The following is a 57671-nucleotide window of genomic DNA, read 5'->3' as shown; positions in this document are numbered from 1 at the left end:
GCCCTGAGATTAACGAAGAAACTATACGCTTTAAAATTATAAGTGGCAATAATCAATCCGTGACAATACTCGTTTAATCACATAATCACGTTATGACATACGGTTATTTAACGATTTATAATAAAAAAATAACAATAATCCTGATATCTGGTTTTATTCCCTCAGCCCTCATATTACACTTAGCCTCAGCTTTCTATTTTATTTGTGAGGACTTCCCATGTTGGACCCGAAAAAACTTGAACAAGTCGCGCGCCAAATCCAAAACGTTTTGCCACAAGGCATCAAAGATTTTGGTGATGATATTGATAAAAAAATCCGCACTGTTCTGCAATCTCAATTAAACAAGTTGGATTTAGTCAATCGCGAAGAGTTTGATGTACAGACTCAAGTCTTATTACGCACTCGTGAAAAACTAACACGCTTAGAACACCGTTTAAATGAGCTAGAAGCTGGTCTGATTGCAAAACCTCAAGCTGAAGTTATCCAAGTTGAAGACGTTGAAATTACAGTAGAAACTCAAACAGAAAATAAAGCTTAATCCATTTACTTTATTAGTTATTCTCTTTATTAATAAAGCAAAAACCCTGTATCTTACCCAGACACAGGGTTATTTTTTATATGCTCTATAAATTAATTACTCACTATTTTAATTCTGGCCAATAGTCTTTATTTGCTTCAATTAAATCATCTAAAATTGCTTTTGCGACAGTCGCGCTTGGCACAGTTTTAGACATCGTAATGGCTTGCCACAGTTTCAAATAGGATTTTTCAATCCAGGCTTCTACCACTAATTTTTCAACGGCAACTTGCTGACTCATCATCCCTTTTTGGAACAATGGAATTTTGCCCATGACTAAAGGTTCTGGTCCATGGCTTCCGACAATACAAGGGATCTCAACCATTGCTTCAGGATCAAAATTAATAATTGATCCGTTGTTAGGAACGATCAGCAACATTCTTTCTTGAGTATTAAACGCGATAGCCGTCGCAAGATCGACAATGTAAGAGGCATGCTCATCTATTTCAAGATGGCCAGCTGATGATTTACCCGCTGCTGTAATAGCTCGACAAGCACTAAAAACGTTCTTTTCTCTGTGTTCCATCACTTCATTAGCGCGCGTATGATGAGGATCAGAATGCGCAACAACATAATCAGGGAACAAATAATACTTCAAGTAAGTATTTGGCATAGTTGCTGGATCTAGCGCCCAAACATCTTTTGCCTTACCAAAAGTATCGTTCCAGCTTGCTTCAACAGGCTCTCCTTCTACTTTAGGAATATAACCATGCTCAGCAACATGTTTACGAATAATCGGCAGTAAATCATTGCCTTGCAAGTCTTCAACTTGCGTCCACCAACCAAAGTGATTTAAGCCGTAATAGCGGACACGCATCTCCTTACGTGATTTTAATCCTGCAATTTGCGCCATACGTGACTCAATACCAATTGGCATATCACAAATATTTAAGATTTTTGCATTCGGCTTTAAGCGACGCGTAGCTTCGGCAACAATGGCTGCTGGGTTAGAATAATTTAACATCCATGCATTTGGTGAATATTTTTCCATATATTCAACCAATTCTAATACACCACCAATAGAACGCATACCATAAGCAATGCCACCAGGCCCACAGGTTTCTTGCCCTAATACACCGTGGCGTAAAGGAATTTTTTCATCTTTTTCACGCATTGGATATTTACCAACACGAATATGAGCCATAACAAAATCAACATCCGTAAAGGCAGTTTTAGGATCTGTGGTATAGCAAAATTCAATTTCAGGTGCTTTTTCAGTAAGAATTATTTCACAAGCTTTAGCAATGGTCTCTTGCCTCTCGGCATCATTGTCATAAAATTTGATGGCTCTTAATGGAAAACGTTTTAAATTTTCCAGTAGCATCAAAATAATACCGGGTGTAAATGTACTACCGCCACCTGCAATTACGACTGAGAACTTCTTCATTATATAGCCTCCGACAAGGTGATTTTTTGTGGATCTTCTTTCATAAGTTGTTCAATTTTGTCTCTTACTTGAGAAACGTGTAGCCCGATAATGATTTGCAATGCATGGCCTTTACGCACTACACCATGTACACCGAGCCCTTTAAAATAGGCATCTGTTTCAACTACTTCATTATCAATTACTTCAATGCGTAAACGTGTTGCACAGTTATTTAAAGATTTGATATTTGCACCTCCACCTAAGCCTTCAAGAATGCCTTTAGGAAGTGCGAGTTTGTGGTCTTCTTTTGCTGTTTTTGAACTATCTGAAACTTGTGACTTTTTATTTTTATAATCTTGTTTGCTATAAAGCTTGATCTCTTCATCATCCTCTTCACGACCTGGTGTTTTTAAATTAAGTTTGATAATTAATGTTCTAAACACTACAAACCAAATCATTGTGAAAATAAGCCCTATGACTATTTGTGTAATAATCATTCCGTAATGGTTATGAAACATTGGGATCCAATTCATAGGAAGAAAATTATCGATGATCCCTCCGCCCATATTTCCGACAACCCCAAAGTGATAAAGTGTTGTCGCTAATGTGGCAGCTAACACGGCATGAATGGCAAACAATAACGGAGAGATAAATAAGAATGTGAACTCTAAAGGTTCTGTTATTCCCACAAATACAGCGGTCAATGCAGAGGGTATAAGTAAACCTGCAATTTTGGCTCTATTTTTAGGTGCAGCAGTAAAATAAAGAGCAAGTGCTATACCAATAGAACCAAAGACTTTGCTATTACCATGTAGTGCAAAACCCCCTTCAGGAAATAGCTCTTTTAAAGATTCAGTGCTTTGACTGAAATATTGCATATTTTGAGCCCAATCAACTTGAATTCCATGTTCAGTGACTGCTGGGCCAAAAATAAATGGGCCATAAATAAAGTGATGTAGGCCAGTAGGAATTAAAATACGTTCAAGAAATGTATATATCCAAACACCTAAAGAGCCAGATTCAACCATAAATACTTGTAACGATTGAATACCAATTTGTACTTTTGGCCAGAAAAATAATGTTATCCATGCTAACGGTAACATAACAAAGAAACTAATTAACACAACATACGAAGTCCCTTGAAATATACCTAAAAAAACAGGAAGCTGTTTATCAAAATAACGATTATGAATACCTGTAACTATACCCGCAATAATAATTGCTCCAATAATACTGGTATCTAATGTTTTAATTCCAGCGATCATTGTTAAGCCACTATTTCCACCAATCTCATTTGTAAAGTCCACACCAAAATAACTTCCCCAAACCATTCCCATTGCATTAATAAAATAATTCCAAGTGAGAAAACTCACCATTACAGCAAGGCAAGCTCTTGCTTGTGCAGTTTTAGCTAAACCGATTGGTAAGCCAATTGCAAAAATAAGAGGCATATTACGAAAAACAGTCCATCCCCCTTCTTCAATAATATGAACAATTTGGGCAAATAAACTATCGGGTCTTAATAAATCTTCACTAATAAATAATGGATTCTGTAATAAAATGGCAATGCCTACAACAATACCTGCAAATGGAAATAGCAGGACAGGAGTAAACATGGCTCCACCAAATCGTTGTATTTGACTGAGCATAAAAATATCCTCTTATTTACTGCTACTGAAACGGCGTGATATTTAATTCATTTTTTTTCTGTAAATTCAGATTAGATTCTTTTCTCTTTATTCTCTCATCTGAAATGAGTTATTCGTGATCTGATTCATACTAATCTTTCAGGCAAAGTGATCTCATTTTTAGTCAAAAAGCAGATCACTTTTTATTTTTTGATAACGTTCACATTTTAGAGGTATAAATGATTATCCTATATATCAAAAGATTAGATTAAGATAAATTAAATAAGGAGAGCCGATTTTAAGAATAAAAAGAGGTATAAAAATGATCTACAAAGACATTGCAAAAAGCCTAAGAATTCAAATAAATTCGGCTGGATATCAAATAGGTGACCCTTTACCAGCAGAAAAATCATTAGCACAACAATACAACGTATCGAGGATGACAATACGTAAAGCAGTAGATTTATTAGTGACCGCAGGATTATTAGAGCGAAAACATGGCTCTGGGACTTATATTAAAGAAAAAGATGTCCATCATGAAAATGCTAGCCTAAAAGGCTTTGTCGAATTAATGGCAAATACAGGTCATAATGTAAAAAGTGAAGTCATAGAATTTCGTGTTATTCCCTGTCCCTTATCTATTGCCAGTAAATTACGTATCAATTCAAATGAACGTATTTTTTATTCAAGGCGAATACGTTACGTCGACAATAAACCGCTTATTGTTGAAGACAGTTACATGCCTGTTAAATATTTTCGTAATTTAACCTTAACTCATTTAGAAGGGTCTAAATTTGATTTTATTGAAAATGTTTGCCAAATAAAGATATCAGGAAGTTATGAGACCTTTCACCCTATTATGCCTGATAACAACATTTGTCAATTATTAAAAATAGAAACTAATATTCCAATATTAAGACTCAGCACATTATCATATAGCACTCAGGGCGATTATATTAATTATTCAATTATGTATAGAAACACTCAAGATTATATTGTTGAGTATCATTTAAAAAGAGAACAATAACCATTAATAAAATTATCATTAAAAATTTATAATAGTTGGATTCTTTATTATAAAAAAAGCACTCCAAAGAGTGCCTTTAGTCGTTAATTTATGCCACTATTTCTTTTTAATCGCATTAATAATGTTCGTTGTCGAAATGCCGTCTTCGAAATTCAGCACTTTAACTTCACCGCCTGCTGCCCAAACTTCTTTACTACCCGCGATATCTTCAGGTTTATAATCCCCGCCCTTGACTAAAATATCGGGTAAGACAGAGGCAATTAAGCGCTGTGGTGTATCTTCCTCAAATGCAACAACCCAGTCTACTGCACCTAAGGCTCCGAGCACTGTCATACGCTGCTCTAATGGGTTAACAGGACGTGTCTCACCTTTTAAACGCTTAGTCGAGGCATCACTATTTACAGCAACAATAAGGCGATCACCTAACTTACGTGCATTGGCTAAATAACTGACATGACCTGCGTGAAGAATATCAAAACATCCATTAGTCATCACAATGCGCTCACCGCGCTGACGTGCTAATTCAACTGCTTGTTTTAATTGTTCTTCTTCCATTATACCAAAACCGTTGTCGGCACGGCCACGAATGGCATTTTCCAATTCAATAGGTGATACTGTCGATGTCCCTAGTTTACCCACCACAACACCCGCTGCTGCATTTGCAAGGAAGCAAGCTTCACCTAAAAGTTTACCTGCTGCTAAAGAGGTTGCTAATACACCTATTACTGTATCGCCCGCACCAGTAACATCATAAACTTCTTGGGCTTGTGTTGGTAAATGTAATGGCGCTTCATTCGCTCGAATAAGGCTCATTCCACGTTCAGACCGTGTGATCAGTAAAGCATCAAGATCTAAATCTCGAACTAATTGAGTACCTTTTTCCACTAGCTCATCATCGGTTTTACAAACACCGACAACTTGTTCAAATTCTGACATATTCGGCGTTAATAACGTTGCTCCACGATAACGCTCAAAATCACACCCTTTAGGGTCGATTAATACAGGAACACCCGCTTTCTTTGCAAGTTGGATCATTTCTTGAACATGAGAAAGTGCGCCTTTCGCGTAATCTGATAAAATCAGTGCGCCAATAGAAGGCAACGCCTGTTGAATACGTTCATAGATAGGCTGAGGATCAACATTGCTAAACCCTTCTTCAAAATCAAGACGAATTAATTGTTGATTACGTGAAAGCACTCGTAATTTTGTAATGGTTGGATGTGTCGCAACAGAGACAAAATCACAGCGTACATTGACCTGATTTAATGTATTACTCAATGCTTTGGCAGCTTCATCAATACCCGTTAAACCCACTAAACGTGAATTAGCACCGAGAGAAGCAATATTCATTGCCACGTTTGCCGCACCACCGGGGCGCTCTTCTGTGGTATCTACTTTGACCACTGGCACTGGGGCTTCTGGTGAAATACGGCTTGTAGGGCCATACCAATAGCGGTCTAACATGACGTCACCGACAACCAGTACATTGGCCTTATTAAAATCCGGCAGCGTTACTTTCATCCCATACTCCACATTTATTTTCAAAATAAGCCGAAATAATACCATAACTTGTTAAGCAAAAAGAGACACTCATAAGCGTTCCTGCTAACAAACACTTACTCTTGCTCGCCAAGCCACTTTTGCTTGCTTTTTAATACGTGTTCTCGCTCTACAATAAAACAATTGTTATCCACAATCGCAGGTAACGCTTGTAGAGCAAGATGGTGTAACTCATTACGTAATGTGACATAAGCATGTGTCAAAGCCTGAGCTTCTTCTTCACCCATCACTTGATATTTTGCCATTAACTCAAAAATACGCACATTATCAGACCAACGTGTCAATGCAGGATATTGATGAGAAAAACGCAATACCAAATATTGAGCGATAAATTCAATATCGGTAATCCCCCCCGATGAGGTTTTTAAATCAAACTTGTCTGCTTGTGTTGGTGCAAGATGTTGCACCATTTTTTGGCGCATTTCGCGTACTTCATGTTGCAATACGTTGGCATCACGAGAAAGGCACAATGTTTCGTGGCGAATACGAGAAAACATCTGTTGTAGTTGCTCATCACCATAAATCATTCTAGCTCGAATTAAGGCTTGATGTTCCCATGTCCATGCTTCATTTTTCTGATATTCATCGAAAGCTTGGATCGTACTTACTAACATTCCTGACTCACCGGAAGGGCGTAAACGTGCATCAACTTCATACAATACGCCCGAAGAGGTTCGTGTACTAAATAAATGGATAATGCGTTGAGCTAGGCGCAGATAAAACTGACGAGCATCAATCTGTTTTGCTCCCGTTGTCACGATATTCATTGGACAGTCTAATAAAAACACTAAGTCTAAATCTGAGCTATAGCCTAATTCCCATCCCCCCAATTTGCCGTATCCAATCACCGAAAAACCTAGGCCATCACGATTGGCTAAATGTTCAGGCTCACCATAACGCTTCACCATATATGACCAAGCTTGATGAACAACAGCATGAATGATGGCTTCCGCTAGATACGTTAAGTGATCGCTAACTTTCATCACGGGTAATACCCCCGTGATATCTTCCGCAGCAATACGCAACAGTTGAGCTTGTTTAAATTGGCGCAGTGCTTCTAGTCGTTGCTCTTCATCTTCTTCTGGTACACGTAATAAATATTGACGTAATTCATCACGATACGCATCTAAAGGTAGTGGCTGATAGAGTGAATTAGGATCAAGTAATTCATCTAACAGTAAAGGATGAAGTGCCAACTGTTCTGCTATCATCGGAGATGCTACACATAATCGTATAACATGAGTGAGGACTTCATCAGACTCTTGCATCAACTCTAAATAGGTTGTACGACTCACAATGCTTAATAATAATGGTGTGACTCGTTGTAACGTAACTAACGTTTGAGGTTGCTGGCAAATCTTAGCCAGTAATTTTGGCATTAATGTATCAAGAACATCTCGCCCTCTTGGCCCTATCGTTCGCTTACCGATATCTTGGCGAAATATTTGTAATGTCTGATTAATTGCATTCAATGACTCAACCGTGAGTGATTGATGAAGTAATGACGAAGTCTCAGGCAAACGCCCAAGTAACCAGAGGCGTTTAAACTCTGAGGTATCCTCTTCTTCATCATTTTCATCTTCTTCACCAATTAATTGCGTGAAAATAACAGAAACAGCCTGCATTTTGTGGCTAATTTCTTGATAAAGCGTTTCCCAATTATCATATCCCATTGCAAAAGTGAGTCGTGCTTTATCCTCTTCATTATCTGGTAAAGTTTGCGTCTGCTGATCACCAATGGATTGTAATAAGTTTTCTAACCGACGAAGAAAGAGATAGCTTTCAGATAATTGCGCTGTTTCTTTTTCTGTTAATAATTCAAGCGTTGTGATCGCCTTTAATACTGTTAATAGTGAGTTACTCTGTAGTTCAGGCTCTCTGCCACCGCGAATTAACTGAAAAACTTGTGTAATAAATTCGATTTCACGAATGCCACCAGCACCGAGTTTTATGTTATCAATCATGCCACGACGGCGAACCTCACGGCTTATCATCGACTTCATATTACGAAGTGATTGAATAACACTAAAATCGATATAACGGCGATACACAAAAGGACGCAACATTTGGCGTAATACTTGGCAGTATTCTTTCTTTTCAGCACCTAAAACACGAGCCTTGATCATGGCATAACGTTCCCAATCACGCCCTTGCTCTTGATAATAATCTTCAAGTGCAGCAAAGCTCATCACCAAAGGCCCACTTTCTCCAAATGGGCGCAATCGCATATCAACACGATAAACGAAGCCATCAATAGTATGTTGATCAAGTACTTTAATCAGTTTTTGGCCTAATCGTGTAAAAAATTGAGCATTATCAAGCTCTCGGCGTCCACCTTGGGTAAATCCATTTTCAGGATAAGCAAAAATCAAGTCGATATCAGAAGAAAAATTAAGTTCAAATCCACCTAATTTTCCCATACCTAATATCAGAAATGGTTGTGGTTTACCTTCACTATCACAAGGTGTTCCCCATTGTCGGCAACATTGCTGATAAAGCGTGTCTCTTGCGACACAAATTAGAGTTTCAGCAAGTACACTTAAATGTTTTAGTGCACAAGGAATATCGCCTAATTGGAAAAATTGTAACCATGCAATGCGCACTAATTGTTGATGGCGAAATTGACGCAAGATCCGCATAACATCATCTTCATTATCAACATTGACTAACATTGCTGCTAATTGAGTTTCATAACTCTGCCATTCGATACCCGTGGGTGGATTTTGCCTGATATCAGTCAACCATTGAGGATTAACCCGAAAATGCTCGGTTGCAAAAGGACTAAATGCAAGAAATTGTTGTTCTTGCTCACTAAAAGGTGCCAGCGCATTAAGTTGAGAAGAAAAACTACACTGTGCTTTATCCCACAATGATTGAAGTACACTGATAACAGACATAAATAGACTCTCACGTAGTCAGGAAATTAAGCAATAGACAGTAACCACGACATAGAAGATAACTTAAAGTTTAACCATAAAACATGATAATAATCGGTTGCGGTTGTAAATGTTAACGGTGAAATTGCATTCAGTGAATATTGCATCGGCTCTGGCAAATTAGACTGTTTTTTACACCAATCAGAAAATAACGCCAACATTGCAGGCATGGTAATTGTCGGCGATGTGGGATTAGCAAAAATAGCTTCTTCTAATGCCTGTATTGCACTTAACCATTTCGTAAGTTGTTGTGCCGTTGTATCACTAGGAGAAAGATTCACGACACTCAACGATAACGCAGGCTTATCTTTTGCCAAATAATAACCACGCGCAGCTTTACTGCGTGAGGCAAGACGTAATCCGCCTTTTTTACCTAAATACGTTGCTAATGCAATAACGTCTGACACATTACCTTTTTTAAGTTCTAGCTCAAACTCTTCGATCGGTAATTCATATTGCTCAGTACGAATTACGCCTTGATCTAATACCACTTCTATTTGACTATCTTGATACTCAACAAGCCAGATTTCACGATAAAAATCTGTATGAAACAACACATTAAGCTGAGATTCTAATAAAGCTAGATCTGTTTTTTCTGGCCAGATTTCCGCAGGAAAGCGAGCTAAATCTAATTTAGGTTGTGTTAGTTCAACGTTATATTCTGGGCGTTGATGTAAGCCAGCAACAACTTTTCCTGCCGTTTTAATCGTCATTTCATAATGATCATCAACACCACGAATACGTAATCCCATATCCCAACGACGGATCTGATTATCAGCAGTCTCAAAGTAAAGATTAGTCAGCTTTTTAGGGATGGAATGCTGATGTGGTAGAGTCAGAATGCGCTGAATAATATGAGGAATAGCGGCAGGTATGGCACTCATTTTGAGTTCGGTTTCTAATTGGCTCATTCTATTTCCCTTAAGTAAATCAATTGATTAGTAAAATATTTGACGCATTTTTATTTAGCAAGTGATAGCCTAATAACAATAATGAATAAAAGGCAGATTATCCCTATATTCTACCAGTTAAGACTGTTCTCATTCTGGTTTACTATTTGCTTACGCAAACTTTACTCTTTAGTATCAGTAAAAATATTCTCTTGTATAGATAAAAAAGTTGAAAACATAATGCGAAAATTACCCTTACTTTTTATTTCCTTACTTGGCTTAAGTGTTTCTCTAAGCTCACACGCAGAAACTCGCTATGTTTCCGATGAATTATCCACTTATGTGCATAGTGGACCAGGAAATCAGTACCGAATTGTTGGCTCTTTAAATTCAGGTTCAACAGTGACTGTACTTTCTCGTAATGCAGCAACGGGTTATGTACAGATTAAAGACGATAAAGATCGTACTGTCTGGTTGCCAGAAAACCAACTAAGCGCCCAACCAAGCATGCGCACTCGTATCCCTGCTATGGAAAAAGAGATCCAAACACTACGTGATAAACTAGCGAATATCGACCAAAGCTGGAATCAACGTACTATAGATATGCAAAACAAAGTCTCAAACAGCGATGACATAATCAATGTTTTGAAAAAAGAAAATGAGCAGATGAGAACAAAACTTGCTGTTGCTGAGAAAAAACTCGATTTTGCTAATCAACAGTTAGATGACCGACAACGTGACATCATCTTGCAGTGGTTTATGTATGGTGGTGGTGTTGCTGGTGCGGGTCTTATTTTTGGTCTGATCCTTCCGCATATCATTCCTCGTCGTCGTAAACGCAACGATCGTTGGATGAACTAATATTCAGCCAAAAGGAATCATGATCCCGTGGAAATATACCTTGTTGGTGGCGCTGTGCGTGACCAATTATTACAGATACCTGTAAAAGATAGAGATTGGGTTGTTGTTGGCGCAACACCCGAAGAACTGTTACAACAAGGCTATCAACAAGTTGGCAAAGATTTTCCCGTTTTTCTTCATCCTGAAACACATGAAGAATATGCCCTTGCACGTACGGAAAGAAAATCAGGTTCTGGCTACACGGGATTTACCTGCTACGCCGCACCAGATGTTACCTTAGAAGATGATTTAGCCCGTCGTGATCTCACCATAAACGCTATTGCTTATTCTGCCGATAGCGAATATATCGATCCTTACCACGGCATAGATGACATCAATGCAAGATTACTTCGCCATGTCTCTGACGCATTTTCAGAAGATCCCTTAAGAGTTCTACGTGTTGCACGATTTGCCGCTCGATTTGCGCCTTTAGGTTTTAGCGTAGCACCAGAAACGTTACAGTTAATGAAAGTAATGGCGCAAAGTGGAGAACTAAACGCACTAACGGCAGAACGCGTTTGGAAAGAGACTGAAAAAGCACTTGAGAGCCACGCTCCTCAAGTTTACTTTGAAGTTTTACGCCAGTGCGGTGCTTTAAAGGTTCTTTTCCCCGAAATTGATGCCTTATTTGGCGTACCTGCCCCTGAAAAATGGCATCCCGAAATTGATACAGGCGTTCACACCATGATGGTGCTTAATATCGCCAGTCAATTAACAGATGATATTGCAGTGCGTTTTAGTGCCTTATGCCATGATCTAGGAAAAGGAACAACTCCACCTGAAAAATGGCCTCATCATCACGGGCATGGCCCTGCTGGCATACCTTTAGTTGAGGCATTATGTCAACGATATCGTATTCCAAATCACATTCGTGATTTGGCTCGTTTAACAGCAAGATATCACGATCATATCCATCGTATCGATAGAATGCGCCCTTCTAAAATTATCCGCTTATTTGATGCCATTGATGCATGGCGAAAACCTGAACGTGTCGAACAATTAGCGATAGTCAGTGAAGCGGATGCTAGAGGACGTCTAGGGTTAGAAAACTTAGCTTATCCACAACGTTCTTTTCTTTGCCAAGCTTTTGCGATAACAAATAATGTAGATATAAAGCCAATAATTGATAGTGGATTAAAAGGCAGTGCAATACGAGAGGCGTTAACAAAACAACGAGAAGTCGCGATTATAAAATGGAAATCGCGACTTACTCTAGAGAACGAATAATTAAGCTTTACGCTCAATAATCACACCCACACTTTTTGCTTGTGCTACTGCACCTGGCTTGGCTAATTTAATTTTGACTCTAGGTACAGCAAACTGAGTAATCAGTAGCTGTGCCACCTCTTCCGCCACTCGTTCAACTAACTCAAAACGTCGAGTCTCAACGTACTCAATGATCGCCTGACTAACACTGGCATAATCTAAACAATGAGCAACATCATCGGTTTGGGATGCGCGTTTGTTATCCCATTCCATTTCGATATCGAACACTAATTTTTGTTTTATGTTTTTTTCCCAATCATAAACACCGATTGTGGTTATTACTGATAATTGCTCAATAAATACGATATCCATCACGTCATCTCTTATTTTTTCTGCTCATCGGATACCACTTCCGATGAAATATGCGTATTATCCATACATGTCTAACGAACTTACATAAACATTGGAGAATACAAATGAGTGCTAACGCACTTGGAATGATCATCTTCGCCTACTTGTGCGGCTCAATCTCCAGCGCGATATTGATTTGCCGATTGGCAAGATTACCCGATCCAAGAAAATCTGGCTCTGGCAATCCTGGAGCGACCAACGTCCTACGTATCGGTGGAAAAGCAGCCGCTGCGGCAGTTCTTATCTGTGACGTCCTAAAAGGGATGATCCCTGTTTGGCTCGCCTATTACTTAAATGTGCCTCCTTTTTACCTCGGCATTGTTGCCATAGCGGCTTGCCTTGGGCATATCTACCCAGTCTTCTTCCACTTTAAGGGTGGTAAAGGTGTTGCAACTGCCTTTGGTGCTATCGCCGCTATTGGTTGGGATTTAAGTGGTCTTATTGCTGGAACTTGGTTACTCACCGTATTACTCAGTGGCTATTCATCGCTTGGCGCCATTATCAGCGCATTGCTCGCCCCTTTTTATGTTTGGTGGTTTAAGCCAGAATTCACTTATCCCGTTGCTTTACTATCATGTCTGGTACTTTACCGTCATCACGACAATATTCAACGTTTATGGCGTGGTCAAGAAAGCCGGATTTGGCATAAACTGAAGAAAAAAACTGAGAAAACAGAAAAAGAGATCATTCAAGAAGCTAAAGAGCAAGAAAAAGAAGATTAATTTCACTCAGTCTTAAAAGTAAATGACACAAAAAAGCCACTTCAATAAACTGGGGTCAGTTCACAACAGTGGCTTTTCTTTTACTGATACTGATACACTATTTATTTTCCAGTGCAGGCAACTCCGCCAATGGCCAGCGAGGTCTTACGGTCACACTTAATGGGCCTTCTGTACCACCTTTAAAACGGATCATGCCCGCTAATGCGATCATTGCACCATTATCGGTACACAATTCGGGGCGAGCATAGAAAACCTCCCCACCTAATTGTTTCATAACCGCTTCCATTTTAGCTCGTAATGTACGATTTGCACTCACGCCACCCGCCATCACTAAACGCTTAAAGCCTGTTTGTTCTAAAGCTCTACGACATTTTATCGCCAAAGTATCAACAACAGCATCTTCAAAAGCACGAGCAATATCCGCACGAGTTTGGTCTGAATCATCATTTTGACGAATGGTGTTAGCAGCAAAGGTTTTCAAGCCCGAGAAACTAAAATCAAGCCCAGGCCGGTCTGTCATTGGGCGAGGGAAAATAAATCGCCCTTCTGTACCTTGTTGCGCCATTTTTGATAATACAGGCCCCCCTGGATAATCTAATCCCAGTAACTTAGCTGTTTTATCAAAAGCTTCACCCGCTGCATCATCAATAGATTCACCTAATAAGGTGTATTCACCAATTCCTGTCACACTAATTAATTGTGTATGACCACCAGAAACCAACAAGGCAACAAACGGAAATTCAGGCGTTTTTTCTTCAAGCATCGGCGCTAATAAATGACCTTCCATATGGTGCACTGGAATAGCGGGAACATCCCACGCAAAAGCGAGTGAACGTCCGATAGTCGCTCCCACCAATAACGCACCAACAAGGCCAGGACCTGCGGTATAAGCAACAGCATCAATATCTTTTGCCGTTAAATTTGCTTCTTTTAGTGCGGCTTGGATAAGAGGCACTGTTTTACGGATATGATCCCGTGAAGCAAGCTCAGGCACGACTCCACCATAATCAGCGTGCAGCTTAATTTGACTATAAAGTTGATTTGCTAATAGCCCGGCTTTATCATCATAAATTGCGATACCGGTTTCATCGCAAGATGTTTCAATACCTAAAACTCGCATAACGCTTCCAAATTCTTCTTCGCTAACTCGCGTAATGAACCGATTGTATCATTATTTCGGTGATTTTATACGCCTTCGCAACATCTTTTACATACCAGCATGTGACAAATTCCTTTTTCTGGTCTATAATTATTCACCTATTTTAAGTGATTTAAATGTGTGGTTAGCGACTTTTGCTTTTTGTGCTTATTAAAAAGACACAAAAGCGGGAGTTTGCGTTTCAATTTTGTGCATCTCTTTACAAAGTGCCCTGCTTTGAAGTAAAATTCCGCACCATTTTAAATGTCGGCTGGCTTAAACAACGCCAGCGCAAACCGATTTCTATTGAGGTGAGAGGCACATGCCGGTAATCAAAGTACGTGAAAACGAGCCATTTGACGTTGCTCTTCGTCGTTTCAAACGCTCTTGTGAAAAAGCAGGCGTATTAGCAGAAGTACGTCGTCGTGAGTTTTATGAAAAACCAACGACTGAGCGTAAACGCGCTAAAGCATCAGCAGTAAAACGTCACGCTAAAAAATTAGCTCGCGAAAACGCACGTCGTACTCGTCTGTACTAATATTTTGCGGCTTACCCCGCAACATATGCAGACACTGTAGTCGCAGTTAAAGGCCGTGCTTTCTTATGAGAGCGCGGCTTATTCTCGTTCAACAACAGGCGTAAAAGGGCTTATGGCTGGACGAATTCCACGTTCATTTATTAATGATTTGCTAGCTCGAACCGATATCATCGATCTTATCGACGCTCGCGTGCCGTTAAAAAAACAAGGCAAAAATCATTCAGCGTGTTGTCCGTTTCATAATGAAAAAACGCCCTCTTTCACAGTAAATAGCGACAAACAGTTTTATCACTGTTTTGGTTGCGGCGCGCATGGCAATGCTATTGATTTTTTAATGAATTACGACAGACTCGATTTTGTCGAAACCATTGAAGAGTTAGCAGCAATGCATGGGTTAGAAGTTCCTTATGAATCAGGAACGGGTAGTAGCCCAATTGAACGACATATAAGACAAAATCTCTATCAAGTGATGGAGAAATTGAACCAATATTATAGTAGTGCTCTCAATAAGCCTGATGCTCATGAAGCTAGAAATTACCTTGCGCATCGTGGTCTTAGTGAAGATATTATTAGTCGTTTTTCTATTGGGTTTGTTCCTACTGGTTGGGATAATGTCCTAAAGCGGTTTGGTCAAAATGCCGATAATAAAGCCCTACTTCTTGAAGCAGGCATGGTAATAACCAATGATAATGGTCGAACTTATGACCGTTTTCGCCAACGTGTTATGTTTCCGATTAGAGATAGGCGTGGTCGTGTTATTGCCTTCGGTGGACGAGTTCTCGGTGATGATTTACCGAAATACTTAAACTCACCAGAAACAGAAATTTTCCATAAAGGACGCCAACTTTACGGTCTTTATGAAGCACAACAATCTAATAATAACGTTACAAAGCTATTAGTTGTTGAAGGTTATATGGATGTTGTGGCATTAGCGCAGTTTGGTATTGATTATGCCGTTGCCTCATTAGGAACCTCCACAACAGCAGAACATATTCAGTTGCTCTTTAGAACAACGGATAACATTATTTGCTGCTATGATGGAGATAGAGCAGGACGAGATGCCGCTTGGCGAGCACTAGAAACTGCACTTCCTTTTTTAAATGATGGCCGTTCTTTACGTTTTATGTTTTTACCTGAAGGTGATGACCCTGATTCATTGGTGCGTCGTGAAGGTAAAGAATCCTTTGAAAAACGTATGGAACAATCACATTCATTATCAGAATTTCTATTTGATTCGCTCGTTCCTCAGGTGGATCTGAGTACTCAAGAAGGCAATGGTAAGTTATACAGTTTAGCTCGACCATTAATAGATAAGATCCCAAGTGAGACTTTGCGTCTATATTTATTAAGAGAGCTTGGTAGCTTAACGGGAAATCCCGATATTGAGCAAATGGATCGCTTATTTGGTAGAGCATCGGTGAATCACGGATCTTCGTATCAACCGACAAAATTACGCACAACACCAATGCGTGTATTAATTGCCCTATTGATACAAAATCCAGAATTTTCTAAATTAGTGCCCCCTCTCGAGGGATTAAATACTGAAAAAATTGCAGGTTTATCGCTTTTTATTGAATTAGTTTCCGTTTGCCAAGCACAACCTGGCCTTAATACAGGACAGATTATCGAACTCTACAGAGAGAATAAATTCGGTAAACAGCTTGAAAAACTGGCAATGTGGAACGATATAGATATAGATGAGATTGCAGAGAAAACCTTTACAGATACGTTAGATCATCTTTTTTTAACTGCAATGGACGAACGTTTAAACGCCCTTATTGCAAAAGAGAGAACAGAAGGCCTAACGCAAAATGAACGCGAAGAAGTCCAGTTGATAATACAGGCACGCGTTAAAAAGTAAATACAGAATTAAGATTAAAAACACGGCTTAATTGCCGCTATCGGTAGGTACTAAAAACCTACATTTGCTACGCTGAGGGGACCGTAGCAATCGACAATGAAAATGCCCCTCCGTAGTTATTGTTGGCTGAACAGTTATCGCCGACCGACACCAACCCAAATTACTTTGAAGTGTGGATACCGTCTTATGGAGCAAAACCCGCAGTCACAGCTGAAGCTACTTGTTACTAAAGGTAAGGAGCAAGGCTACCTGACCTATGCTGAGGTCAATGACCATCTGCCGGAAGATATCGTCGATTCAGATCAAATCGAAGACATCATCCAGATGATTAACGACATGGGCATTCAGGTTATGGAAGAAGCACCTGACGCCGATGATCTGATGCTGGCAGAAAATTCAAATGACACTGATGATGATGCGGCAGAAGCCGCGGCTCAGGTACTTTCTAGTGTAGAATCTGAGATTGGCCGTACAACCGATCCTGTGCGTATGTATATGCGTGAAATGGGTACGGTTGAATTGCTTACCCGGGAAGGTGAAATTGATATCGCAAAACGTATTGAAGATGGTATTAACCAGGTTCAATGCTCTGTTGCTGAATATCCAGAAGCAATTACTTATCTTCTTGAACAATACGATCGCGTTGAAGCTGGTGAAGCACGTCTTTCTGACTTAATTACTGCGTTTATTGATCCAAATGCCGAAGAAGTGGCAGAGAGTGAAGTGGTCAATTTAGGCAAAAGTGATGATGAAGTTGACGATGCTGAAGACGAAGATGAAGACGAAGATGAAGATGGCGATAATGACAGCGATAGCGATGATGATAACAGCATCGATCCTGAATTAGCTCGCCAAAAATTTACTGAGCTTCGTGAACAATACGAGAAAACTCGCCAGACTATCAAGGCCAAAGGTCGTAATCACAAAGATACAGAACTTGAGATCTTATTGTTATCTGAAATTTTCAAACAGTTCCGTTTAGTTCCGAAACAGTTTGATTATCTGGTTAACAACATGCGTGACATGATGGACAGAGTTCGTGCTCAAGAACGTCACATCATGCGTCTTTGTGTTGATCAAGTTAAGATGCCTAAGAAAAACTTCATTACGCTGTTTACAGGTAACGAAACCAATGACACATGGTTCACTGCTGCTCGTGCAATGAATAAGCCTTGGTCTGAAAAACTGGCAGGTATTGAAGAAGAAGTACAACGCAGCTTGCAAAAACTGCAACAAATTGAAGTTGAAACTGGTCTGACAATCGAACAGGTTAAAGACATTAACCGTCGTATGTCTATCGGTGAAGCAAAAGCACGTCGTGCGAAAAAAGAGATGGTCGAAGCGAACTTACGTTTAGTTATCTCTATCGCGAAAAAATATACCAACCGTGGCTTACAGTTCCTTGACTTGATCCAAGAAGGGAATATCGGTCTGATGAAAGCGGTTGATAAATTTGAATACCGTCGTGGTTATAAATTCTCAACTTACGCAACATGGTGGATCCGCCAAGCAATTACTCGTTCAATCGCTGATCAGGCGCGTACAATTCGTATCCCTGTTCACATGATTGAAACGATTAATAAGCTAAACCGTATCTCTCGCCAAATGTTACAAGAGATGGGACGTGAGCCTTCACCAGAAGAGCTTGCTGAACGCATGCTGATGCCTGAAGATAAAATTCGTAAGGTACTGAAAATCGCTAAAGAACCAATCTCCATGGAAACCCCAATCGGTGACGATGAAGATTCACATTTAGGTGATTTTATCGAGGATACAACTCTCGAGCTACCTTTGGATTCTGCAACATCAGAAAGCTTACGTTCAGCAACGCACGAAGTGTTAGCTGGTTTAACATTACGTGAAGCGAAAGTCCTGCGTATGCGTTTTGGTATCGATATGAATACAGACCATACCTTGGAAGAAGTGGGTAAACAGTTTGATGTTACCCGTGAACGTATTCGTCAGATTGAAGCGAAGGCACTGCGTAAATTACGCCACCCAAGTCGCTCTGAAGTATTACGTAGCTTCCTTGACGAGTAATTAGCTTTCTCTCAATTTACGTTATAACAAACGCCTGTGATATTCACAGGCGTTTTTTTATCGGCCAATCACGGATCTATCTCTAGTTTGAAGGTTATTGTTCAGAGTTTCTCAACAACCATTTTTTACAATGTACATTTATAAAAAATAGCCTATTTATTTATAATATTACGCATCTACCTAGGCTTACCTCTCAATTCTTACACTAGGTTATTGATATCACAGTTATTCTCTATTTTATCTTTTTATTGTTTAGATTGAGTATAAATTGCGCATACAGTCATTCAAAGGCTAGACCTAGTGCCAAATGGCACGTATAATCTCACTCCATTAAGGCCCCTTAGCTCAGTTGGTTAGAGCAGGCGACTCATAATCGCTTGGTCACTGGTTCAAGTCCAGTAGGGGCCACCAAGTTTTAGCTGTTAAATCAGCGCATTAAGCCACTTCTTAGCAAGTGGCTTTTTTGTTTTTATAGATCATGGCCCCTTTTTTGCCCTATCAAATATTTTTATCTCATATCAAACCAACAAATTCACTATACATAAAACTCTATTTAAGCCAGTAATTCTCGTGTCAATATAATAGCTTTATATGCACTCACTTTACTTAAGTGGTGAGTTATACCACCGACTACTGTAATAACTCATTACTTAATCCTCAAAACCAGAGCTCCTAAAGAAATATATTTAAAATCATCTATACATTACACCAGTAGTTAGTTTTAAAATAATTACTAATATAGTTAACAACTAGATAAAATTATTCTATTTCATTTCCATTTATCAAAATAAAAGCTCACCTTAATATTGTCATTAAAGTGAGCTTGTTTTAAATATAATATCAACTGACTAATCTAACAGATTAATATTGTTCTTTAATTTTAAAGACTGACACTTTATCTGTTAAGTTTTGTGCTTTCTCATCTAAAATCATCGTAGAAGTCGCACCCTGTTCAACTAAAGCCGCATTTTGCTGAACAACTGAATCCATTTGGTTAATGGCTACAGCTATCTGTTCAATGCCCACTTTTTGCTCTTCTGATGCAATACTAATACCCTGCATAATATCACTGACTTTAGTAATAGAAGAAACGATGTCCTGCATATGCTCACCCGTTTTATTCACTAATTCACGGCCATGAGCCACATCAGCAACGGACTCTCTGATGATTTGGTTAATTTCACGCGCAGCATCCGCACTTCTTGCGGCTAAATTTCTCACTTCAGTTGCAACAACAGTAAATCCGCGACCTTGCTCACCGGCACGTGCTGCTTCAACCGCGGCGTTTAATGCTAGAATATTCGTTTGGCTTGCAATGTTATTAACTACATCATTGATTTCAGCAACTTTTAATGTGCCTACTTCGATCTTTTTCATCGAACTAATTGCATCATTCATGATATTAGAACCATCAATCGCTAAATCACGAGTTTCTGCTGTTATAGAGTTTGCTAAAATCGCATTATCAGTATTATTAACAACAGCAATTTTTATCTCTTCCATACTAGCAGCTGTTTGTTGTAGAGCGCTTGCTTGCTCCTCAGTACGAGAAGAGAGATCTTGGTTGCCAGAAGCAATCTCTGCCGAACCCTTTTTGATCTCTAACGCTTCTTCTTTAACAAGTTGAATAGTCGATGTAAGTGCTGTTTGCATATTTCCAACATTAGAAAATAATGTACCAAACTCATCATTTCGTTTCTTAGGTAGATTGAAACTTAAATCCCCCTCTCCCACTTTCTGCAAAATAGCTGATAGAGTATTCAAATTAAAGATAAACGTTTTATTTATCCATCGAATAACTACATAAAGAAGAACAAGGATAACGATAAGTGCAATGATCGTTGTATAAATAGAAAGCTGTACCATCCAAGCTTGTTCTGCTTTGATATCGTCATTGACACCTTTTGTGATAATCAAATATTCCTCAAAAAGATCAGAAAGACGAGTGAAATCATCAGAAAGATTTGTTTCTGTATAATTTAAGGTATCAATTGGTGCCATTAATTCATCAAGCAAGTAATAGAATAAGACCGATAGCTGTTCTGAATTTCGTTGAGCATCAGGGCTAATTTTCTTAACCTCAACCCAATGTGTGATCGTTGCTTTTGATTTTGTTGCAAGCGCTTTCGCTTCAGTCACAATCGATTTTATAGTTTCTTGCTTATTCTCTTCCGTCATCGTTTTCAATAACATTAAATAGTTAACGTGAGAACGAATAGTTGCTAGTTCATATCTCGCTTCTTGAACACTATTTAACCTAGTATTTAATGAATCCAATGAAGCAAAATTTTCCTGCATACGATAAATAAAAAATGACGACAATACTGATGATAATAAGAAAATGGCTAATAGTATGATAGAACCTACTTTAGCTGATCTTTCAATACTCATGAAATAATCCACCCCGGTAATTAAATAATACAAATGTACTCATTTATCGGCACGAAATAGATTTTATTTACTTATTAATCAGAATTATCAATACAAATGCTTAATTAGGTTCTCAATCAATGATAGCAATTAGTTTTTTCTTCTTCTTTTTACATCTTAATCTAGATGATATACCAATATGAAATAATATTTCAGTGTTATTGGGTGATTGTTTTTTAGACAATGTTTTCATTTAAATAAAATACAGCAAATATTTCACACACACGATTAAATGATAATTATCACCTAATGATTAAAATATCTTAAGTATTTTTACAATCTAATCCACAACTTAGAGATAAATAGCTTCTAAAAAAATCGCGGCAAGGTATAAATACTTAGGATATTATTAATGAAAAATAATCGCTATTTTTAGAAAGAAAAGAAAAATAGAATGTACAAGTTATTTTAGTTTTCATATATAAGAATAAATCGAACCTTAGAGAAAGCATCTCAAACATCATTGCAATTAATACTTTTAAAAAAGTATTTTCTTAGTATCAAACAATCGACTCTTCTTTATATGAATATTTAGCCCAGCAATTATTGACTTAAATCAATTTTTATTTTCCTTCTTATTTACCCAACAGAAGGCTTTCATAAATTATTTATAAATACACATAATCTATTTTCATCATATACCCCAATTTTTGATTTTATTCAGAGAATTCTTACATTCTACCTTTCTCATGAATACCCGCTTTGCGAGTAAAAAATATCTCCTTACATTACCTAACCTTTTCGTACAATCCATCCTATAAAGACTGAAAATGAAATATAATTTAATATATAACTTATCAAACAAGATTTTTCACCTAACGCTAACTCATAAAGTGAGTATCAAAATTAGTTTTCACTTAAATTAATTTTATTAACATATTGATATATCTATTACTTACTAAATCTTAAGTATAACCTTACAATAATTACTCTCATGATAGGTATCACCTATTACATAATGATATCGCATAGGGTAAACCGTTTTTACGCAATAATTTATGTGTAATATAGTTATTCGCAATGAAATGACTAATTTTAATATGTGATGACTTCTATATATTAGACCTTCTGTTATTGGAATTAACTTTATGAACGATCTAGACACTAAAGTAGGCCTTTTTTTTAAAAAGGTTAGAAAAGAGAAAAAATTATCAGGTCGTGAACTGGCAAAAATAATCTCTGTTAGCCAACAACAAATTTCTCGCTATGAAAATGGAAAAAATAGTATGTCTCTTAGTTTAATAAATAAGTTGCTTATTATTTTTGATAAATCATGGGATGATTTGAATCGTGAAGTAATAAGTAATTACAATGAAAAGGTAACCAACACACAACTAAAAAAAAGAGATTATGAGTTTAGTGGTAACATTATTAACCAACTAAACTAATAAAAAATAAAACTTATGTAAATATCCCTACCAATAATTAAGCATGAAAATAAAATATTTAAATATGTTTTATTTTCATGAGCTATTAGCTTTATGAAGGTAGGGGTGTTAACACATGACAAAACTATTACTAGTCAATAATAGATAATATTAGGAAAATAAAAATCTTTTTAATTAAAGCTTTTATCAGCCATGGAATGCTTATATTTATTTTACTCTAATAGCGAGTCATAAAATGAATTTCTAAATATTAACTTTAATATTTAGTTATTTATTAAATGTAGTTATCTAATATAAAACAAAGGACTTTAGAATGAAAAAATCTATCATTGGTGCATCTTTAGCTATGGCATTTGGTCTAATGGCTGGCAATGCTATCGCTGCTGATAATACTGGTACTATCACTTTTAATGGTGAATTAACTGATACAACATGTAAAGTTGACATCGAAGGCCAAGGTGCAGATGCAACGATTACTTTACCAACAGTAAGTACTAATATTTTACAAGCTGCAGGTGACGTAACTGGTCGTACTGCATTTAATATGAACCTGTCTGATTGTAAAGTAGGCACTGCGGGTCATAGCACTGTTTCTGCATTCTTCGAAACTGGTATGACTGTAGACCAAGCTTCTGGCCGCCTGAATAATATGGATATCGCGGCAACAGGTGCTAAACAAGTTCAATTACAACTGTTAGATGGTGCTAACTTCAATGCAATCAAAGTAGGTAATACTTCTCAAGTAAATGATACTACTTACTATGCAATTACTGCTGAAAAAGCAACTCTACCATACGCTGTAGAATACTACGCAATGGGTCAAACAGAGGCTGGTAAAGTAACAAGTAGCGTTGTTTATACTCTGCAATATAAATAATCGAAATAAATAGGGAGGAATTCTCCTCCCTATTTGCTTTTTATTAATGGAATAAAGATAAATATGATAACCCCTAAATTAATTAAAAGCTTTTTTATTAGTATATTATTAATTATTCCCGCATGGGTTAATGCCGGTGTTGTTATTAGTGGCACTCGCGTTATTTATGTTGAAAATGAAAAAGAAGTCACTATTAAAGTATCGAATGAAGGGAAATTACCTGTTCTTATTCAAAACTGGATTGATACAGGTGATGTAGATGCCGCACCTGAAAATATTCAGGTTCCTTTTGTTTTAAGTCCTCCTGTATTTCGTGTTGAACCGACTAAATCTCAAACATTGAGAATTAATTATACTGGCAGCATGCAATTACCTAAAGATAGAGAATCTATTTATTGGCTAAACGTATTAGAAATACCGCCTAATGCAAGTGATAAAATAGATAATAAATTACAAATCGCTTATCGCTCTAGAATAAAACTATTTTATAGACCTTATGCATTAAGAGATAAAGCAGACGCAATAAAAGGTGCAGAAAATCTGTCATTCTCAGTTATTAATAATAAGTTAAAGGCGATAAACAATTCTCCTTATTATGTCTCTTTAGTTTCTATCACGCTATCCAATAATGAAAAAAATCCGATTGATGGTGAAGTAGTACCACCACTTGGCAGTCATGACTTTTCAATTCCAAATGGAGTCAATGCGTCTTCAGGAAGCAAAATTGTTTACAGGTATGTAAACGATTGGGGCGCAATGAAAATGGTTGAAACCACACTGTAGTTTTCTAGGTGTTTTCTAAAAATACGGGAATATTAAAATGAGCAGTTATATTTTAAAAACTATTATAATATCTGCTGGTGTGACTTTTTTAGTCGCTCCTTATACCTATGCAGAAAATATAACAGTCACCGAAAATAATAAATGGCTGTCTAATGGTAATAGCTCATTATCTGCAACTTTATCCCCAAATGATAATGACCTGCCATCAGCACCTATATCTAATGGTAATAATTCAACGTCATTTAACCCTATTTTTATGAACACCGCTCAAGGTGATATTGATATTAGCCGTTTTGACAAAGCTGATGCAATATTACCCGGCACATGGAATGTCGAACTCTATGTTAATAAACACTTTGTTGGATTAGAGTCTATCACATTTAGGGAAATGGCAAATCGTGAAGTCGAAGCGTGTTTAACTAAAGACATCATTGATTTAGTCGGTCTCAAGGATGAGAAAACCCCACCATTATTAAAAAGTGCACTAGAGCTTCATCAGTGTATTGAATTAGCAAAATTTATTCCTTCAAGTAGTGTTAAGTACGATCACTCTATACAACGTTTAAATATTGATGTTCCACAAATATTAGTGGGATATAAACCCCGTGGTTATGTTAGCCCATCACTTTGGGATCGTGGTATCAATGCATTGCTACTAGGCTATAACGGTAACTATTTTATGTCCCGTAATAATGGGAAAGAGTACAAATCCGCATTTGCCGGGATCACCGGAACCTTAAATTTAGGGGCTTGGAGTTATCATCATACTGGTAACTATTCATGGAATGAACAAACGGGTCACGACTACACTTCTACTTATAACTATTTACAACGTATTATCACCACTATTCAAGGCGTAGTACAAGTGGGTGATATGCTCACTAAAGGGCAACTATTTGATTCTCAACCATTAAGAGGTATTCAGCTTTTTAGTGATGATAAAATGTTACCTGATTCTCAACGTGGCTTTGCGCCGACTATCCGTGGTGTAGCAAAAACAAACGCCCGCGTTATTATTCGCCAAGATGGTCATATCATCCACGAAACCGTTGTACCACCGGGTGCATTTGAGATTGATGACCTCTACCCTTCAGGCTATGGCGGTAACTTAGATGTCACCATACAAGAAGCGGATGGCTCAGAACAGCATTTCAGAGTCTATTATGCTTCAGTGGTACAATTACTGCGCCCAGGTCAACACAACTATACCGTTGCTGCGGGGCATTTAAATTCAACTTCAGTAGAATATGATCCTACATTATACCAAGCCACTTATCGCCGAGGCTTAACCAACCTTGTCACCGGATATGCAGGAGTACAAGGTACAGGGGCTGACTATTATGCTATCCAAGTGGGTATGGCATTAAGTACACCATTAGGCGCTTTTTCTGCAGACGTGACCCAAGCTCGTCTGCATTTAAATAGCACTGATTCTGCTGTCAATAGTGGCCAAAGTTATCAAGTCAGTTACAGCAAGTATATTCAAGATACCAACAGTAACCTGACTATTGCCGCCTATAAGTTTAACTCTGAACACTTCTATGACTATATGTCAGCGGTTCAGGCTATCAATGAAGAGCGTCATGGGAGAAGTATCAATAATATCTGGCGCCCAAAAAGCCGTTTTAACGTCACTATAGATCAGGGGTTACCTGAAGGCTGGGGTAATTTCTACGTCAGTGGTTTTACACAAAACTATTGGAATAACGATACGACCGATTTGCAATATCAAATGGGTTATAACAACCGTTGGAAGCGCCTCTCTTATGGTATCAACGTAGGTCAAGCACGTAATGCTGATGGCAAAAAAGAGACATCCGTTGAAATGAATTTTACATTGCCACTTTACGATCTAAGTGTTGACCATATGCCAACCTTAACCGCAGCGTTAACTCGTGATGGACGAGGTAATGTTGGTGAACGTATTGGTATTTCTGGCTCTGCGGGTGAAGATAATCGTTACAGCTATGGTGTTACAGCAATGAATACCAACCATGGTGTTGGTTCAAGTATGACCCTTAATGGTAATGCGAGAACAAATTATACTAGCTTAGCCGCAAACTATGGCGTAGGTGAACATTATCAAAATGCCTCAATCGGTATGAGTGGTTCGTTAATTGGTTGGTCTGGTGGTGTCGTTGCATCGCCTTATCAAGGTGATACTTTCGCCATTGTTGAAGCAAATGGTGCTAAAGGGGCAAGAGTCAGTGGCTACCCAGGTATTGAAATTGATGGCTTTGGTCATGCTGCAGTCCCTTATTTAACACCGTACCAAATGAATGATATTTCGATTAACCCGAAAGGGATGTCAACTAACGTTGAATTACAAAATACACAAGCCCGCATTGCACCATTTGAAGGTGCGATCACGAAGGTGGAATTTAAAACCAATACAGGTATCCCTCTGTTAATTACAATCGAACGTAATAACGGCGCCATTCCATTTGGTAGTGTCGCCTACGATGAACAGAACAATGAAGTGGGTAGTATAGGTCAGGGAGGACTTCTCTACGCCCGAGTTGAAAACGCGTCAGGTCGCTTAATTGTGAAATGGGGACCAGGTGAAATACAGCAATGTATCATTAATTATAATGCGCCAGCACAAGATAAAGATAATCCAAGTAGTTTTGTTCAACTTACCAGTGTCTGTGGAGAATAAAGTATGAAGCCTATTATTAAAAACTCATTAGCCTTAATGCTTCTACTTTTTCCTGTTGCGGAGGTAATGGCACAACAGACTGTCAAGTGTCAAGTTATTGCAGCCCCATTGGATCATACTATACCCATTGGTAGCGCAATTCATGTTGGTGCTGATATGCCAGTAGGTTCGGTTGTTTATCATGGTCGAATTAATTTTAATAACATTACACACAACTATTCTTGTAGGTTTAATGTGCCTTCAACAGGATTAGGATACTATTACTTTTTAGAGCGCCAAGAGATAAAATTATTAAGTACAGCTGGAACACCCGCTGTTGGCGCAGGTATTCCTCCTAATGTTTATAAAACCAATAACCCAGGTCTTGGTATTGTATTTTATACAAATAACGATCGAAATAAATCGCTACGTCCTAATATTCCTCAACTCTCTTGGGAAGGGCAACGTGAACTTATTGAAGGCCAACGTGAATCTATTACTTATTGGGCACGCCCAGTACTCAATTATTCTTTAATTAAATTAGGCCCTATTCAGCCGGGTACATTTGATTTAAGCAATATTGCAAGAATGCAACTTGATGTTAATTATCCCGAAAAAGATAAGGTTCTAGCAGAAGAATTTCCTTTTATATCCGCATACATGAATATTACAGGTTCTGTTAGTGTCACCGCTACAAGTTGTAAAACACAAGACTACACTGTGGAATTAGGCAAACATGAGACATCGGCCTTACCTGCAAAGGGTAGTTCAACCAAATGGATAAATTCTGATATTAATTTATACAATTGTCCTGCCTTTAGAGGTTATTACTCTGGTGGCAAAGGAGAGGTACTTACCACTGAAGATGGTCAAAGATTCCCAGATCGCGATCCGAACGAACTAAGAGTGACCATTAAGCCTGTAAACCCACCCATTATTGAGTACCCAGGCACTTTTGAAGTAAATGATGTACCGGGGGCGGCTAAAGGTGTCGGGATACAACTTGCATTTGGAGCAACAGGCGAAGATTTTGTTAAATTTAATATGCCAACTGCCTTCGCACAACCCATCACAGAAAAAGCAGGAACAGTAAGTATTCCATTACGTGCACGTTATATTCGTGTGGATGACCGCTTATCTTCGGGTGTTGCCAACGGAGCTGCAACCTTTATGATTGAATATTATTAATCCTTTATTCTGTTTGCCAGAATAGAATAAAAACCCACTCTGATACGTTAATTCAGAGTGAGTTTTTTATCGTTATAATGCTTGTTCTTCAATTTGAAAAACGGCCACATTATCCATTAACATCTGCGCTTTTTCATCTAACACCATCGTTGAAGATGCACCTTGATCCACTAAAGAAGCATTTTGCTGTACAACGGTATCCATCTGATTAATTGCCACCGCAATTTGTTCAATACCAATGCGTTGCTCTTCTGAAGCAAGACTTATACCCTGCATTATCTTGTTAACTTTTGTAATAGAAGAGACTATTTCTTGCATATGCTCACCGGTTTTATTCACCCATTTCGTACCATTCGCCATATCTTCAATCGACTCTTTCAGTATCTGGCTTATTTCTTTTGCTGCATCTGCACTTTTTGCAGCAAGATTTCGTACCTCAACGGCAACCACTTTAAAACCGCGTCCTTGTTCTCCTGCACGAGCAGCTTCAACTGCCGCATTTAGTGCCAAGATATTGGTTTGACTGGCAATATTATTAATTACCTCGTTAATTTCACCCACTTTAACGGCACCCTGTTCAATTTTCTTCATTGACAAAATTGCCTCCTGCATCACCGTGGCGCCATCTGTCACAACATCATTAGATTGATTAATGATGTTATTTGCTTCCATGGTATTTTCAGTATTATTTGCGACAGCGGTTTTTATTTCTTCCATACTCGCTGCAGTTTGTTGTAAAGCACTTGATTGCTCTTCAGTTCGAGAAGACAGTTCTTGATGAGCTGATGCAATTTCAGCAGCACCTCGTTTTATTTCTAATGTCTCTTTTTTTACGGTAAGAATGGTGGATGTTAGCGATTTTTGCATATCACCGACACAGGAAAACAGTGTACCAAATTCATCATTTCTTATTTTAGGCAGTGAGAAAACTAATTCGCCTTTGCCTATTTTTTTTAAAATATCAGACAATGTATTAAGGTTAATAAGAAATGATTTATTAACCCAGCGAATAGTGAAATACAAAATAATAGATAAAAGCAATAATGAAATTAACGTTGATAAAATAGAGAGTTGAACCATGGTATTTTGATTATTTCGAAGCGAAGCACTATTTTTCGCTTTAATCGCAACATAGTTATCAAATAAGCCACTGAGTTTTTCAAAATCATGATCAAAATGTTCATCTTTAGCATTGGCGTTGTGAGCTGAATTTGACGCAATCACTAATCTATCAATTAAGTTATAAAATAACGCAGCTATATCTTCTACACTTTTTTGTGCGTCTGCTGAGACTTTTTTTTCGTCCACCCATCCTTTCATTGTGTTTTTAGCACTAATAGCAAGTTGTTTATTTTTCTCAATAATATCAGCATCATTAGCACTTCGTTTGTCTTTATCTTGCATCAAAAAATTCACATTTGAACGCATGATCACTAATTGATAACGTGCCATCAGCACATCTGTATAGCGTGTTAGCAACACTTCCACTTGAGTGAAATTATTTTTCACTTTATCAATAAAAAATATAGATAATGCCGAAGATAAAATAAAAACTAATAATAATAAAGACGAACCTATCTTAGCAGATCGTTTAATGCTCATAATAAAAATACCTATACACATATATCGATACGATTTATTTCCTTATCGACATAGCTGTTCTTTTATTTAATAAAAATAGGTGATTATAAGTTAATGATTTTTATTTTAAAAATATTAGTCTATCAATAAACATCATCTATACTTTAAATATTTTTTAATTTATTATTATTTTATAAAATAATCCAACTAATATTATTAATAATAAAAAGTCTCTTTTTTATCAAAAAAATAAGTATTTTTATTTGATGGATAAATATTATTTTATATTCATAATATAAATAATCTTTATTTATTTACATTAGAAAGTATAAAAATCACTTTATTTTCAATAAGTAATAGACACACTATCTCATTTTGAGAACAATGATATAATATGTGCAATGACCTTAAAAACTCTGATGATTTACGGAGCTTACTTTTTTATGCAACCCCAGTTTGAAAACTCAAAAAACACCGTAAAAACGTTATCAGTGTTTGATTTTGATGGCACGCTAACTTACCACGATAGTTTTATTCCTTTTTTAAAGTTTGCTTTCGGTAAACGTAAATTTTCACGCCGTTTAATTAAGATGGTATTACCAACATTACGTTGTTTTAGACGCAAATTAACCCGTGATGAATTAAAAGAAGTGCTTATCAAAACTTTTTTAACAAACATTGACGAACAATGGTTAAAAGAAAAAGCGGAAGCATTTTGTCAGCTTTACTGGGCTAAATTAATGCGCCCTACTGGCTTATTAGCAGTAGCAGAAGAAGTGAAAAGTAATGCCCAAGTTACTATTTGCTCTGCATCACCAGCAATGGTTCTACAGCCTTTTGCTGATAGGTTGGGAATTAAACTGATAGGTACGACACTTGAAGTGGTTGATGGTAAATTGACAGGTAAAATTATCGGCAATAACTGTCGCTGTGGCGAGAAAATTAAACGTTTAGAAGATGTCTACGGGGATCTAACGCAATATCATATGAGAGCATGGGGAGATTCCCGTGGTGATCATGAGTTGCTATTGGCCTCTCAAACTCCTCATTGGCGTCACTTTCATACTGGCCGTCGTAAATCTAAAAACTCGCCCATTAAAGTGACCGTAAAAAAAGAGTCTTAGTCGCTAACGGTTTCCCTATCAACACAGAGACAAATAGCCCCCGCTAATGCGAGGGCTAAATAAAGCCTTAGATATTTACACCGTGTTGTGATGCTAACGCACCTAAACCACCCGCAAAACCTTGACCAACAGCTTTGAATTTCCACTCTGCGCCATGGCGATATAACTCACCAAAGATCATTGCAGTTTCTGTAGAGGCATCCTCAGAAAGATCAAAACGTGCAATTTCAGCCCCATTGTCGTTGTTAAAAACGCGCATAAAACTGTTGCTTACCATACCAAAGTTTTGTTTACGATTTTCAGCATCATAAATAGTGACTGCAAATACCAGTTTTTTCACTTCAGCAGGGACTTTTGATAAGGTGATTTTGACTTGTTCATCATCACCGTCGCCTTCCCCAGTACGGTTATCTCCTTGGTGTTCAACGCTTCCGCACTGACTCACTTTGTTATTAAAGAAGATAAAACTTGCGTCTGAAAGTACTTTTCCATCTTCACCAACCATGAATACTGACGCATCTAAATCAAATTCTGCGCCATCAGTCACGCGGGCATCCCATCCTAAACCAACCATAGCAACCGACATTGTTGGTGCTTCTTTAGTTAGAGAAACATTACCACCTTTAACGAGGGAAACTGCCATATCAAAGCTCCTACTTTATTGAATAAACTGGCAATCACTTTTTATGAATGCCAGTGGTTAGTATTTTACAACAATCTATCAAGAGGCATTTATACCGTACTGAGCACAAACAGAACCTAAGCCACCAGCATAACCTTGACCAACAGCACGGAATTTCCACTCTGCGTTATGACGATATAACTCGCCAAATAACATTGCCGTTTCAGTTGATGCATCTTCCGTTAAATCATAACGAGCAACTTCAATTTGGTTATCATCATTAACTAGGCGAATAAATGCACCCGATACCTGACCAAAGCTTTGACGACGTGCTTGAGCATCATGGATAGTGACAACAAAGATAACCTTATCGACATCATTCGGGATCATGTCTAATTTGATTTTCAGTGCTTCATCATCACCATCGCCTTCACCCGTACGATTATCACCGGTATGAACAACAGAGCCATCAGCGGATCTTAAGTTGTTATAAAAAATGAAATCGGCATCGCTACGTACTTTTCCATTAGCTGCTAACAAAAATACAGATGCATCTAAGTCAAAATCTTGACCATCTGTAGAACGGGCATCCCAACCAAGTCCGACAAGGACGTTTTTCATCGTTGGGGCTGCTTTGCTCAGAGAGACATTACCACCTTTAGAAAGAGAAACGCTCATTTTTTAACCTCTTTAATTTAGTTTTTTGATATTCTGATTTCTCAAGAATATTAATTATTCTGACTTACCTTCATTATCTTTTTTCTCAGGAAACACAAAGCTTGCAATAATTCCCAGAGCAAGAACCCCCAGCACAACAAATAGGCTAGTTGTCGCGGAAATACTGTATCCATGCTGCCAAATGTGGTCTGTTGCATTGAGACCCAGTTTTACGGCAATAAAGAACAGTAACACAATAACCGCTTTTTCAAGGTAAACGAGATACTGTTTTAACGCTTCTAATACGAAGTAAAGCGTACGTAGGCCTAAGATTGCGAACATCATTGCACTATAGACAATCAGGGGTTCACGGCTTACAGCGATAATAGCGGGAACAGAGTCGAAAGCAAACATCACATCAGAAAGCTCTACAACAGCAACACACAACATAAGTGGGGTTGCATATAACGCAGCTTTTGTACCACGACCGATAGTGACATCTTTGTTTTCAGGTTTCGCTAATTCAACATCCACTTCTTTTTGTGTTAATAAGAAAGCGTGTCCTGTGATTTTTGGCCATATAGGGAAAAATCGTTTAACTAAGCGATAAGCAAGATGTTGTGAATAGTCTTCGATTTCTTCACTATCATCACCGCTTTTCAGCATCATAACTGCCGTCCAAGCAACGATTAAGGCAAATACTATCTCAACATATGGTCCTAAACTTAGCAGTCCTGTACCGATGGCAACAAAGATCCCACGGAAAACGATAGCACCGATAATACCCCAATAAAGAACGCGGTGGCGGAAGCGGTCTGGCACGGAAAACCAAGAGAAAATCGCCATCATGACAAACAAGTTATCAACGGAAAGTACTTTCTCTAGCGCATAACCCGTTACGAATAAGCTCGCAACTTCAGCACCATGGTGAATATAAAGGAATCCTGCGAATGCCATAGCAATAGCAATCCAGAATATAGACCAAAATATGGCATTCTTTAACGTTATCGGCTTATCAGCGCGATGCATGAATAAGTCGATAAAAATAGCGCCAATCGCAAGTACTACAAAGACAATGACAGTTTCTGTCGGAAAACCAATATGTGTGGATACCATAATAATTCCTGAACGGTTCCCTATCTTAAATTAATTACAAACCAAATTCTGCGGGCTCAAAGCCTAATGCAATGGCAATAGCACGCACAGCCTCTTTTTCATCATTGTCAAAATCACCATCACTTTTCGCAACAGCGATACCAACACGAATAGCTAATTGCGCAGCTTCTGGCTGATCTTTCATTGCCAGAATATACTTCATCGTTTCACCTTTACCGATTTCAGCGTCAAAGTCGAAACTTGTAATTAGCTTATTAAAGAATTCAATCACCTCTGAGGTATCAAATACTTTAAGTTCATCTGATGCCTTTAAAAAACCCAGCATCTTCTGTTTTTCTTCAGAACTCACTCCGTCACTGGCGATGGCAATACGCGCACAGACAGCCACAGTTCCTTGCATAAATTTTTTGTTTTTAAAGCGACCAACTTGCTTTGCTAACTCAGAACGGCCCGTATTAAAACCTTCTTTTAATTTATTGAAAAAACTCATGTTACTTTTCCTTATATCAATTTGATCACTTAGAACCCGCTGTCCAGCGAAATCCCCACCCGTAGGCATTATCCATATCACGGTGGCCTTTAAAAAACTCATTGAGACGTTCCACTTTTATTGAACCGTTCTCATTCACTAGCCGTGCAATCGCACACATACCACGACCATTGTTACCTTCAGTTAAACGAGTTTCAATAGGGGGTTGATCAGGAACATGAATGGTGACAACACCATCTGTTTTACTCCAATTCGGTACGCCCTCATAAATAAACGCGAAAATCAGCACTTGTTTTAGTGATTTCCACTCGCGTCCATTCACAAAGATCCATTCACCACCAGCAACATCGCCTGTTCTATCGTCACCTTGTAATTCAACATAAGGCGCGTGGTTAAAATCACCAAAGCCATTTCCTAATGCTTGAATAACAGACTTATAACCATCTTGTAGTTCAACAAAAGCACCAATATCTAAATCAATGCCTTTCTTACTACCAAATAATCCACCTAATAATCCTGAATTACTATTATTGCTTTCACGATGCCAATTAAGATTAATTCGAATTTTACCGAAATCATCTTTCTTCGTTAGGCTAATAGCTGGCTTCTCTTTTGTTAAAGAAACCTTACTTAAATTCACTGTATTAGGTGGTGGAGTTGGCGCGGGTTTAGGCATTGTAGGTGGCACAGGAGTGGGTTCAGGATCTGCAATATCAACACCAAAATGTTCAGCTAACGGTTTTAACCCCCCATTGAAACCTTGGGCGATAAAACGAAATTTCCAACTACCATTACGTCGATATAATTCGCCTAAAATTAATGCTGCTTCTGAGCGACCATTAATTTCAACATTTCCATTTGCTACCACTTCGTTATTCGCATCAACCTGAATGGATAACCGTTGCAAATTAGCGATAGTTTGCTGACCATCACAGGTTGCTGTAAACGCAATTTTTTCAACATCAGGACGTAAACGTGTTAAATCTACGGTAAAAGAAGTGCTATTTCCTGCTGTTGCATAAATAACCGTGCGATCATCACTCGCTGCTTGCCCATAAAACACCATATCGGCGTCGCCATTAACTTTGCCTGAGGCATAAAGTCTAAAAGCGGAGGCATCAACCGGTGCCCCTGATTGAACCCTAACAATAAGCGTTTGATTAGGAACAGGAACATTACCACCTGGTGTCATATTCATTAGCGTACCACCGTAGCCACGATATCGGGCATCATGTCGTTAATCACGCGACCTTTACAAGGGGCACCGAATGCAGTGAAATCCCACTGACCATGATTACGTTGTAAAGAAGCAATCACAATACCAGTATGAGAACCCTGTTCTGCTAAGGTATAACGCACTAATTCTTTATTTGTTGTTTTATCAACAACACGACAGAATGCATTTTCAACTTCATTAAATGTTTGTCCACGGAAACTGTTTACAGTGAAAACCAAGTATTCAACATTTGTTGGTAAACGGCCTAAATCAACGAAAATGGTTTCATCATCGCCATCACCGTCTCCTGTTAAGTTATCACCAGAATGAACTACTGACTGACAACTTGATTTTAATTTACGAAACCAAATGGTATCGATTTGATTGCCATTTGCGTCAAGTAAAACGCAACTTGCATCTAAATCAATAGAACCACCACCACCAAAAAGACCACCTAATAATCCTTTTTTCTTAATTGGATCCCAGCCCAAACCAAACATTAAATGGCTCAGTGTAGGTGCTTGTTTACTGAGAGAAACTGTTTGATTCTTGCTTAATGAAACCATAATTAAATTCCTTCAGAGGTAGAGTGAAACAATAATGCCATTTGTGATTAAATCCATATTGTGAAAATCATCATATCATGATGAAGTACATGAGCAAGACTATTTTCACCATCCAAAATTAAAGTTTTGTCAACATATTGATATTAAAAATATTTTTATAAAAAATAAATTATAAAATACAAAAAAAACATAATAATAACGTTATTGGTTAGTCTAATTTAAGCTAAAATCAAATAAATCATATTATGATTGACACAGTTCTTTGAAATCTTCATGATTATAGGACTTGAACTCTACACTTTTATTTCACGGTATACAGCGTAATGAACAATACGATTTGGTTTATGGAAGGTTTATCATCACAACGCGATATAATTCAAAGTGTTAAAGACTTTGCAAAACAGCAACAACAAGATATTGTCGTGCTTGCTTCTCATCGCCATACTCGAAATGAGATTTTATCGCTTGCTGATGGTGCTTTTTATGAGCCTCAAGATGAGTCATTACGTTTAAACTTTATTGCCGATATCGTCAAAAAGTATCAAGTTCGCGTTATTCATACAGGCCGTAATAGCGCATGGTTTGAATCTCATCGTCATGAAATTGAATCATTTGGGGTAAAATTAACCACAGGTGCAACTGAACTGAAACAGCTTCAGTTAGCGGATGATAAAGTCGCATTTGCACAAGCTATGGAACAATGCGGTCTTCCTGTTGTGCCTTCTATTTACATTGATTCAATCATTGAATTAGAAAAACAAATTAAAAATCCACCTTTTGGTGAGATCCCTTTATGCATTAAGCCAGTAAAAGGCATTTATGGAATGGGTTTTTGGCGCTTTGATAATCAAGTTTCGCCTATGGCACTGTTTAATCACCCAGAAAATCGCCAAGTTAATCCACAACAATATGTTGATGCATTAAAAGCAGTTGAACACTTTGAGCCATTAGTGCTCATGCCTTATTTACCTGGCCCAGAATACTCTGTTGATATGGTTGTTGAACAAGGCAATGTCATTGCTGGCGTCGCTCGTCGTAAAGAGGGAGCAATCCAGCATCTAGAAACTTCAGGTGAAGCCTATCAATTAGGCAAAGCCTGCGCCACAGCCATGAAAGCAGATGGTCTTGTTAATGTGCAAACTCGAAATAACCATCAAGGCCGTCCATTATTACTTGAAATTAATATGCGCCCTTCGGGTGGCATTGGTTATACCAAACATTGCGGTATCCACCTTGCTGGTATTTTTGCTTTACGCCAATTGGGATTGATGAGTATTGAAGAAGCTCAAGCTCAAAATAGCCATTTTGCACCAACAAAAATACGCTCAATCACCGATTCTATTGTTTTCAATTCAGCGTTAACAAACTTAATCAGTACGGATAATAATTAATAATGAAAAATAGCATGAGTGACTCTTTAGTTTATCGTCGCCAACTTAGTTGTGGCACATTGAGCGTGACACCAAATTGCCCTATTGAGTTACTTGATGAATTATTTGATATTGCAGAAAGACGCAATCCTAAGCGTGCATTTTTATTTGTCAGTAAGGTATTAGGTCGTCATATTCCAGTTTCACCGAAAAAAATGCGTGAAACCTACCAAAAACTTGCCAAGCAATTTCCACCTTCACTCGAAGGCCCTATTTTGTTTATTGGTATGGCAGAAACCGCCGTAGGTTTAGGAGCTGGTATTTTTGATGAGGTGAGAAGCCGCTATCAACAAGCGATTTATTTAACATCAACACGTCATCCTGTTGATCAAGGTGAATTGCTATGTGAGTTTAAAGAAAATCACAGCCATGCGACCGATCACTTACTCTATTTGCCTAAAACAGCAGAGCAACGCCAGTGGGTACAACAAGCAAGAACTGTTGTATTAATTGATGATGAAGCCACTACGGGTAATACCTTTATTAACCTGCTTTCAGCACTACGTGAAGAAGGTGGATTAACGCATATTCAGCAGGTTATCGCTGTAACCTTAACTGATTGGAGTGGTGATTCTATTGCTGAGCGCTCCCCATTACCGATTAAGACTCTCTCTTTAGTTCAAGGTGAATGGCTATGGGACGCCGATCCAAACGCGCCTTTACCTGTTATGCCTAATGTTAATATTACTGCATCAGGGCAAGTTGCGATCACTGGTAAACAGAGCTGGGGTCGATTAGGGATGACAACGCCGGCAAGTGATCTAGGCTTATCCATCAATGCTTCTTTGGGTGAAAAGATCCTTGTTTTAGGATCGGGAGAATTTGTCTGGGAACCGTTCTTACTTGCTGAACGTCTTGAAAAACAAGGTGCTATCGTAAAATATAGCTCGACAACCCGTTCACCTATTTCAACCAATTTTGCCATTCAATCAGCGATTACATTTACTGATAATTATGGTTTAGGTATTCCTAACTTCGTCTATAACGTGGCTCATCAACAATTTGATCGCATTTTGCTTTGTTGTGAAACACCAGCCGAAAGTATTGACCACCAACTGATTGAAGCCCTCAATAAAGTTGCCCCTATTATTGAGGTAATCAGTTATGACTAAGCCTGTTATTTTAACTGATCTCGACGACACCTTATTTCAAACACGTCGTAAAATGGTCGATGAGTTAGCGCTTGAACCCTATAAAACCGGGGCATTGGATAGAAGTTTAGAGCCTCGTAGCTTTATGACGCAAGAACAAGCCATGCTGGTAGATTGGATGCTAGAACATGCTGACTTAATTCCTGTTACTGCACGTGGTACAGAGGAAATAAGCCGAGTCACAATCCCTTTTCATTCATGGGCAATTACCACACATGGTGCTGTGGTATTAACCCCTGAAGGTATAGCTGATACCCAGTGGCAAAACCATATCACCCGAAGCTTAACGCCATATACACAACGTTTACTTACACTACAACAATCAATTACGCAATTAATGGCGGAACGACATATTGATGGCTGGGCACGAATTAACTATGAATATGGTGATTTGCCTATTTATTTAGTGATGAAGCATAACGATAGCACTCGACTAGAAGAGCTATACACCATAGGTGATGAGATAGAAAAAACATTCTCAACCGAAGGTTTTTATATTCATCGCAACAGTAACAATATTGCTTGGTTACCTGAGCCTATTGAGAAAGGCAAAGCTGTCACCTATTTGCTTAATAAATTAAAAGCAGAACGTGGCGTTTTTCCTGTTATTGGTTTAGGCGATAGCCTAAGTGATCATCGCTTTATGAAATTATGCAATTGGTATGGGCTTCCTCGCCAAAGCCAATTCGCTGATGCGATCAACACAAAAATTTTTGGAGAATAAACATGATGGATCATAAACCGTTTTCAGGATCTTATGTATCAGGTGATGTCGATTTTCTACTTCAACCCGTCAATATTGAAATGACGCCTGTTGAGTTAAAAGAAGAGCTAATACAATCAGGTAAACGCCACTATTCTGACATGCTAAGCCAAGAGCCAGAACCTACAACATGGCATCTTGATCTCTTTGAAAAAGCGCTAGAAACCGGTGCGACACGCTTAGCAACTGAAGTCATTATGCTGGCAAAATCCCTTATTGAACGCTTTGGTGATACCCCGATTATTCTGACAAGCCTTGTCCGTGCGGGTGTTCCTCTAGGTGTGATGTTGCAACAAACATTGCGCAAAATGGGGAAAACCTCTTATCACTATGGAATAAGCATTATTCGAGATAGAGGTATTGATAGCGAAGCACTTTCATGGATTGAACAACATCACGGCACAGAAGGAATTGTTTTTGTTGATGGTTGGACGGGAAAAGGTGCTATTACAGGTGAGTTAATTCGCTCATTAACTGGACGCGAAGGCTACCCCCCACAGCCACGCCTTGTCGTCCTTGCAGATCCTTGTGGTTGCGCATGGTTAAGTGCCAGTGATGAAGATTGGCTTATCCCCTTTGGGATCATGGGTGCTCCCGTTTCTGGATTAATTTCACGTTCAATTTGGACAGAAAAAGGTTTTCATGGTTTTGTCGATTGCCAACATTTAAAACAATATGAATGCAGTCAATATCTTGTTGATATTGTTGGAAAAAACATTGATTACTTGATTAAAAACGATATCCCACATGCCACATTTAAAGAACAACAATCAGATTTAAAAAAGCTGAGCGAAAACGTCGTTAGTTCACTTGCAAAAAAATATGATATTTCAAATATCAATCGTATAAAACCCGGTATTGCCGAAGCCACACGCGCTGTTTTACGCCGTGTACCTGACCATGTTCTTGTGAGAGAGATAACTGATCCTGATGTGGCATTACTGGTTTATCTTGCGCAAGAAAAAAATATTGCTGTTATTGAAGCAGGGCAAGCGCTTGGTCAATATCGTGCAGTGACTATCATTAAAAAGGTGAAATAATGATTGAACGATTATCCCCGTGGAATTTAGGGGCAACCCTTTATATGCCAGCAACTCGAACAGATATTGCGACAACAATTATCGATCAGAAAATTGAAGGCTTACGCTCTTTAATTATCTGTTTAGAAGATGCGGTTAGCGATGCTGATATTCCTGTTGCATTAGAAAATTTGGCTACGTTATTAACTAAGTTGGCAGAGCATAAAAAGAACCATGATTGTAGCCATTGGCCTTTGCTATTTATTCGCCCTCGCCACACGGAAATGGGTCAATGGATCACAGAAACGCTTGATGTCAGTGCTATTGACGGTCTTGTGCTACCTAAATTTACTCAAGCCTCTTTACCTATTTGGTGGAATATTATTGAGAATACGCATTTATGTATGATGCCAACTCTTGAAACCGAAGAGGTGTTTGATGTTATTCAAATGACAGAGCTTGCAAACCACCTACTGACTCACCCTTGTCATAACAGAATTATCGCGTTACGTATTGGCGGTAATGACTTAATGAATGTGATTTCGCTAAGACGTAATCGCCAATTAACACTTTATGATGGCCCAATGGGTTATGTCATAAAAATGCTAGTTGCTGTATTTGGTGCTCGTCAGTTTGCACTTACAGCCCCCGTTTGTGAGCATATTGATGATCACCATATTATGGATAAAGAGCTTGCTCTTGATATTGCCAATGGTCTTGTGGGTAAAACAGCGATACATCCAAAGCAAATTCACAAGATTGAACAAGCCCTCATGGTATCTCAATCAGATCACTCAGATGCTTTACGCATCTTAAATTCAACGCAAGCTGTCTTTAAATCACAAGGTGCGATGTGTGAACCTGCAACACATCGTCGCTGGGCATTGAGTATTTTAACCAGAGCTAAAATTTATGGCATTATTCCTAACCAACAAAATAATGCTCAACGTTTTAATGCAACATAAAATACTCTATAGCAGGTGATGAACTCAATAAGATAAAATAATTATCTTATCTTGATTTTGATTTATAAGTTTCTAGTTAAAACATGTTATCTTTAGCTAGAACTTATAAAAACAAAACCGACTTTTTATTTAAAAAGTCATTTTTTTCATTTGAAATATTATTTTATACTACATTTAATAGGACGCTTATTTTATTTATAATTTTAATGTTTCTGATACTTGTAAATAATGTATAAGAACAAGAATAATAAAATTTAAAGCTGAATATTTTAACACACGAATGACAGAATAAGTGGTAACTAAGCATGCAATTAAGCACTCGTCAGGTCAGAGTCTTTACACTGGCAATCCTTTTAAGCTCGGGAAAAAAGGTTCCAACCATTAAGATTATTTCTGCTCTTGAATGCTCGGAGCCAACGTTAACTCGCGTCTTAAAAGAGATAAGAGATTCTTATGACGCTGAAATAAAGTACAGTAAAGCGTCTCGAGCTTATCAAATGACCGAGCGTGGTCAACTTGATAATAAAGCATTACGCCGTATGCGTGAGGCACTATCAGCCAGTGAAGATCTTCGCCATAATGGAATGACAAGCCGAGTTTATCTCGATAAAGATAAGAAAAAATCGGTTTCACTTTCATTAAAAATGTCAGCATTACGCAAAATTGACAGATTATCTTATTTAAATAATTCCACACGCAGCGAAGCGGTTGAATTATTGGTTGACCATTATATTGAAAATTTAATTCAATCAACACTTGCTGAATTAGCTGAAAAAGAAAAAGAAAAAGATGGTTTAAAAAAATCATAATATATATTAATAAATAACTTGATACATTAGTATCAAGTTATTTATATAATCAACAAAGAATTAAATACATAAAATCACTTATTCAATAATAATATATTTAATAAATTGTAGCTTTACTTTTAATTATTTAAAAACCAAATTAACAAAAACATAATTAATTGAATTTACTTATTTTTTTATTTAATTACTTGATGTTATATAAATAAAGAGTATTTATACCTACTCTTTATTAGCTCTTCTTTTTACATCACTCCAATTAAGAGTAATCAATAAAAACATCTTTGATAATAAATGCCCGTCAACCACTCAAAATAAGGGTGAATATGGGTTAATTTCTCTTTTATTTTACTTTTTATGCGATCTTCTTTCAGATTAATAATATTGGACAATCATCACTGCGTTTTTTTCCTAATTTAATTAAACTAAGCATAATCTCAATTCAACACGTTCATCAGTCGGTTAGTATATTAACCGCTTATTCCTACCTCACTAACAGGATAAATGCATGAGAAGATTGCCAGTTTACCTTTTACTTGATACATCGGGTTCTATGTATGGCGAACCTATTGCAGCAGTAAAGAATGGCGTTGAAATGCTCTTATCAACATTACGCCAAGATCCTTACGCATTAGAAACCGCCTATATTTCTATCATCACCTTTAATTCAACCGCACAACAAATTGTTCCACTCACTGATTTAATTAACTTTAGCGTACCTGATTTAGTCGCAAGTGGAACTACGGCATTAGGTGAGGCACTCACATTAGTTTCTGATCGAATTGAAAATGAAGTGCAAAAAACAACTGCTGAAACTAAAGGTGATTGGCGCCCGCTTGTTTTTGTAATGACTGATGGCGCACCAACTGACGATTGGAAAAAAGGCGTTGAGAAATTTAAAGCTGCCCGTACTGGTGTTGTGATTGCCTGCGCAGCAGGACAATCTGCACAAACGGATGTACTAAAAAATATTACTGAGATTGTATTACGGCTAGATACGGCGGATTCTAACACGATAAAGTCATTCTTTAAGTGGGTTTCAGCCAGTATTTCTGTCGGTAGTCAAAAAGTCGATTTAACCAAGAAAGATATTAGTGATCTTGATGACTTACCACCACCTCCTCCTGAGGTTAACGTTGTACTTTAAATAAAAAAGGAATGAATATGTCAGTGAGTTTAAAAAAAGGACAAGGCGTTAGTTTAAAGAAAAATGAATATGACCTTTCCTCTGTCACTATCGGTTTAGGTTGGGATATTAACGAAGAGAAACGTGGATTTTTGGGCGGACTTTTTGGTAAGAAAAGTGAAGAATACGATTTAGACGTTATCGCCTTTTTATGTGGTGAAAACGGCAAGGTCAATGATCTGGGTAAAATTGAAGGCGGACAACCTTCTCTTGTTAATGGTGATATTATTTTCTTTAATAGCCTTAAACATAAATCTGGACAGATTTGGTTAACAGGTGATAACCGTACAGGCGCTGGTGATGGAGATGATGAACAGATCATCGCAAAATTAAATACCCTAGATCCTAAATTTACCAAAATCGTCTTTATTGTTCAGATTTACAATGGGCGTGAGCTACAACAACACTTTGGTAAAGTACAGAATGCCTTTATCCGCGCCGTTGATGCCAAAAATGTAGAAATGGCTCGTTTTGATTTATCAGGAGGCGAAGCCTTCAATAATCAACGCTCGATGTTATTTGCTGAATTAGTCAGAGAAGAAAATGGCTGGAAACTTAACGCTATTGGTGAGCCTTCAAGTTCAGATAGTTTTGTTTCTTACTTAAAGGACTTTACCTAATGAGAAGACTTCCTGTTTACCTACTTATTGATACATCAGGATCAATGAGAGGTGAATCTATTCATGCCGTTAACGTAGGAATACAAACAATGCTAAATGCATTGAGACAAGATCCCTACGCATTAGAAAGCGTACATATCTCTATTATCACTTATGATAATGAAGCACGTGAGTTTATTCCTTTAACGGCATTAGAAGATTTCCAGTTCACTGATATTACCGTTCCTAGCTCTGGTGGCACATTTACTGGTGCGGCTCTTGAATGTTTAATCAAGTGTGTTGATCGTGATATTAAACGCTCTGATGGTGATCAAAAAGGTGACTGGCGTCCGCTGGTCTTCTTAATGACAGATGGTACCCCTTCTGATACTTACGCTTATGGTGAAGCCATTAAAGAAGTGAAAAAACGCTCATTTGGTTCGATCATCGCCTGTGCAGTTGGTCCAAAAGCCAAACATGATCACCTTAAAGAGCTCACATCTCAAGTGGTAGCATTAGAAACATTAGACTCCAACGCCTTCTCAGGCTTTTTCAAATGGGTCTCTGCGAGTGTAGCATCCGGTAGTTCCAGTGCAGGCATTAATACTGATAAAGATACACTACCGCCACCGCCGCCTGAAATTCAGTTGGTACTGTGATCCACAAAAGCAAAGCGCTAAAACAGGCTTTGCTTTTATTTTATTTAGGCTTTGGTTTATCCATCACAAATATATAACAGCCACTATAAAGTGATAAGGTATAACAATGAGAAGGCTACCTATTTTCTTTGTTTTAGATTGCTCAGAATCGATGATAGGTGAAAACCTAAAAAAGATGAATGACGGTCTTACGACTATTATTAGCGATCTCAGACGAGATCCTCACGCTCTTGAAACTGCTTGGGTTTCTGTCATTGCCTTTGCTGGCGTTGCGAAAACCATTGTTCCACTCACTGAAGTTGTCTCTTTTTATCCCCCTCAGCTTCCTCTTGGTGGTGGCACATCACTAGGCAGTGCGTTACGAGAACTTACTCACCAAATTGATACTCAAGTTAGAAAAACCACGCTTGAGCAAAAAGGTGATTGGAAACCTGTTGTTTACCTCCTTACTGACGGCAGACCAACTGATGATTACGCACAAGAAATTAAACGCTGGAAAGCCCACTACGCTAATAAAGTTAACTTAATTGCGATTGGATTAGGCTTAAGTGCTGACTTACACGCGCTATCACAATTAACTGAAAATGTGCTGTTATTTACTGAAGCACAAGAAGGCGATTTCACCCGTTTTATAAAATGGATAACGATGTCGGTAGTTTCTCACAGTCGCAGTGTTGGCGAAGAAACACCTCCCCTTTTAAGCAAAACCGAACAAATTGTTCGCCTTGCCAAAGATGATGTAGCTCGTGCCTATGATGAATCTTGTGTCACATTTGTCGGCCGTTGTAGCCACACTCGATCGCCTTATTTAATGAAATATGAACGCCCACCAATGAAAGCCTCTGGGCTCGATTTTAATCTAAACCTTAATGGGTTTAATTTAACGGGCTGTTACACCTTAAACGAAGATTACTTTGCATGGAGCGATCTCAGCGCTACGGCATATCAAGTGAATACCAGTGAACTTCATGGCACTCCTGGTTGCCCCTATTGTGGCAATGCCACCGCCTTTGCTGTTTGTCAATGTGGAAAATTACTCTGTGTAAATGGTCCTGAAACAGTTATTTGCCCATGGTGTGATAACAGCATCACCTTTGGAAATAACAGCAATCAATCTGACTTTGATGTCACTCGAGGTAAAGGCTAATGGATAAAAAAGCCCTACTCACAAAACTGATTATTGATGATACGCTAACTTCACAACGCATTCCTGTACATGAAGAGCTGATTATTGCGTTATACGAAGACACAGAAATCGCTCAACATATTGATTTTATTATTGATAAAATAAAAGCAACAACGGCAAAAAAAATAACACCACAAGATAAAGTACAATCTATTCTTCTGTTATTGCCACCAGCCCGCAATTTAACCTCTGACGAAGCATCATTACCAAAAGAAAGCCCATTAAAACCGGGGCAAATCCCAACACACTCATCACCAATGCCAATAGAAAAACCGATTATTCACCGCCCTACAGCCAAAATTACCCTTTCTAATGCCAAAGTAGGTAGCGAATTTAATTCTTCGATTAATATTGAATTAGATACGCTTGATACTGCACAAATTGAGTCCGTGAATATTCAGGAAGATCTCGGCATAACCTTTGATGCCGAAAGTTGTTGCTTAGTTGGCACACCAACAAAAAGTGGTAATTTCACACTAACCATAAACTGGTCTGTAAATTCAGCGCATTACCACAATGATGTATTATTAATCATTAATCCAGATCCTCGTAGCTTATGGCAAATTAACGAACCTCCTGCAAATAGCCTTTATCCTAAAGCACATATTGATAGCAAACTTATTCTTAAAGACGACATTCGTATTGCAGGAGCAAGTCGTCGCGGTCGCTCTCATGAACATGCAGGTACATTTCGTGATGACGATTTTTACATTCATCACAATAGCCAAAGCCAATGGAATATTTTAATTGTCGCTGACGGTGCAGGTAGTGCTCGCTACTCTCGTGAAGGTTCACGCATTGTCACTAAAGTTGTCAGTGAATACCTTGAAGAACAATTGAACATTGAAAAAAATCCAGCATTAGCACCTTATCTCAACACCATTCACCAATGGGATGATGAGAGTGAGAAAAGGCAAGTAGGCAACTTTTTTTCTAAGCTATTTCACAATGCGTCACAGCTTGCGATTAATCACCTAAAAAATGAAGCCATTCGCATTAATGAACCCGTAAAATCATTTTCAACTACACTGTTAGCAACAGTGACTCTACGTATCAATGATGAGCTATTTGCAGCTGCCTTTTGGATGGGTGATGGTGCAATTGCAGCTTATGGACCAGCTGGAAAAGTCCGCGTTTTAGGTATTCCTGATAGCGGTGAATATGCAGGACAAACTCGTTTTCTTGATGATAATGCGCTTAATGATATTGAATTTAATCGACGTATTATTATTGGTAAATGGAGTGAGATCTCACACCTGATATTAATGACAGACGGTGTGTCTGATCCTAAGTTTGAAACAGATAACGGCTTACAAGATCCCAATAAATGGGCAGCGCTTATTGATGAAATATCGCCTTGTTTAGCCTCACCGGAAACCGCTGATCAAACACTGGCCGAATGGCTAAATTTCTTTTCAGCAGGCAATCACGATGACCGCACTCTAATTGTGGCTTGGTGATCATCAAAGAGAAAATAGGTGAGTTTCATGGCAGATATCATTACCTGTACAACGCAAAGTGGAAAAACAGTTCAGTACGTCAATGAAATTATTGGCTCTGGCTCAATGAAAGATGTCTATTTTTCCCCTGACAAAACCTATGTTGTTGCCTTTTATAAGACAAAACAAAACGCACAAGCCAAAGATAGGATAGATATGATAACAGGCTCTTATCGTCATAATATCTTTGAGCAAAGTGGTGGTGAATACTGGAAAAACCTTTTTTGCTGGCCAACTGATGTTGTTGAACATCAAGGCAAAATCGGTATTGTAGTGCCGACGTATCAATCCCACTTCTTCTTTAAATATGGCTCTAAAAACAACGATTTTCTTGCCATAAAAGGTCGTGAAAAAGAAGGTAAATGGTTTGCAAGCGCCAACAACCAAAATAAATTTCTCGATCCTAGGGAAAGAGGCAATTTATTAAATTATCTAAAAGTCTGTTTATTGCTCTCTCGTGCAGTACGCAGAATGCATGCAGCAGGCTTATGTCATAGCGATTTAAGCTATAAAAACGTCCTTATCGATCCTGAGCAAGGTCATGCATGTGTGATTGACATTGACGGTTTAGTAGTGCCTGGAAAATACCCACCTGATGTTGTCGGAACACCTGATTTTATTGCACCAGAAGTGGTAAAAACCAGCCATTTACCGAAAGAAGATCCTAACCGTATCTTGCCAAGTATCACGACTGATAGACACGCCCTTGCGGTATTAATCTATATGTATCTATTTTATCGCCATCCATTACGTGGCGGTAAAATTCACGATCTTGACGATGAAATGCGTGATGAAACTCTCTCTATGGGTGAAAAAGCGCTGTTTATTGAACACCCAACAGATCGTAGCAATGCGGTAAAACTTAATCAGATAAAACCGTCATCTCTACCTTGGGCTGATCCTGAAAAAATCCCATACACTATTATGGGGCCTTACCTGACGCCTCTTTTTGAAAGAGCCTTTATTTCAGGATTACACGAACCTTCACAACGACCTACCGCAGATGAATGGGAAACTGCTTTAGTCAAAACGGTAGATTTGGTTCAGCCTTGTCAGAATAAAGATTGTGAACAGCAATGGTATGTTTTTTCTGGAAAAACCCAGCCAGTTTGTCCTTATTGTCATACGCCATATAAAGGGCAATTACCGATTTTAAATCTCTATTCTTCACGTAAAGCTGGTAGTTTTAGACCTGATGATCACCGTTTAATGGTTTGGAGTAATCAATCACTCTTTCCTTGGCATGTGAATCGCCTTATTGCCCCCAATGAACGTACCACGGATGAACAAAAAAAACGCGTAGGTTATTTTGTTTATCACAATTCAACATGGTGGCTTGTTAATGAGCGTATTGATGGATTAATGGTATTGCCAGAGAAAAAACAGATAGCGATTGGTGATAAAATTGCCCTAACTGATGGATTGCAATTTGTATTATCAACAGAAGAAGGCGGGCGACTTGTTGTGGTGCAATTAGTCTCAAATTAATAAAGTAAGAGAATAATCCGTTTAATTTATCGCGGGTTATTCTCTTTTCTACCTTGTTAGCTTTATTTTTATTAATAGTATTATTCTTAAAGTTCTTTTTAAATCAACGTTTAAATTCCATTGTTAAATTTAAATCTTTTGCCGGTTTTCCTGACTCATAACGCCATTTTTCCATAGCATGAATAGTCGATAAACCAAAAACATCCACTAAAGGGGAATCTAACATCCTAATATTTTGTACATATCCATTTTCATCAATATCAAATTTAATATTTAACGTTCCCTCAATACCTTGATAATACGCTCTTACAGGATAATCAGGATATACTCGCAATAAATTCTTAGGGCGATTTTTAACCGTGAAATTTGACTTATCTATTTCATTCTGAGTTATTTTCTCTGGTTCATCGACTAATTTTGCTTTCAATAACAAATTAGATTGCGCATCCGGCTGTATTGATTGAGTAGCACATCCATTTAATAAAATGGTGCTACAAAGTAAACTTAAAATAGCTAATTTTATTTTCATTTCCCTTTCCCTTTCCCTTTCCCTTTCCCAAAATAAGATTAAATGCAATAAAACCTCTAATAATCATTTTTATTCTCAAACATAATATTTAATTAAGAAAAACTGTGCAATCTATCAATCTTTCACCTTTTATTTGATATCAACACAAAATCACATTTTCAGCATAAAACCCCTCAATGCTTCTCTAACGTTCAATATTGGATATCACGATCTCAGTTTATTAAGCCCCGTTATTTACAATACCCCACAGTGATAATTGGAGGCATGAATGAAAACTAAAAATAAAATCAATGTTCTAGAACTTATTTCGCCAGAGATGAAGCAAGTTATGCAATTTTATGCAGATAATCCACAACCTGCGCCAGACAATGAGGGCTATCCATCGATGCGCCTTGCTTATAATAAAGATAGGCGTTATTGGAATGCAGATGCACCAGAGATGTTTAGTATTCGAGATATTTCCGTTAACACGTCTTATGGCGAGGTATTAACACGTCTTTATCAACCCAAAGAAAAAACACCAGCCACACTCTATTATCTTCATGGTGGTGGTTTTATTTTAGGGAATTTAGATACCCACGATCGCATAATGCGACTGCTTGCCTGCTATACCCGTTGTACTGTGATTGGTATTGATTATTCACTGTCACCAGAAGCGCATTATCCACAAGCGATTGATGAATCAGCACAGGTTTGTCAGTATTATCATCAAAATGCAAAACACTATGGTATTAATACACAACATATTGGTTTTGCAGGTGATTCTGCGGGCGCTATGCTATCGCTGGCTACTGTATTATGGCTACGCGACAAACAAATTCACTGTGGTAATATCTGTGCCGCTTTGCTTTGGTATGGATTATATGGCTTACGCGATTCCACCAGCCGTCGGCTTTATGGGGGTGAATGGGATGGATTGCGCCAGCAAGATTTAGAAGAATATGACAATGCGTATTTAACCGCCCTTGGCAGTCGTGACGCACCTTATTATTGCTTATTTAATAACGACTTAACGCAAGATATTCCACCTTGCTTTATCGCCAGCGCACAATACGACCCACTTATAGATGATAGCGTGACACTATTTAAAACCTTAGAAGCGCATCAATTACCTTGTGAATATAAAATGTATTCCGGCACATTACATGCCTTTTTACATTATTCACGTATGATGAAAGTGGCAGATGACGCCATTCGAGATGGCGCTCACTATTTTGTAAAACAACTCGCTTTGTAAAACAATTGGCTTTATAAACAAGTAGCTTTTTAAAACTCAAGATTACGAAGAAACCGATAATCCGCAGACGCCTCTTTAAGTCGATACAGACTAGCGGGGCGCCCTCTTTCAGCCCGTTTTTCTCCTGTATCAATCAATAAATCCGCTTGTTCAATGCGTCGCCTAAATGATTTTTTCTGGATCTCTTTACCAATTAAAATTTCATGAACATGCTGTAACTCCGGCAAGGTAAACACTTCGGGTAATGCAAATCCGGGTACAATTGAATAAAGTGATTTTTGCTTTAAACGCTCTCTTGCTTGTGTAATTAATTCTTGATGATCAAAAGCTAAGCTTTGTTGTGTAACCTCATCAATCGGTAACCACATTACCGAATCCACGGTATCAATATGAGCCTCGCACGCTTGATGTGCCATTAACGCGGTATAGCAAACCGTTACTGACCAACCTCTAGCATCACGCTGATCATTTCCCACTGAACAGAGTTGCTCAATATAAGGGGGGATCACACCTGTTTTCTCTTTTAATTTTCTTAGCACCGTATCTTCAAGGCATTTATCTTGCACTTCATCGACAAATCCACCGGGTAAACCCCATTTTCCTTTTTCAGGATGTTCCCCTCTTTTCACTAACAACACTTTTAACTGCTCTTCATGATAAGTAAATAGTACAGCATCAACAGTGATCAGTGGCGATAGGAAATCACGGCGGTTATAACTGGCTAAAAAATCTTGTTCATTCATGGCGTAAACTTTATTAGGAAATGATAAGGCTATTTTAAGGTTAAACAGCAGAAAATCAAATTTTGTCATAAAGACACTAAATCAGTTGACATTAATAGTGTCTATAAGACACAATGCAGTTATTGTCATAAAGACACTTAATAAGGAAATACTATGTTTAACTTAAATTATTTTAAAGCTGACTCATCAACCTTCATCATTAAATCCGTTAATGGCAAAATCCGCCAACAAGGTAAAGGCTTGAGTTTTTGGTATAACTCAGCCACAACCTCCATTGCGGCCTTACCTTTAAATGCACAAGAAGCGCCATTTATTTTTAACTTTCAAACCGCAGACTTTCAGGGTTTACGCATCCAAGGACAAATTTCATTTCAGGTCAAAACTCCTGAAAAAGCGGCAGAAGTACTCAATTTTAACTTAAGTAAAAACGGCAAGTCTTATGCCTCTGAAGATCCACTCAAACTCAGTGATCGCGTTGTACGTATTGCACAAACCTTAATTCAAGCAAAGATCCAAAGTACCCCACTTAGAGAAGCGTTATTACTTAGCCAATCATTAGTGACCTTAGTGATGGAACAATTGATTGAACACTCATCATTAGAATCATTAGGCATTGCCATTTTAGATGTTTCTATTGCGGCAATCACTCCCTCACCAGAAACCTTAAAAGCGTTAGAAGCCGAGGCAAGAGAATCCTTGCTGAAAGAAGCCGATGATGCAATTTATGCGCGTCGTAAATTCTCAGTTGAACAAGAGCGCACCATTAAAGAGGCAGAATTAGAAACTGACTTATCCGTTCAACGTAAACGACAAGAAATTGAAGAGGCGCGTTTAGAAAATGAACGTACATTATTACGAGAACAAGCAGAAATTGAAAAAGAGCGCCTTGAAGCCAAAGTTAATGCTGAAGCAAAACGCAAAGAACTCGTCGCATTAAGTGCTGAAAATCAGCGAACACAATCAGAAGCTGATGCCTACGCCATCGAAGCCACCATGCGTGCTTACCGTGAATTACCAGTTGAAAACTTAAAAGCCATGGCGCTAGCAAAAATGGACTCGCAACAGTTAATGGCAATGGCATTTGAAACCTTAGCGCTTAATTCAGGAAAAATAGGCGAACTAAATATTACTCCTGACTTATTTAGCCAATTTATGAAAAAAGGCGGTAAATAATGCAACGTAACAACGATTTTCGCTTCGTGTTAGTAATGAGAAAAAGCCGTTTACAGGAATTGATCGAGCGCTTTAATACTTGGTCACAAGCCAAGTTTTATTTAGAACACAACAATGTTGAGGTAAAGGATTACCTCAATGAACACAATCTATATCAAAAACAATTAACAGAAGCGGAATTAATTTTAAAATCACTAGGACGCTTTCAGCTATTAGAACGAAATTTATTACCTAGTTATCAATTTTCACCCCACGATATTGTGGTGGTGATTGGCCAAGACGGGCTTGTAGCTAATACACTGAAATATCTCAACGGGCAGCCTATCATTGCAATAAACCCTGATCCATCAAGATGGGATGGTAAATTATTACCCTTTGAAATAGGGCAATTAAAAGAGACGGTGATTAATACCATTAATAAAAAAATGCCATTTAAAACAGTCACTTTCGCACAAGCGACAACTAATGATGGTCAATCACTATTAGCTGTTAATGACTTATTTATTGGCCCTAAAAGTCACACCTCTGCACGGTATATTTTGCAATGGAGTGGCGCTCAAGAAGCACAATCCTCATCAGGCATCATTGTATCTACAGGATTGGGATCAACGGGGTGGTTTCAATCCATTCTTGCAGGTGCAATGGCAATAACTGGAGAAGCTTCGCACCCTCTGTTACAAGGTTTTGACTGGGGTGTTCGAAAGCTACAATTTAGTGTCAGAGAGCCATTTCCTAGCAGAACAACAGGTGTCGCATTAACTTTTGGCACTATTGAGCCTGACTCACCGTTACAATTAGAATCTTTGATGCCAGAAAATGGGGTTATTTTTTCTGATGGCATCGAAGATGATTATTTACAGTTTAATGCAGGCTGCATAGCACATATTGGTATCGCTGATATACAAGGACAATTAATTAGCCAAAAAGGACGTCAGCGGATTTAGATTTATTGAGCGTTGCTTAACACGGTTTCAAGTCCTGAAATCATTACATCAAGGACAAATAAAAACGCAGCATCACCATTATCACTGTCCATAATAGCAACAGCCTGAGTTAATAATGGCGGATAGTGAATAGCATTGAGCTCTGTTTTTTCACGCTCTTTTTGGCTTTCTTGATGCTCTTGAGTTTCAAGAACTGAACCTAATGTAAAATGTGCAATAGAACTCAACGCATACACGGCTTGAGATAAACTAAATCCAGCATCACATAAAAACTGTAATTGCTGTTCTGATGTTTCAAATTGGCTTTCAGACGGACGAGTTCCTGCATGAATTTTGCCACCATCTCGATACATTAATAAGGCTTGGCGAAAGCTTTTCGCGTTATTTCGCAAAAAATCCTGCCATGTTTCATTAGGTAATGGCAAAACATGATGATGATGTTTTTGCAAAATAGTTTCTGCTAATGCATCTAACAACGCACGTTTATTCTTTACATGCCAATACAATGTGGGTTGCTCTACTCCTATTTTTTGCGCTAATTTGCGCGTTGTTAGGCCTTCGATTCCCACCTCATTAAGTAAAATCAATGCATTATCAATAACTTGTTCTTTATCTAGCTTTGCCATTATCTACCTCAAAATAAAATAGCCTTGACAATCTATCACTGATAGAGATATTTTACACCCACTCTATCACTGATAGATTTTTTAGGATCTCAATGAATAAATCAATAATTATTATACTGCTGATCACCGCATTAGATGCCATTGGCATTGGGCTTATCATGCCAGTACTCCCTACGCTATTAAATGAATTTGTCAGTGAAAATTCACTTGCAACTCATTACGGTGTGCTATTAGCGCTCTATGCTACCATGCAGGTTATTTTTTCACCTATTTTAGGACGACTGTCTGATAAATACGGCAGAAAACCTATCTTGCTATTCTCCCTTTTAGGTGCAGCGTTCGATTACCTCTTAATGGCATTCTCAACGACTCTTTGGATGCTCTACATTGGGCGTATTATTGCAGGCATCACTGGTGCAACCGGTGCTGTATGTGCATCAGCCATGAGTGATGTGACTCCTACCAAAAATCGAACTCGCTATTTTGGTTTTTTAGGTGGTGCTTTCGGTGTTGGTCTTATTATTGGTCCAATGTTAGGAGGATTATTAGGTGAAATAACTACCCATACTCCATTTATATTTGCGGCTATTTCACACTCGATCTTATTGATACTCGCATTACTGTTTTTTTATGAAACACAAAAAAGAGAAACGCGAGTTACAAATACATGCACTCAAATATCATCAAACTCAATCACGGGATTTATTAAAAAAAGCCTCTATTTTTGGCTGGTAGCCTATTTTATCATCCAACTTATCGGTCAAATTCCTGCCACAATTTGGGTGTTATTTACACAACACCGTTTTGATTGGAATACGACATCGGTCGGTATGTCTTTGGCTGTTCTGGGTATATTACATATTTTCTTTCAAGCCGTTGTTGCTGGAAAATTAGCGCAGAAATGGGGCGAAAAAACCACCATTATGATCAGTATGTCTATTGATATGATGGGCTGTTTATTATTAGCGTGGGTTAACCAAGTATGGGTGATATTACCTGCATTAATCTGCTTGGCGGCAGGAGGAATGGGACAACCTGCTTTACAAGGCTATTTATCAAAATCTGTCGATAATAATGCACAAGGGAAACTGCAAGGCACACTTGTCAGTTTAACCAATATCACAGGGATTATTGGCCCACTCTTATTTGCCTTTATTTATAGCTATAGCATCGCTTATTGGGATGGTTTGTTATGGTTGATGGGAGCAATATTTTATACCTTGTTGCTTATCACTGCTTATTTTCACCAAAGAAAAGCAACACCTAAAACCGTTATCTCAGCACCTTAATACTAAAATAACAAACATCATTAATTTAGCTATTAACTTTATTAAAAAATGCTATTTTTAGTTAATAATCTATCTTCATTATAAATACTATAATTTGTATAGGATTGCATAATAGAATATTTTGATTACATAATTATCTTATGATGATTATTTTTAACTACACACACCAAGTAATTAAACAAATAATTTATTATTTTTTTACTTTCCATTTACATTATTTTATCGTTAAACCGATAAAAACAAAATAATGTTTTCATTAAATTTAGTTTTATTCAAATAAGAATTATTTGTAAAAACCATTATATATTGTCTTAGATCAATATAGACCAGTCTTTTTTAGATAGTTAATAAAAATAGTTCTAATTTTTTTATTCCTATTCTGTAATTTTTCGTATGAACAATCAAAACAAATCCAGAAAAGACACTTTTCATTTAATTATTTCTTAATAAATAAATACATCAGTATAAAAAAGTGTATAAATGTAAAAAAATGTTTTTTTATATAACACTAACGGAACATTAACATATAAAATTTCTTATCCAATCATCAAAAAAAACTCCCATTTAGAGTAAAAATACGCAGTTTTAGTTAAAATACGCTTATGAGTTGTTTTTTTAGCATAAAACCCTATAAGACTAATCCTATCCAATTTAATATTTTTATTCGTAAAATTGTCCTTAAATCAAGTTTGTAAATAAACAAATAATCAGAAAAGAATGAACACTCTGACTTTTAATTCATAACTTCTTTTGCATATGAATTAATAGATATCAAAGAAAATAAATATTCACAAACTTCAAAACATGTTTCATTAGAAAAATATGTTTTATTTAAAATGAGTATATTTAGAGTTTATTTTAAATAAGCATTTAACTAATAAACAATCAAATACCTAAATAACTGAATATAGTTGAAAGGCTTTCTGTTATTTAAAAACATTATGCTGTGAAAATAATCAATAAAGGATACTTCAATATGAAAAAACTGACATTAGCAGTTCTTGCAGTTGCTATTATGGGTGCAACGACTCTTGCTCAAGCTGATACTCGTAAAGCAAGTGCTGTTGCTTCATGGGATGCTAAAGCATACAAAGATACTAAAAGTATGTTAGTGGTTACACCATTAAAATCATTAACATTCAATTACGCTGAAGGTGTTAAAGCGTTTAATACTCAAGACGGTGCTTTTGACATCACTATCCAAGGTCAACAAGGTGCAACTGATTTTAAACTGACATCAAAAATCATCTCTGACAAATTAACGCGTGCATCTGACGATAGCGAATTAACTGTTGGTGTTAAATGGAACGGCACTGCATTAACTGACACTACAGAAACCACAATGGTTGATGTTAAAGCGGGTACAACGGCAGGTCTTGATTTCTTAGCACAAGATGGTGCTTACAACGGTAAAGATCGTGTAAGTGGCCAAAGCCAATTTGCCTTCAATATCGCTTCCGCAAAAGTTGCTGGTGCTGAAACTAAATTCTCTGAATTAGCAGATGGTTACTGGGATGGCGACGTTAAAGTTCAGTTTACTGCAACTTGGGAAGGCGACTTCACTGCTACACCATAGTCTATGATCCAAAAAATTGTCTTTTAATAATAAAGGATGAGCGAATTTTTCGCTCTTCCTTCTAGGATCCATGATGAAAAAAATAATATTAGCCTGTTTGAGTCCTTTAATTTTTTATAGCCAATTTGCAGCAGCCATTCATGTCGGTGCTATTACCGAAACTATGCCCTCTGACCAAACTATTCTTGCCAAAGAAATTGAAAATAATGTCGATCAGGCTCGTTTAGTCGGATTATCTATTGAGCGCATTTCATCACCGTTGGAAGATGGAAAAGTGCTCCCTTTAGTCAATAACGAGATTTTGATCTCACCAGCAAACCTAATTTTACCCGGTAAAACCAAAGAAAGTTTTAAAATTTTCTATAAAGGCCCTAGTGATAACCAAGAACGTTACTATCGCTTAGTCTGGCGTGACGATCCGGTGACTGAAACAGGATCAACGCAAAATGCAAAAGCCGCAACGGCAACGACGTCTGCCATGATAAGCACCATTTTAGTGGTTGCTCCTCGCCAAGAAAAATTTGATTACCAATTTGATAAAGAAGCCCGCGTCGTGTTTAACACGGGGAATAGTTCATTTCGCACTGTCGCCACCGGTGACTGTATGCCAGATGCTGTGACAAAAAATGAAAATAACCGCTGTAGTGAACGCTACTACGTTATGCCAGGTCTTGGCGTCAAGTTAAAACAAGTCGATGTTCAAAGTAAAAAAGCAACTGTCGGCATTTGGCATAACGACGATTTTATTATTGTAAATTAATTTTTAATTTCATAAGGATCTATTGTGCGTAAATCTGTGGTGGCACTAGGCATTGCTATGTTCCTATTGTCCGAGAATACATATAGCCAACCCGCCAATTTAAAGATAGGCAACTATATTATTCCTAGTGTCTTTGCCACAGCATTAGAAGAAGGTATGACGATCCCAGTCTATTTACGTTACAATCTTTCCGAACAATCCGTTTTAGAAGAGCAAAGCCGTAATAAAATTGCAGATGCGTTGGTAGTGCTTAAAGATAATAAAATTACCATTAACTCCGTGACTCCCACACTTGATGAAGGTGAAACACAAACGGCTTCTATCAATGAACAGCTCGTTCAATCATTAAACGAACTTAAAGATAAGCCTTTTGATCAAAATAACAAGATAACGCTTTCCCCGGATGCGACACTTAATTTTGATTTAAGTACCTTTATCATGTCGTTAGATGTTAATGAGGCGGGTCTTGCCACACAAGTCAAAGCACGTTCGGAAATGTTAGGAAAATCAACTGTTGATAATCTTTCCTCCGTCACCACCTATGATTTAGGTGTCTATAACAATCAA

At 37.9% G+C, this 57671-nt stretch carries 49 protein-coding genes, 1 tRNA gene, 3 pseudogenes and 1 riboswitch (1 of these 54 running past the window's edge); of the genes and pseudogenes, 35 read left to right on the top strand and 18 right to left on the bottom strand.

Translation table 11 applies throughout. The features are described from left to right. Positions 1-15, bottom strand: a riboswitch (FMN riboswitch) (it extends 145 nt beyond the left edge of the window). 202 nt (positions 16-217) lie between these two features. Beyond that, the gene (gene ubiK / locus ABN080_RS16570) at positions 218-538 is read left to right on the top strand and encodes a ubiquinone biosynthesis accessory factor UbiK (protein ID WP_164526720.1); all 321 of its coding nucleotides are present in this window, start codon (positions 218-220) and stop codon (positions 536-538) included. Between the two features lie 103 nt (positions 539-641). Here ubiK and ABN080_RS16565 read toward each other — a convergent pair whose 3' ends face one another. Continuing rightward, entirely contained in the window at positions 642-1964 is a 1323-nt protein-coding gene (locus ABN080_RS16565; protein ID WP_349441550.1) for a 6-phospho-alpha-glucosidase, read from the bottom strand. Beyond that, on the bottom strand, positions 1964-3592 hold the full coding sequence (locus tag ABN080_RS16560; RefSeq protein ID WP_349441549.1) for an alpha-glucoside-specific PTS transporter subunit IIBC: 1629 nt from the start codon (positions 3590-3592) through the stop codon (positions 1964-1966). Before ABN080_RS16560 ends, ABN080_RS16565 begins: the two co-directional genes overlap by 1 nt. Before the next feature lie 301 nt (positions 3593-3893). On the opposite strand from ABN080_RS16560, the gene ABN080_RS16555 reads away from it, so the two are divergent. Next, positions 3894-4598, top strand: a complete 705-nt coding sequence (locus ABN080_RS16555; RefSeq protein ID WP_072070067.1) for a GntR family transcriptional regulator — start codon at positions 3894-3896, stop codon at positions 4596-4598. A gap of 96 nt (positions 4599-4694) precedes the next feature. On the opposite strand, the gene hldE is transcribed toward ABN080_RS16555, so the two are convergent. The 3 genes from hldE to ABN080_RS16540 all read right to left on the bottom strand — a co-directional run bounded on the left by hldE (position 4695) and on the right by ABN080_RS16540 (position 10005). Beyond that, positions 4695-6119 carry a bifunctional D-glycero-beta-D-manno-heptose-7-phosphate kinase/D-glycero-beta-D-manno-heptose 1-phosphate adenylyltransferase HldE gene (hldE, locus tag ABN080_RS16550; RefSeq protein WP_349441548.1) on the bottom strand — a complete coding sequence of 475 codons (1425 nt, stop codon included), beginning with the start codon at positions 6117-6119 and terminating at the stop codon, positions 4695-4697. A gap of 95 nt (positions 6120-6214) precedes the next feature. Further along, positions 6215-9055, bottom strand: a complete 2841-nt coding sequence (glnE, locus tag ABN080_RS16545) for a bifunctional [glutamate--ammonia ligase]-adenylyl-L-tyrosine phosphorylase/[glutamate--ammonia-ligase] adenylyltransferase (protein WP_349441547.1) — start codon at positions 9053-9055, stop codon at positions 6215-6217. A gap of 26 nt (positions 9056-9081) precedes the next feature. Then, positions 9082-10005 (bottom strand): CYTH domain-containing protein, encoded by a 924-nt coding sequence (locus ABN080_RS16540; RefSeq protein WP_196554743.1) that lies wholly within the window; start codon positions 10003-10005, stop codon positions 9082-9084. A gap of 219 nt (positions 10006-10224) precedes the next feature. Here ABN080_RS16540 and ABN080_RS16535 point away from each other — a divergent pair, with 219 nt between their 5' ends. Together ABN080_RS16535 and ABN080_RS16530 are read left to right on the top strand one after the other, a co-directional pair. Continuing rightward, a complete protein-coding gene (locus ABN080_RS16535; protein ID WP_349441546.1) occupies positions 10225-10845 on the top strand; it encodes a TIGR04211 family SH3 domain-containing protein in 621 nt (206 codons plus the stop codon). Between the two features lie 27 nt (positions 10846-10872). Beyond that, entirely contained in the window at positions 10873-12111 is a 1239-nt protein-coding gene (locus ABN080_RS16530; RefSeq protein WP_349441545.1) for a multifunctional CCA addition/repair protein, read from the top strand. Here the strand turns inward: ABN080_RS16530 and folB are convergent, their stop codons facing one another. After that, positions 12112-12462: a bifunctional dihydroneopterin aldolase/7,8-dihydroneopterin epimerase gene (gene folB / locus ABN080_RS16525; RefSeq protein ID WP_196554746.1), complete on the bottom strand. Its 351-nt coding sequence runs from the start codon at positions 12460-12462 to the stop codon at positions 12112-12114. It abuts the gene before it with no gap. Positions 12463-12566: 104 nt separating this feature from the next. On the opposite strand from folB, the gene plsY reads away from it, so the two are divergent. Further along, entirely contained in the window at positions 12567-13223 is a 657-nt protein-coding gene (gene plsY / locus ABN080_RS16520) for a glycerol-3-phosphate 1-O-acyltransferase PlsY (protein ID WP_072070074.1), read from the top strand. A gap of 97 nt (positions 13224-13320) precedes the next feature. Here the strand turns inward: plsY and tsaD are convergent, their stop codons facing one another. Then, positions 13321-14343 (bottom strand): tRNA (adenosine(37)-N6)-threonylcarbamoyltransferase complex transferase subunit TsaD, encoded by a 1023-nt coding sequence (tsaD, locus tag ABN080_RS16515; RefSeq protein ID WP_196554747.1) that lies wholly within the window; start codon positions 14341-14343, stop codon positions 13321-13323. Positions 14344-14683: 340 nt separating this feature from the next. Here tsaD and rpsU point away from each other — a divergent pair, with 340 nt between their 5' ends. The 4 genes from rpsU (at position 14684) to ABN080_RS16495 (ending at position 19211) form a co-directional block, all read left to right on the top strand. Beyond that, positions 14684-14899 carry a 30S ribosomal protein S21 gene (gene rpsU / locus ABN080_RS16510; RefSeq protein ID WP_001144069.1) on the top strand — a complete coding sequence of 72 codons (216 nt, stop codon included), beginning with the start codon at positions 14684-14686 and terminating at the stop codon, positions 14897-14899. A gap of 112 nt (positions 14900-15011) precedes the next feature. Beyond that, a complete protein-coding gene (gene dnaG / locus ABN080_RS16505; RefSeq protein WP_349441591.1) occupies positions 15012-16760 on the top strand; it encodes a DNA primase in 1749 nt (582 codons plus the stop codon). 186 nt (positions 16761-16946) lie between these two features. Beyond that, positions 16947-18800 (top strand): RNA polymerase sigma factor RpoD, encoded by a 1854-nt coding sequence (gene rpoD, locus ABN080_RS16500; RefSeq protein ID WP_072070077.1) that lies wholly within the window; start codon positions 16947-16949, stop codon positions 18798-18800. Between the two features lie 334 nt (positions 18801-19134). Further along, a tRNA-Ile gene (locus tag ABN080_RS16495) sits at positions 19135-19211 on the top strand. A 450-nt stretch (positions 19212-19661) separates the two neighbouring features. Here ABN080_RS16495 and ABN080_RS16490 read toward each other — a convergent pair. Next, on the bottom strand, positions 19662-21191 hold the full coding sequence (locus ABN080_RS16490) for a methyl-accepting chemotaxis protein (RefSeq protein ID WP_349441544.1): 1530 nt from the start codon (positions 21189-21191) through the stop codon (positions 19662-19664). Between the two features lie 1127 nt (positions 21192-22318). Between ABN080_RS16490 and ABN080_RS16485 the strand changes: the two genes are divergently transcribed. The 5 genes from ABN080_RS16485 (at position 22319) to ABN080_RS16465 (ending at position 28104) form a co-directional block, all read left to right on the top strand. After that, positions 22319-22618 (top strand): helix-turn-helix domain-containing protein, encoded by a 300-nt coding sequence (locus ABN080_RS16485; RefSeq protein ID WP_196554749.1) that lies wholly within the window; start codon positions 22319-22321, stop codon positions 22616-22618. A gap of 313 nt (positions 22619-22931) precedes the next feature. Next, positions 22932-23495: a fimbrial protein gene (locus ABN080_RS16480; protein ID WP_349441543.1), complete on the top strand. Its 564-nt coding sequence runs from the start codon at positions 22932-22934 to the stop codon at positions 23493-23495. A gap of 63 nt (positions 23496-23558) precedes the next feature. Further along, the gene (locus tag ABN080_RS16475) at positions 23559-24278 is read left to right on the top strand and encodes a fimbrial biogenesis chaperone (RefSeq protein WP_349441542.1); all 720 of its coding nucleotides are present in this window, start codon (positions 23559-23561) and stop codon (positions 24276-24278) included. A 37-nt stretch (positions 24279-24315) separates the two neighbouring features. Beyond that, the gene (locus tag ABN080_RS16470) at positions 24316-26937 is read left to right on the top strand and encodes a fimbria/pilus outer membrane usher protein (RefSeq protein ID WP_349441541.1); all 2622 of its coding nucleotides are present in this window, start codon (positions 24316-24318) and stop codon (positions 26935-26937) included. Positions 26938-26940: 3 nt separating this feature from the next. Continuing rightward, the gene (locus ABN080_RS16465) at positions 26941-28104 is read left to right on the top strand and encodes a fimbrial protein (protein ID WP_349441540.1); all 1164 of its coding nucleotides are present in this window, start codon (positions 26941-26943) and stop codon (positions 28102-28104) included. 72 nt (positions 28105-28176) lie between these two features. On the opposite strand, the gene ABN080_RS16460 is transcribed toward ABN080_RS16465, so the two are convergent. After that, on the bottom strand, positions 28177-29706 hold the full coding sequence (locus ABN080_RS16460) for a methyl-accepting chemotaxis protein (protein WP_349441539.1): 1530 nt from the start codon (positions 29704-29706) through the stop codon (positions 28177-28179). A 422-nt stretch (positions 29707-30128) separates the two neighbouring features. On the opposite strand from ABN080_RS16460, the gene ABN080_RS16455 reads away from it, so the two are divergent. Further along, positions 30129-30809 carry an HAD family hydrolase gene (locus ABN080_RS16455; protein WP_115350180.1) on the top strand — a complete coding sequence of 227 codons (681 nt, stop codon included), beginning with the start codon at positions 30129-30131 and terminating at the stop codon, positions 30807-30809. Between the two features lie 67 nt (positions 30810-30876). Here ABN080_RS16455 and ABN080_RS16450 read toward each other — a convergent pair whose 3' ends face one another. The 6 genes from ABN080_RS16450 to ABN080_RS16425 form a co-directional block, all read right to left on the bottom strand. Continuing rightward, on the bottom strand, positions 30877-31452 hold the full coding sequence (locus ABN080_RS16450) for a TerD family protein (RefSeq protein ID WP_072070082.1): 576 nt from the start codon (positions 31450-31452) through the stop codon (positions 30877-30879). Between the two features lie 78 nt (positions 31453-31530). Next, positions 31531-32109: a TerD family protein gene (locus ABN080_RS16445; protein ID WP_072070083.1), complete on the bottom strand. Its 579-nt coding sequence runs from the start codon at positions 32107-32109 to the stop codon at positions 31531-31533. A gap of 54 nt (positions 32110-32163) precedes the next feature. Beyond that, positions 32164-33204 carry a TerC/Alx family metal homeostasis membrane protein gene (locus ABN080_RS16440; protein WP_072070084.1) on the bottom strand — a complete coding sequence of 347 codons (1041 nt, stop codon included), beginning with the start codon at positions 33202-33204 and terminating at the stop codon, positions 32164-32166. Positions 33205-33238: 34 nt separating this feature from the next. Then, a complete protein-coding gene (locus ABN080_RS16435; RefSeq protein WP_072070085.1) occupies positions 33239-33694 on the bottom strand; it encodes a tellurite resistance TerB family protein in 456 nt (151 codons plus the stop codon). Positions 33695-33719: 25 nt separating this feature from the next. Further along, positions 33720-34892, bottom strand: coding sequence for a TerD family protein (locus tag ABN080_RS16430; protein WP_349441538.1), 1173 nt, complete (start codon positions 34890-34892; stop codon positions 33720-33722). Then, on the bottom strand, positions 34892-35476 hold the full coding sequence (locus tag ABN080_RS16425) for a TerD family protein (RefSeq protein ID WP_072070087.1): 585 nt from the start codon (positions 35474-35476) through the stop codon (positions 34892-34894). Before ABN080_RS16425 ends, ABN080_RS16430 begins: the two co-directional genes overlap by 1 nt. 323 nt (positions 35477-35799) lie before the next feature. On the opposite strand from ABN080_RS16425, the gene ABN080_RS16420 reads away from it, so the two are divergent. The 13 genes and pseudogenes from ABN080_RS16420 to ABN080_RS16365 all read left to right on the top strand — a co-directional run bounded on the left by ABN080_RS16420 (position 35800) and on the right by ABN080_RS16365 (position 48227). After that, the gene (locus ABN080_RS16420; protein WP_349441537.1) at positions 35800-36867 is read left to right on the top strand and encodes an ATP-grasp domain-containing protein; all 1068 of its coding nucleotides are present in this window, start codon (positions 35800-35802) and stop codon (positions 36865-36867) included. A gap of 14 nt (positions 36868-36881) precedes the next feature. Beyond that, positions 36882-38018: a phosphoribosyltransferase domain-containing protein gene (locus ABN080_RS16415; protein ID WP_349441536.1), complete on the top strand. Its 1137-nt coding sequence runs from the start codon at positions 36882-36884 to the stop codon at positions 38016-38018. Continuing rightward, positions 38011-38781: an HAD family hydrolase gene (locus ABN080_RS16410; RefSeq protein WP_349441535.1), complete on the top strand. Its 771-nt coding sequence runs from the start codon at positions 38011-38013 to the stop codon at positions 38779-38781. Before ABN080_RS16415 ends, ABN080_RS16410 begins: the two co-directional genes overlap by 8 nt. A gap of 2 nt (positions 38782-38783) precedes the next feature. Further along, positions 38784-39528: pseudogene (locus tag ABN080_RS16405) on the top strand (cysteine protease StiP domain-containing protein); the annotation flags it as partial. A 125-nt stretch (positions 39529-39653) separates the two neighbouring features. Then, positions 39654-39860: pseudogene (locus tag ABN080_RS18280) on the top strand (RNA-binding protein); the annotation flags it as partial. Continuing rightward, on the top strand, positions 39860-40804 hold the full coding sequence (locus ABN080_RS16400; protein ID WP_349439651.1) for an HpcH/HpaI aldolase/citrate lyase family protein: 945 nt from the start codon (positions 39860-39862) through the stop codon (positions 40802-40804). The pseudogene ABN080_RS18280 and the gene ABN080_RS16400, both read left to right, overlap by 1 nt. A 305-nt stretch (positions 40805-41109) precedes the next feature. Continuing rightward, the gene (locus ABN080_RS16395; RefSeq protein ID WP_349441533.1) at positions 41110-41613 is read left to right on the top strand and encodes a tellurium resistance protein TerW; all 504 of its coding nucleotides are present in this window, start codon (positions 41110-41112) and stop codon (positions 41611-41613) included. Between the two features lie 505 nt (positions 41614-42118). After that, entirely contained in the window at positions 42119-42757 is a 639-nt protein-coding gene (locus tag ABN080_RS16390) for a vWA domain-containing protein (protein ID WP_072068976.1), read from the top strand. 17 nt (positions 42758-42774) lie between these two features. Continuing rightward, on the top strand, positions 42775-43416 hold the full coding sequence (locus ABN080_RS16385) for a TerD family protein (protein ID WP_196554824.1): 642 nt from the start codon (positions 42775-42777) through the stop codon (positions 43414-43416). Next, positions 43416-44054 (top strand): vWA domain-containing protein, encoded by a 639-nt coding sequence (locus ABN080_RS16380; RefSeq protein ID WP_196554825.1) that lies wholly within the window; start codon positions 43416-43418, stop codon positions 44052-44054. Before ABN080_RS16385 ends, ABN080_RS16380 begins: the two co-directional genes overlap by 1 nt. A gap of 106 nt (positions 44055-44160) precedes the next feature. Further along, complete coding sequence (locus ABN080_RS16375) at positions 44161-45201, top strand: TerY-C metal binding domain-containing protein (protein WP_072068978.1); 1041 nt, start codon at positions 44161-44163, stop codon at positions 45199-45201. Beyond that, positions 45201-46700: a PP2C family serine/threonine-protein phosphatase gene (locus ABN080_RS16370; RefSeq protein WP_349441532.1), complete on the top strand. Its 1500-nt coding sequence runs from the start codon at positions 45201-45203 to the stop codon at positions 46698-46700. The genes ABN080_RS16375 and ABN080_RS16370 overlap by 1 nt, the downstream gene beginning before the upstream one ends. 27 nt (positions 46701-46727) lie before the next feature. After that, on the top strand, positions 46728-48227 hold the full coding sequence (locus ABN080_RS16365) for a helix-hairpin-helix domain-containing protein (RefSeq protein WP_164526736.1): 1500 nt from the start codon (positions 46728-46730) through the stop codon (positions 48225-48227). A 103-nt stretch (positions 48228-48330) separates the two neighbouring features. Here ABN080_RS16365 and ABN080_RS16360 read toward each other — a convergent pair whose 3' ends face one another. After that, positions 48331-48756 carry a TonB family protein gene (locus tag ABN080_RS16360; protein WP_349441531.1) on the bottom strand — a complete coding sequence of 142 codons (426 nt, stop codon included), beginning with the start codon at positions 48754-48756 and terminating at the stop codon, positions 48331-48333. A gap of 268 nt (positions 48757-49024) precedes the next feature. Between ABN080_RS16360 and aes the strand changes: the two genes are divergently transcribed. Beyond that, complete coding sequence (aes, locus tag ABN080_RS16355; protein ID WP_349441530.1) at positions 49025-49993, top strand: acetyl esterase; 969 nt, start codon at positions 49025-49027, stop codon at positions 49991-49993. Between the two features lie 29 nt (positions 49994-50022). On the opposite strand, the gene ABN080_RS16350 is transcribed toward aes, so the two are convergent. Beyond that, entirely contained in the window at positions 50023-50736 is a 714-nt protein-coding gene (locus ABN080_RS16350; RefSeq protein ID WP_196554866.1) for an NUDIX hydrolase, read from the bottom strand. A gap of 153 nt (positions 50737-50889) precedes the next feature. Here ABN080_RS16350 and ABN080_RS16345 point away from each other — a divergent pair, with 153 nt between their 5' ends. Together ABN080_RS16345 and ABN080_RS16340 are read left to right on the top strand one after the other, a co-directional pair. Beyond that, positions 50890-51909, top strand: coding sequence for an SPFH domain-containing protein (locus ABN080_RS16345; RefSeq protein ID WP_349441529.1), 1020 nt, complete (start codon positions 50890-50892; stop codon positions 51907-51909). Further along, positions 51909-52853, top strand: coding sequence for a diacylglycerol kinase catalytic domain-containing protein (locus tag ABN080_RS16340; protein WP_349441528.1), 945 nt, complete (start codon positions 51909-51911; stop codon positions 52851-52853). The genes ABN080_RS16345 and ABN080_RS16340 overlap by 1 nt, the downstream gene beginning before the upstream one ends. Positions 52854-52855: 2 nt before the next feature. Here the strand turns inward: ABN080_RS16340 and tetR(H) are convergent, their stop codons facing one another. Beyond that, positions 52856-53479 carry a tetracycline resistance transcriptional repressor TetR(H) gene (gene tetR(H), locus ABN080_RS16335; RefSeq protein WP_349441527.1) on the bottom strand — a complete coding sequence of 208 codons (624 nt, stop codon included), beginning with the start codon at positions 53477-53479 and terminating at the stop codon, positions 52856-52858. Between the two features lie 92 nt (positions 53480-53571). Here tetR(H) and tet(H-J) point away from each other — a divergent pair, with 92 nt between their 5' ends. From tet(H-J) to ABN080_RS16315, 4 genes and pseudogenes are all read left to right on the top strand, one after another. Further along, on the top strand, positions 53572-54768 hold the full coding sequence (tet(H-J), locus tag ABN080_RS16330) for a Tet(H)/Tet(J) family tetracycline efflux MFS transporter (RefSeq protein ID WP_349441526.1): 1197 nt from the start codon (positions 53572-53574) through the stop codon (positions 54766-54768). Positions 54769-55744: 976 nt separating this feature from the next. Next, positions 55745-56344 carry a common pilus major fimbrillin subunit EcpA gene (gene ecpA, locus ABN080_RS16325; RefSeq protein ID WP_196554830.1) on the top strand — a complete coding sequence of 200 codons (600 nt, stop codon included), beginning with the start codon at positions 55745-55747 and terminating at the stop codon, positions 56342-56344. A 73-nt stretch (positions 56345-56417) separates the two neighbouring features. Then, entirely contained in the window at positions 56418-57104 is a 687-nt protein-coding gene (locus ABN080_RS16320; protein WP_072068985.1) for an EcpB family pilus assembly chaperone, read from the top strand. A gap of 24 nt (positions 57105-57128) precedes the next feature. Next, positions 57129-57671 (top strand): annotated as a pseudogene (locus ABN080_RS16315) (fimbrial biogenesis outer membrane usher protein); the annotation flags it as partial.

Source organism: Proteus sp. fly-1089 (assembly GCF_040138965.1).
Classification (GTDB): domain Bacteria; phylum Pseudomonadota; class Gammaproteobacteria; order Enterobacterales; family Enterobacteriaceae; genus Proteus; species Proteus vulgaris_B.
The sequence above is the reverse complement of the archived record's forward strand: the minus strand, read 5'-3'. Positions and strand labels throughout refer to the sequence as shown.

Excerpts from the sequence above, each read along its gene's own strand:
- ABN080_RS16555 (WP_072070067.1), top strand. The coding sequence starts at position 3,894 with ATGATCTACAAAGACATTGCAAAAAGCCTAAGAATTCAAATAAATTCG.
- dnaG (WP_349441591.1), top strand. The coding sequence starts at position 15,012 with ATGGCTGGACGAATTCCACGTTCATTTATTAATGATTTGCTAGCTCGA.
- folB (WP_196554746.1), bottom strand. The coding sequence starts at position 12,462 with ATGGATATCGTATTTATTGAGCAATTATCAGTAATAACCACAATCGGT.
- rpoD (WP_072070077.1), top strand. The coding sequence starts at position 16,947 with ATGGAGCAAAACCCGCAGTCACAGCTGAAGCTACTTGTTACTAAAGGT.
- plsY (WP_072070074.1), top strand. The coding sequence starts at position 12,567 with ATGAGTGCTAACGCACTTGGAATGATCATCTTCGCCTACTTGTGCGGC.
- ABN080_RS16370 (WP_349441532.1), top strand. The coding sequence starts at position 45,201 with ATGGATAAAAAAGCCCTACTCACAAAACTGATTATTGATGATACGCTA.
- ABN080_RS16450 (WP_072070082.1), bottom strand. The coding sequence starts at position 31,452 with ATGGCAGTTTCCCTCGTTAAAGGTGGTAATGTTTCTCTAACTAAAGAA.
- ABN080_RS16560 (WP_349441549.1), bottom strand. The coding sequence starts at position 3,592 with ATGCTCAGTCAAATACAACGATTTGGTGGAGCCATGTTTACTCCTGTC.
- ABN080_RS16540 (WP_196554743.1), bottom strand. The coding sequence starts at position 10,005 with ATGAGCCAATTAGAAACCGAACTCAAAATGAGTGCCATACCTGCCGCT.
- ABN080_RS16475 (WP_349441542.1), top strand. The coding sequence starts at position 23,559 with ATGATAACCCCTAAATTAATTAAAAGCTTTTTTATTAGTATATTATTA.
- ABN080_RS16390 (WP_072068976.1), top strand. The coding sequence starts at position 42,119 with ATGAGAAGATTGCCAGTTTACCTTTTACTTGATACATCGGGTTCTATG.
- hldE (WP_349441548.1), bottom strand. The coding sequence starts at position 6,119 with ATGAAAGTAACGCTGCCGGATTTTAATAAGGCCAATGTACTGGTTGTC.
- ubiK (WP_164526720.1), top strand. The coding sequence starts at position 218 with ATGTTGGACCCGAAAAAACTTGAACAAGTCGCGCGCCAAATCCAAAAC.
- ABN080_RS16420 (WP_349441537.1), top strand. The coding sequence starts at position 35,800 with ATGAACAATACGATTTGGTTTATGGAAGGTTTATCATCACAACGCGAT.
- tsaD (WP_196554747.1), bottom strand. The coding sequence starts at position 14,343 with ATGCGAGTTTTAGGTATTGAAACATCTTGCGATGAAACCGGTATCGCA.
- ABN080_RS16485 (WP_196554749.1), top strand. The coding sequence starts at position 22,319 with ATGAACGATCTAGACACTAAAGTAGGCCTTTTTTTTAAAAAGGTTAGA.
- ABN080_RS16455 (WP_115350180.1), top strand. The coding sequence starts at position 30,129 with ATGCAACCCCAGTTTGAAAACTCAAAAAACACCGTAAAAACGTTATCA.
- ABN080_RS16400 (WP_349439651.1), top strand. The coding sequence starts at position 39,860 with ATGATTGAACGATTATCCCCGTGGAATTTAGGGGCAACCCTTTATATG.
- ABN080_RS16415 (WP_349441536.1), top strand. The coding sequence starts at position 36,882 with ATGAGTGACTCTTTAGTTTATCGTCGCCAACTTAGTTGTGGCACATTG.
- aes (WP_349441530.1), top strand. The coding sequence starts at position 49,025 with ATGAAAACTAAAAATAAAATCAATGTTCTAGAACTTATTTCGCCAGAG.
- ABN080_RS16425 (WP_072070087.1), bottom strand. The coding sequence starts at position 35,476 with ATGGTTTCATTAAGCAAGAATCAAACAGTTTCTCTCAGTAAACAAGCA.
- ABN080_RS16490 (WP_349441544.1), bottom strand. The coding sequence starts at position 21,191 with ATGAGTATTGAAAGATCAGCTAAAGTAGGTTCTATCATACTATTAGCC.
- ABN080_RS16340 (WP_349441528.1), top strand. The coding sequence starts at position 51,909 with ATGCAACGTAACAACGATTTTCGCTTCGTGTTAGTAATGAGAAAAAGC.
- ABN080_RS16410 (WP_349441535.1), top strand. The coding sequence starts at position 38,011 with ATGACTAAGCCTGTTATTTTAACTGATCTCGACGACACCTTATTTCAA.
- ABN080_RS16470 (WP_349441541.1), top strand. The coding sequence starts at position 24,316 with ATGAGCAGTTATATTTTAAAAACTATTATAATATCTGCTGGTGTGACT.
- ABN080_RS16440 (WP_072070084.1), bottom strand. The coding sequence starts at position 33,204 with ATGGTATCCACACATATTGGTTTTCCGACAGAAACTGTCATTGTCTTT.
- ABN080_RS16350 (WP_196554866.1), bottom strand. The coding sequence starts at position 50,736 with ATGAATGAACAAGATTTTTTAGCCAGTTATAACCGCCGTGATTTCCTA.
- ABN080_RS16480 (WP_349441543.1), top strand. The coding sequence starts at position 22,932 with ATGAAAAAATCTATCATTGGTGCATCTTTAGCTATGGCATTTGGTCTA.
- ABN080_RS16445 (WP_072070083.1), bottom strand. The coding sequence starts at position 32,109 with ATGAGCGTTTCTCTTTCTAAAGGTGGTAATGTCTCTCTGAGCAAAGCA.
- rpsU (WP_001144069.1), top strand. The coding sequence starts at position 14,684 with ATGCCGGTAATCAAAGTACGTGAAAACGAGCCATTTGACGTTGCTCTT.
- ABN080_RS16535 (WP_349441546.1), top strand. The coding sequence starts at position 10,225 with ATGCGAAAATTACCCTTACTTTTTATTTCCTTACTTGGCTTAAGTGTT.
- glnE (WP_349441547.1), bottom strand. The coding sequence starts at position 9,055 with ATGTCTGTTATCAGTGTACTTCAATCATTGTGGGATAAAGCACAGTGT.
- ecpA (WP_196554830.1), top strand. The coding sequence starts at position 55,745 with ATGAAAAAACTGACATTAGCAGTTCTTGCAGTTGCTATTATGGGTGCA.
- ABN080_RS16365 (WP_164526736.1), top strand. The coding sequence starts at position 46,728 with ATGGCAGATATCATTACCTGTACAACGCAAAGTGGAAAAACAGTTCAG.
- ABN080_RS16320 (WP_072068985.1), top strand. The coding sequence starts at position 56,418 with ATGAAAAAAATAATATTAGCCTGTTTGAGTCCTTTAATTTTTTATAGC.
- ABN080_RS16465 (WP_349441540.1), top strand. The coding sequence starts at position 26,941 with ATGAAGCCTATTATTAAAAACTCATTAGCCTTAATGCTTCTACTTTTT.
- ABN080_RS16360 (WP_349441531.1), bottom strand. The coding sequence starts at position 48,756 with ATGAAAATAAAATTAGCTATTTTAAGTTTACTTTGTAGCACCATTTTA.
- ABN080_RS16435 (WP_072070085.1), bottom strand. The coding sequence starts at position 33,694 with ATGAGTTTTTTCAATAAATTAAAAGAAGGTTTTAATACGGGCCGTTCT.
- ABN080_RS16460 (WP_349441539.1), bottom strand. The coding sequence starts at position 29,706 with ATGAGCATTAAACGATCTGCTAAGATAGGTTCGTCTTTATTATTATTA.
- ABN080_RS16380 (WP_196554825.1), top strand. The coding sequence starts at position 43,416 with ATGAGAAGACTTCCTGTTTACCTACTTATTGATACATCAGGATCAATG.
- ABN080_RS16565 (WP_349441550.1), bottom strand. The coding sequence starts at position 1,964 with ATGAAGAAGTTCTCAGTCGTAATTGCAGGTGGCGGTAGTACATTTACA.
- ABN080_RS16345 (WP_349441529.1), top strand. The coding sequence starts at position 50,890 with ATGTTTAACTTAAATTATTTTAAAGCTGACTCATCAACCTTCATCATT.
- ABN080_RS16430 (WP_349441538.1), bottom strand. The coding sequence starts at position 34,892 with ATGAATATGACACCAGGTGGTAATGTTCCTGTTCCTAATCAAACGCTT.
- ABN080_RS16385 (WP_196554824.1), top strand. The coding sequence starts at position 42,775 with ATGTCAGTGAGTTTAAAAAAAGGACAAGGCGTTAGTTTAAAGAAAAAT.
- ABN080_RS16375 (WP_072068978.1), top strand. The coding sequence starts at position 44,161 with ATGAGAAGGCTACCTATTTTCTTTGTTTTAGATTGCTCAGAATCGATG.
- ABN080_RS16395 (WP_349441533.1), top strand. The coding sequence starts at position 41,110 with ATGCAATTAAGCACTCGTCAGGTCAGAGTCTTTACACTGGCAATCCTT.